General features: G+C 46.5%; 55 protein-coding genes, 1 tRNA gene, 1 rRNA gene and 1 pseudogene (1 of these 58 only partly in view). 30 read left to right on the top strand and 28 right to left on the bottom strand.

Annotated elements, in window-relative coordinates:
• Positions 1-2 precede the first annotated feature (2 nt).
• The 4 genes from rrf (at position 3) to JMA39_RS20060 (ending at position 1,604) form a co-directional block, all read left to right on the top strand.
• A 5S ribosomal RNA gene (rrf, locus tag JMA39_RS20045) occupies positions 3-118 on the top strand.
• Positions 119-213: 95 nt separating this feature from the next.
• Positions 214-290, top strand: a tRNA-Asp gene (locus tag JMA39_RS20050).
• Positions 291-849: 559 nt separating this feature from the next.
• Positions 850-1,104, top strand: coding sequence for a YkgJ family cysteine cluster protein (locus tag JMA39_RS20055; RefSeq protein WP_202723670.1), 255 nt, complete (start codon positions 850-852; stop codon positions 1,102-1,104).
• 50 nt (positions 1,105-1,154) lie between these two features.
• On the top strand, positions 1,155-1,604 hold the full coding sequence (locus JMA39_RS20060) for an Rrf2 family transcriptional regulator (RefSeq protein ID WP_202723671.1): 450 nt from the start codon (positions 1,155-1,157) through the stop codon (positions 1,602-1,604).
• Here the strand turns inward: JMA39_RS20060 and JMA39_RS20065 are convergent.
• From JMA39_RS20065 to gpmM, 4 genes are all read right to left on the bottom strand, one after another.
• Positions 1,590-2,345, bottom strand: a complete 756-nt coding sequence (locus JMA39_RS20065; RefSeq protein WP_202723672.1) for a divergent polysaccharide deacetylase family protein — start codon at positions 2,343-2,345, stop codon at positions 1,590-1,592. The two genes, JMA39_RS20060 and JMA39_RS20065, sit on opposite strands and share 15 nt — an antisense overlap.
• 6 nt (positions 2,346-2,351) lie before the next feature.
• Positions 2,352-3,557 (bottom strand): S41 family peptidase, encoded by a 1,206-nt coding sequence (locus tag JMA39_RS20070; protein WP_202723673.1) that lies wholly within the window; start codon positions 3,555-3,557, stop codon positions 2,352-2,354.
• A 33-nt stretch (positions 3,558-3,590) separates the two neighbouring features.
• Positions 3,591-4,724 carry a murein hydrolase activator EnvC family protein gene (locus tag JMA39_RS20075; RefSeq protein WP_202723674.1) on the bottom strand — a complete coding sequence of 378 codons (1,134 nt, stop codon included), beginning with the start codon at positions 4,722-4,724 and terminating at the stop codon, positions 3,591-3,593.
• A gap of 273 nt (positions 4,725-4,997) precedes the next feature.
• Positions 4,998-6,542, bottom strand: coding sequence for a 2,3-bisphosphoglycerate-independent phosphoglycerate mutase (gpmM, locus tag JMA39_RS20080; protein ID WP_202723675.1), 1,545 nt, complete (start codon positions 6,540-6,542; stop codon positions 4,998-5,000).
• 238 nt (positions 6,543-6,780) lie between these two features.
• Here gpmM and JMA39_RS20085 point away from each other — a divergent pair, with 238 nt between their 5' ends.
• The 7 genes from JMA39_RS20085 (at position 6,781) to JMA39_RS20115 (ending at position 13,692) form a co-directional block, all read left to right on the top strand.
• On the top strand, positions 6,781-7,215 hold the full coding sequence (locus tag JMA39_RS20085; protein WP_202723676.1) for a rhodanese-like domain-containing protein: 435 nt from the start codon (positions 6,781-6,783) through the stop codon (positions 7,213-7,215).
• A 245-nt stretch (positions 7,216-7,460) separates the two neighbouring features.
• Positions 7,461-7,946, top strand: coding sequence for a protein-export chaperone SecB (secB, locus tag JMA39_RS20090; RefSeq protein WP_202723677.1), 486 nt, complete (start codon positions 7,461-7,463; stop codon positions 7,944-7,946).
• Positions 7,947-7,950: 4 nt separating this feature from the next.
• Positions 7,951-8,970 (top strand): NAD(P)H-dependent glycerol-3-phosphate dehydrogenase, encoded by a 1,020-nt coding sequence (gene gpsA, locus JMA39_RS20095; protein ID WP_202723678.1) that lies wholly within the window; start codon positions 7,951-7,953, stop codon positions 8,968-8,970.
• 368 nt (positions 8,971-9,338) lie between these two features.
• Entirely contained in the window at positions 9,339-10,523 is a 1,185-nt protein-coding gene (locus JMA39_RS20100; RefSeq protein WP_202723679.1) for a BaiN/RdsA family NAD(P)/FAD-dependent oxidoreductase, read from the top strand.
• 159 nt (positions 10,524-10,682) lie between these two features.
• Positions 10,683-11,630, top strand: coding sequence for an HlyD family secretion protein (locus JMA39_RS20105; protein WP_202723680.1), 948 nt, complete (start codon positions 10,683-10,685; stop codon positions 11,628-11,630).
• Entirely contained in the window at positions 11,627-12,550 is a 924-nt protein-coding gene (locus JMA39_RS20110) for an ABC transporter ATP-binding protein (protein ID WP_202723681.1), read from the top strand. Before JMA39_RS20105 ends, JMA39_RS20110 begins: the two co-directional genes overlap by 4 nt.
• Entirely contained in the window at positions 12,547-13,692 is a 1,146-nt protein-coding gene (locus JMA39_RS20115) for an ABC transporter permease (RefSeq protein WP_202723682.1), read from the top strand. Before JMA39_RS20110 ends, JMA39_RS20115 begins: the two co-directional genes overlap by 4 nt.
• A 293-nt stretch (positions 13,693-13,985) precedes the next feature.
• Here JMA39_RS20115 and JMA39_RS20120 read toward each other — a convergent pair whose 3' ends face one another.
• Entirely contained in the window at positions 13,986-14,132 is a 147-nt protein-coding gene (locus JMA39_RS20120) for a hypothetical protein (RefSeq protein ID WP_202723683.1), read from the bottom strand.
• A 150-nt stretch (positions 14,133-14,282) separates the two neighbouring features.
• Between JMA39_RS20120 and JMA39_RS20125 the strand changes: the two genes are divergently transcribed.
• Entirely contained in the window at positions 14,283-14,753 is a 471-nt protein-coding gene (locus JMA39_RS20125; protein ID WP_202723684.1) for an NlpC/P60 family protein, read from the top strand.
• Between the two features lie 69 nt (positions 14,754-14,822).
• Here JMA39_RS20125 and JMA39_RS20130 read toward each other — a convergent pair whose 3' ends face one another.
• Together JMA39_RS20130 and JMA39_RS20135 are read right to left on the bottom strand one after the other, a co-directional pair.
• Positions 14,823-15,755 (bottom strand): hypothetical protein, encoded by a 933-nt coding sequence (locus JMA39_RS20130; RefSeq protein ID WP_202723685.1) that lies wholly within the window; start codon positions 15,753-15,755, stop codon positions 14,823-14,825.
• A gap of 23 nt (positions 15,756-15,778) precedes the next feature.
• A complete protein-coding gene (locus JMA39_RS20135; protein ID WP_202723730.1) occupies positions 15,779-17,056 on the bottom strand; it encodes a BamA/TamA family outer membrane protein in 1,278 nt (425 codons plus the stop codon).
• Positions 17,057-17,456: 400 nt separating this feature from the next.
• On the opposite strand from JMA39_RS20135, the gene mog reads away from it, so the two are divergent.
• The gene (mog, locus tag JMA39_RS20140) at positions 17,457-17,990 is read left to right on the top strand and encodes a molybdopterin adenylyltransferase (RefSeq protein ID WP_202723686.1); all 534 of its coding nucleotides are present in this window, start codon (positions 17,457-17,459) and stop codon (positions 17,988-17,990) included.
• A 378-nt stretch (positions 17,991-18,368) separates the two neighbouring features.
• Positions 18,369-18,464 (top strand): annotated as a pseudogene (locus tag JMA39_RS20155) (molybdopterin adenylyltransferase); the annotation flags it as partial.
• Between the two features lie 154 nt (positions 18,465-18,618).
• Here the strand turns inward: JMA39_RS20155 and JMA39_RS20160 are convergent.
• The 5 genes from JMA39_RS20160 to JMA39_RS20180 all read right to left on the bottom strand — a co-directional run bounded on the left by JMA39_RS20160 (position 18,619) and on the right by JMA39_RS20180 (position 22,706).
• Positions 18,619-18,849 carry a hypothetical protein gene (locus JMA39_RS20160; protein ID WP_202723687.1) on the bottom strand — a complete coding sequence of 77 codons (231 nt, stop codon included), beginning with the start codon at positions 18,847-18,849 and terminating at the stop codon, positions 18,619-18,621.
• 48 nt (positions 18,850-18,897) lie between these two features.
• Positions 18,898-19,155 (bottom strand): superinfection immunity protein, encoded by a 258-nt coding sequence (locus tag JMA39_RS20165; RefSeq protein WP_237732946.1) that lies wholly within the window; start codon positions 19,153-19,155, stop codon positions 18,898-18,900.
• Positions 19,156-19,230: 75 nt separating this feature from the next.
• The gene (locus JMA39_RS20170; RefSeq protein WP_202723688.1) at positions 19,231-20,367 is read right to left on the bottom strand and encodes an ABC transporter permease; all 1,137 of its coding nucleotides are present in this window, start codon (positions 20,365-20,367) and stop codon (positions 19,231-19,233) included.
• Between the two features lie 25 nt (positions 20,368-20,392).
• Positions 20,393-21,127, bottom strand: a complete 735-nt coding sequence (locus JMA39_RS20175; protein WP_202723689.1) for an ABC transporter ATP-binding protein — start codon at positions 21,125-21,127, stop codon at positions 20,393-20,395.
• Between the two features lie 10 nt (positions 21,128-21,137).
• Complete coding sequence (locus JMA39_RS20180; RefSeq protein WP_202723690.1) at positions 21,138-22,706, bottom strand: alpha/beta hydrolase; 1,569 nt, start codon at positions 22,704-22,706, stop codon at positions 21,138-21,140.
• A gap of 490 nt (positions 22,707-23,196) precedes the next feature.
• On the opposite strand from JMA39_RS20180, the gene JMA39_RS20185 reads away from it, so the two are divergent.
• Both JMA39_RS20185 and JMA39_RS20190 read left to right on the top strand, forming a co-directional pair.
• A complete protein-coding gene (locus tag JMA39_RS20185; RefSeq protein WP_202723691.1) occupies positions 23,197-24,993 on the top strand; it encodes an AMP-dependent synthetase/ligase in 1,797 nt (598 codons plus the stop codon).
• 333 nt (positions 24,994-25,326) lie between these two features.
• Positions 25,327-25,770 carry an acyl-CoA thioesterase gene (locus JMA39_RS20190; RefSeq protein WP_237732947.1) on the top strand — a complete coding sequence of 148 codons (444 nt, stop codon included), beginning with the start codon at positions 25,327-25,329 and terminating at the stop codon, positions 25,768-25,770.
• 11 nt (positions 25,771-25,781) lie between these two features.
• On the opposite strand, the gene JMA39_RS20195 is transcribed toward JMA39_RS20190, so the two are convergent.
• Genes JMA39_RS20195 through JMA39_RS20205 form a run of 3 tightly spaced genes read right to left on the bottom strand, consistent with a single transcriptional unit; the run spans position 25,782 to position 27,231 of the window.
• Complete coding sequence (locus JMA39_RS20195; protein ID WP_202723692.1) at positions 25,782-26,453, bottom strand: hypothetical protein; 672 nt, start codon at positions 26,451-26,453, stop codon at positions 25,782-25,784.
• Between the two features lie 32 nt (positions 26,454-26,485).
• On the bottom strand, positions 26,486-26,752 hold the full coding sequence (locus JMA39_RS20200; protein ID WP_202723693.1) for a GNAT family N-acetyltransferase: 267 nt from the start codon (positions 26,750-26,752) through the stop codon (positions 26,486-26,488).
• 50 nt (positions 26,753-26,802) lie between these two features.
• Entirely contained in the window at positions 26,803-27,231 is a 429-nt protein-coding gene (locus tag JMA39_RS20205; RefSeq protein ID WP_202723694.1) for an acyl-CoA thioesterase, read from the bottom strand.
• A 106-nt stretch (positions 27,232-27,337) separates the two neighbouring features.
• On the opposite strand from JMA39_RS20205, the gene JMA39_RS20210 reads away from it, so the two are divergent.
• Positions 27,338-28,084 carry a DUF4344 domain-containing metallopeptidase gene (locus tag JMA39_RS20210; RefSeq protein WP_202723695.1) on the top strand — a complete coding sequence of 249 codons (747 nt, stop codon included), beginning with the start codon at positions 27,338-27,340 and terminating at the stop codon, positions 28,082-28,084.
• 46 nt (positions 28,085-28,130) lie between these two features.
• On the opposite strand, the gene mtnC is transcribed toward JMA39_RS20210, so the two are convergent.
• Positions 28,131-28,808 (bottom strand): acireductone synthase, encoded by a 678-nt coding sequence (gene mtnC, locus JMA39_RS20215; protein WP_202723696.1) that lies wholly within the window; start codon positions 28,806-28,808, stop codon positions 28,131-28,133.
• A gap of 252 nt (positions 28,809-29,060) precedes the next feature.
• Between mtnC and JMA39_RS20220 the strand changes: the two genes are divergently transcribed.
• Together JMA39_RS20220 and JMA39_RS20225 are read left to right on the top strand one after the other, a co-directional pair.
• Positions 29,061-29,867 carry a tetratricopeptide repeat protein gene (locus JMA39_RS20220; RefSeq protein WP_237732948.1) on the top strand — a complete coding sequence of 269 codons (807 nt, stop codon included), beginning with the start codon at positions 29,061-29,063 and terminating at the stop codon, positions 29,865-29,867.
• A gap of 35 nt (positions 29,868-29,902) precedes the next feature.
• Complete coding sequence (locus JMA39_RS20225; RefSeq protein WP_202723697.1) at positions 29,903-31,066, top strand: alpha/beta hydrolase-fold protein; 1,164 nt, start codon at positions 29,903-29,905, stop codon at positions 31,064-31,066.
• A gap of 105 nt (positions 31,067-31,171) precedes the next feature.
• On the opposite strand, the gene JMA39_RS20230 is transcribed toward JMA39_RS20225, so the two are convergent.
• The 3 genes from JMA39_RS20230 to hutI form a co-directional block, all read right to left on the bottom strand.
• Positions 31,172-32,221, bottom strand: coding sequence for a murein transglycosylase domain-containing protein (locus JMA39_RS20230; RefSeq protein WP_202723698.1), 1,050 nt, complete (start codon positions 32,219-32,221; stop codon positions 31,172-31,174).
• Between the two features lie 174 nt (positions 32,222-32,395).
• A complete protein-coding gene (locus JMA39_RS20235) occupies positions 32,396-32,590 on the bottom strand; it encodes a hypothetical protein (RefSeq protein ID WP_202723735.1) in 195 nt (64 codons plus the stop codon).
• Between the two features lie 685 nt (positions 32,591-33,275).
• Positions 33,276-34,502 (bottom strand): imidazolonepropionase, encoded by a 1,227-nt coding sequence (gene hutI / locus JMA39_RS20240; protein WP_202723699.1) that lies wholly within the window; start codon positions 34,500-34,502, stop codon positions 33,276-33,278.
• A 163-nt stretch (positions 34,503-34,665) separates the two neighbouring features.
• Between hutI and hutC the strand changes: the two genes are divergently transcribed.
• The 3 genes from hutC (at position 34,666) to hutH (ending at position 38,763) form a co-directional block, all read left to right on the top strand.
• Positions 34,666-35,370, top strand: coding sequence for a histidine utilization repressor (gene hutC / locus JMA39_RS20245; protein WP_202723700.1), 705 nt, complete (start codon positions 34,666-34,668; stop codon positions 35,368-35,370).
• A gap of 155 nt (positions 35,371-35,525) precedes the next feature.
• Entirely contained in the window at positions 35,526-37,190 is a 1,665-nt protein-coding gene (gene hutU / locus JMA39_RS20250) for a urocanate hydratase (RefSeq protein ID WP_202723701.1), read from the top strand.
• A 40-nt stretch (positions 37,191-37,230) separates the two neighbouring features.
• Positions 37,231-38,763 carry a histidine ammonia-lyase gene (gene hutH / locus JMA39_RS20255; RefSeq protein ID WP_202723702.1) on the top strand — a complete coding sequence of 511 codons (1,533 nt, stop codon included), beginning with the start codon at positions 37,231-37,233 and terminating at the stop codon, positions 38,761-38,763.
• An 84-nt stretch (positions 38,764-38,847) separates the two neighbouring features.
• Here hutH and JMA39_RS20260 read toward each other — a convergent pair whose 3' ends face one another.
• Positions 38,848-39,498, bottom strand: a complete 651-nt coding sequence (locus tag JMA39_RS20260; RefSeq protein WP_202723703.1) for a DUF3157 family protein — start codon at positions 39,496-39,498, stop codon at positions 38,848-38,850.
• A 226-nt stretch (positions 39,499-39,724) separates the two neighbouring features.
• Positions 39,725-40,261 (bottom strand): TonB-dependent receptor, encoded by a 537-nt coding sequence (locus JMA39_RS20265; RefSeq protein ID WP_202723704.1) that lies wholly within the window; start codon positions 40,259-40,261, stop codon positions 39,725-39,727.
• Positions 40,262-40,455: 194 nt separating this feature from the next.
• On the opposite strand from JMA39_RS20265, the gene JMA39_RS20270 reads away from it, so the two are divergent.
• Complete coding sequence (locus tag JMA39_RS20270) at positions 40,456-41,709, top strand: mechanosensitive ion channel family protein (RefSeq protein WP_202723705.1); 1,254 nt, start codon at positions 40,456-40,458, stop codon at positions 41,707-41,709.
• A 143-nt stretch (positions 41,710-41,852) separates the two neighbouring features.
• Here JMA39_RS20270 and JMA39_RS20275 read toward each other — a convergent pair whose 3' ends face one another.
• Both JMA39_RS20275 and JMA39_RS20280 read right to left on the bottom strand, forming a co-directional pair.
• Complete coding sequence (locus JMA39_RS20275; protein WP_202723706.1) at positions 41,853-42,479, bottom strand: LysE family translocator; 627 nt, start codon at positions 42,477-42,479, stop codon at positions 41,853-41,855.
• A 112-nt stretch (positions 42,480-42,591) separates the two neighbouring features.
• On the bottom strand, positions 42,592-43,143 hold the full coding sequence (locus JMA39_RS20280) for a lysophospholipid acyltransferase family protein (RefSeq protein WP_202723707.1): 552 nt from the start codon (positions 43,141-43,143) through the stop codon (positions 42,592-42,594).
• Between the two features lie 141 nt (positions 43,144-43,284).
• Here JMA39_RS20280 and JMA39_RS20285 point away from each other — a divergent pair, with 141 nt between their 5' ends.
• The gene (locus JMA39_RS20285; RefSeq protein WP_202723708.1) at positions 43,285-43,707 is read left to right on the top strand and encodes a YybH family protein; all 423 of its coding nucleotides are present in this window, start codon (positions 43,285-43,287) and stop codon (positions 43,705-43,707) included.
• A 230-nt stretch (positions 43,708-43,937) separates the two neighbouring features.
• Here the strand turns inward: JMA39_RS20285 and JMA39_RS20290 are convergent, their stop codons facing one another.
• Positions 43,938-44,708: an NRDE family protein gene (locus JMA39_RS20290; RefSeq protein WP_202723734.1), complete on the bottom strand. Its 771-nt coding sequence runs from the start codon at positions 44,706-44,708 to the stop codon at positions 43,938-43,940.
• 86 nt (positions 44,709-44,794) lie between these two features.
• Entirely contained in the window at positions 44,795-46,423 is a 1,629-nt protein-coding gene (locus JMA39_RS20295; RefSeq protein ID WP_202723709.1) for a metal transporter, read from the bottom strand.
• A gap of 217 nt (positions 46,424-46,640) precedes the next feature.
• On the opposite strand from JMA39_RS20295, the gene JMA39_RS20300 reads away from it, so the two are divergent.
• From JMA39_RS20300 to JMA39_RS20315, 4 genes are all read left to right on the top strand, one after another.
• Positions 46,641-47,237 (top strand): YhgN family NAAT transporter, encoded by a 597-nt coding sequence (locus JMA39_RS20300; RefSeq protein WP_202723710.1) that lies wholly within the window; start codon positions 46,641-46,643, stop codon positions 47,235-47,237.
• Positions 47,238-47,413: 176 nt separating this feature from the next.
• Positions 47,414-49,579, top strand: a complete 2,166-nt coding sequence (locus tag JMA39_RS20305; protein WP_202723711.1) for an MGH1-like glycoside hydrolase domain-containing protein — start codon at positions 47,414-47,416, stop codon at positions 49,577-49,579.
• Positions 49,580-49,722: 143 nt separating this feature from the next.
• Positions 49,723-50,025: a hypothetical protein gene (locus JMA39_RS20310; RefSeq protein ID WP_202723712.1), complete on the top strand. Its 303-nt coding sequence runs from the start codon at positions 49,723-49,725 to the stop codon at positions 50,023-50,025.
• A gap of 1 nt (position 50,026) precedes the next feature.
• Positions 50,027-52,591, top strand: coding sequence for an immune inhibitor A domain-containing protein (locus tag JMA39_RS20315; RefSeq protein ID WP_202723713.1), 2,565 nt, complete (start codon positions 50,027-50,029; stop codon positions 52,589-52,591).
• Between the two features lie 82 nt (positions 52,592-52,673).
• Here JMA39_RS20315 and JMA39_RS20320 read toward each other — a convergent pair whose 3' ends face one another.
• On the bottom strand, positions 52,674-53,237 hold the full coding sequence (locus tag JMA39_RS20320) for a chorismate--pyruvate lyase family protein (protein WP_202723714.1): 564 nt from the start codon (positions 53,235-53,237) through the stop codon (positions 52,674-52,676).
• Between the two features lie 153 nt (positions 53,238-53,390).
• Here JMA39_RS20320 and JMA39_RS20325 point away from each other — a divergent pair, with 153 nt between their 5' ends.
• On the top strand, positions 53,391-53,792 hold the full coding sequence (locus JMA39_RS20325; RefSeq protein WP_202723715.1) for a flagellar basal body-associated protein FliL: 402 nt from the start codon (positions 53,391-53,393) through the stop codon (positions 53,790-53,792).
• 57 nt (positions 53,793-53,849) lie between these two features.
• Complete coding sequence (gene rlmF, locus JMA39_RS20330; protein ID WP_202723716.1) at positions 53,850-54,977, top strand: 23S rRNA (adenine(1618)-N(6))-methyltransferase RlmF; 1,128 nt, start codon at positions 53,850-53,852, stop codon at positions 54,975-54,977.
• 108 nt (positions 54,978-55,085) lie between these two features.
• Here rlmF and JMA39_RS20335 read toward each other — a convergent pair whose 3' ends face one another.
• Together JMA39_RS20335 and JMA39_RS20340 are read right to left on the bottom strand one after the other, a co-directional pair.
• Positions 55,086-55,991, bottom strand: a complete 906-nt coding sequence (locus JMA39_RS20335; protein WP_202723717.1) for a helix-turn-helix transcriptional regulator — start codon at positions 55,989-55,991, stop codon at positions 55,086-55,088.
• Positions 55,992-56,035: 44 nt separating this feature from the next.
• A protein-coding gene (locus JMA39_RS20340; RefSeq protein ID WP_237732949.1) for a formate dehydrogenase accessory sulfurtransferase FdhD crosses the window boundary here: on the bottom strand, positions 56,036-56,802 show its 3' portion. It continues 64 nt past the right edge of the window; only the last 767 of its 831 coding nucleotides appear in the window; the start codon falls outside the window, past its right edge; its stop codon occupies positions 56,036-56,038.

The raw sequence follows: 56,802 nt of genomic DNA on the forward strand, positions 1-56,802 counted from the left end.
TGTCTGGAAACCATAGAGCTGTGGTCCCACCTGAATCCATTCCGAACTCAGAAGTGAAACACAGTATCGCCGATGGTAGTGTGGGGTCTCCCCATGTGAGAGTAGGTCATTTCCAGGCGCCTATTTAGATTTTCATTGAAAATCGAGTCTCCTAGCCCTGACAAGCTAGCGACTTAAAAAGAATTTAGCATCATGCGTAAGCACTTTGCTAAAGGAGCGGTAGTTCAGTTGGTTAGAATACCGGCCTGTCACGCCGGGGGTCGCGGGTTCGAGTCCCGTCCGCTCCGCCAACATTACGATAAGCCCTGCTAGAAATAGCAGGGCTTTTTCGTATGTGTTTTTCAAAGAATAATTAAAGCGAAATGCGCATGTAGGTTGCTAAAGGAGCGGTCACTCTCAACCATCCATGGTCATCGTGACATTTGTGCATCCATGCACTTCGTAGTTCAGTTGGACTCACATTGCTCCAGACAATGTTGAGCATACACTCCATCCAAGGAGATATTAGGGCTTTTCATTAGAGAAAGTCGGCCTGTCACGCCGGGGGGCGCGGGTTCGTCTCTTGATAAGAGCAAGTCCGCTCCGCCAACATAGAGACGAAAGCCTCATCGAAAGATGAGGCTTTTTTCGTTGTGATAAGCCCTAGCAGCTCTTATAAACAAAGAGTGAAGAGGCTTTTGGGTTTTGATGGACATTAGGTCTAGTTTTTGTAAAAAGTTCAATAAAAGTGTATACACTGATCACGGATCAACAAACTAACTATCAGCTTGCTGTATAGTATGTGATGTTGCACAGCACTCTATGAGCTGATAGGGCTATAATGTGCGTTGTACAGATTAAGGTAAGAACATGAATTGTCGTTTAGGCTGTGGTGCTTGTTGTATTGCGCCATCTATCACCACTGCTATCCCTGGAATGCCAGATGGAAAGCCTGCAGGGATTAGATGTGTACAGCTAGATGATAGCAACTTATGTAAACTGTTCGGACAGGTTGAGCGCCCAGCTGTATGTGGCTTATTTGCGGCTACAGAGGATGTTTGTGGTAAGACAGATACTGAGGCTTTGTGGTTAATTAGTTCTTTAGAAGCGGCTACCAACGCCTGACAGTCCCTTTAGAGAGCCTTTTAAATACTTATTTTATGGATTGTTAATCAATGCAGTTAACTCGTTACACAGATTATGGTTTAAGAACGCTAATGTATTTGGCATTGCATTCTGAGCGTGAGTCACTTTTCCGTATTTCAGAGATCACGGAAGTGTTTGACCTGTCGGCGAACCATATCTCAAAGGTTGTTCATCACCTAGGTAAACTTGGTTACTTGCAAACGGTTCGTGGTAAGAGCGGCGGTTTTAGACTTGCTAAGCCTGCAGCTGAAATTAATATCGGCCAAGTCGTACGCGCTCTAGAAAACTCTTTAGCACCAATCGACTGTAGTAAGCCTTACTGCTTATTTACACCTGCTTGTAAGCTTAAAGGTGTGTTAGGTGATGCTGTGAATGCCTATTTAGCAGTATTAGATGGCTACAGCTTAGATATGATAGTGACTAATAAGCAGGAGCTTAAGTCTCTACTACCTGATCTGTCGATCTCAATCCTGCAGTAAAGCCTCATTAGCCGATACTCTTGTGTTCACACGTTGCGGTAGTAATTGCGATGTGTGTACCAGTTCAATCTCCTCATTCGCCAACCTGTGTAAGTTTTCTGTCAGGAAGTTAATCGTTTCAGGATAGGGGTGGGCGATCACCACTATGCTCTGTTTTTCATGTGCTAATGATATTGCATGTCGGAACTGTTTCTCTAAGCCTGCTTGTGATCGGTCGTTATCTAGAAATATCTCCCTTCTTAGTAATGGTATCCCGATAGTTTCGGCCATTGTGCCCGCGCGAGTATATTTAGTGGTCATACTATCGATAAAGTAGATATTGTGCTGCTGCAGCGATTCCATTACCCAGCGCATTTGTGCATCTAACTGTGTTAGTAAACTGCCCATATGATTATTAGCGCCACTGGCATAGGGCACACTGGCAATCGAATCTCTTAGCTGAGCCTTGAGTTCAGCTTCTTCCATCACATTAGTTAAGGCTCCTGGGCCAATAGCCTTACCATTTAACGCTTGCATAGGCAGGTGGACTAAGATTTCATTACCTTGACGATAGCCTTCAGAGGCTAGGCTCTTACCCAATGGCGTATGCGGCAATATTGAGAGAGTGATATTGGCGGGTAGGCTCAGCACTGCCTTATCAGATTGACGATATCCAATATCGTCAATGATGATGGCTATTTTGCTAGCGAATACACTAGCGCTCGGTAACAGTAGAAAGAGTAATAATAGGAAATAGCGCACAGGTTATTATTTTTCGGCCTTAATCCATGCAATTGCTGAGTTGACTAGTTTGTCTTTAGCAACAGATTCACGGAGTGAATTTTTTTCGATTATAGGCATACTTTCACCTTCCGATACAGCTTCCAGTTCAATTTTTATATCTGGCTCAATACCTTTCGAATGTATGTCGTTGCCATTTGGGGTGGTGTATTTGGCGATAGTGAGTTTTATCGCGTTGCCCTCCATCAGAGTAGGGATAAGGCTTTGTATGGTGCCCTTACCAAAGCTAGTTTGGCCGATCAGTTTTGCACGGCCGTTATCTTGCAGTGCGGCAGCAAGCACTTCAGAGGCCGAGGCTGAGCCTTTGTTGATCAATACCGACATAGGGATGTTTGTTGCCATGGTATGTGGTGACGCGTAATAGTCTGAATTTGCATCAAAAAATCGTCCCTCAGTCGCCACGATACGGCCTTTATCTAGAAATAGGTCGGCGATAGTTATAGCTTGATCGAGCAAGCCTCCCGGATTATTTCTCAGGTCGAGTATGATCCCGTTCAGTTTTTCTGGTTGCCATAGTGATAGCTGTTTTACCAGTTTCTGGGTGGTGTTCTCTTGAAAGCTAGATAGGCGGATGTAGCCGATTTTATTATCTAAAATTTCCGCTTCTACGGGATTGATTGCGATAAGGCTTGGCTTAAGTATCACTGAGTAATGAATGTCTGAATTAGCTCGTACCATTTCAAGCTCAATAGGAAGGTTATTTAAACTATGCTGCTTAATCTCATCGAGAATACTCTCTAGTTTCTCTGCCGTAACTTGTTGCTTGTTGAGTTTGATGACTCGGTCGCCAGGTTTGATTCCTGCTGCTTCTGCTGGTGACTCGGCAAAAGGCGTTACTATGGTGATTTGGTCGTTATCGGTTGCGATTTCAACACCAAAACCAAAATATTCGCCGCTGTTGATCTCCTGCATGCTGGCAAAGGTTTGTTTATCCAGGAAGCTTGAGTAGGGATCGAGTTTATTGAAGATGCCTTCGATGGCAGCCTCTATAAGCTCCTCTTCCGTGAATTTTTGCACGTAATAGGTCTCAACGGTGTCGATGATATCGAGAAGCACCGGGTAACTTAAATGAGACTTATATTCTTGGGTATGTTCTTGTCCGGATAGGGTAACCGATAACCCTAATGCTAACCCCGCAGCAAGACAGCAAAAATAACGTATGCACTGTGACATATTAACCCCTTATATCTTAAGGGGTTATATGGTCTAACGTTTGCAATACCTTGCAGGATCGACTGCTTGCCCCTTGTGCCTTACCTCAAAGTATAGGCCAGGCTCTGTCTGTCCACCCGAACGTCCGACCAATGCGATAGGCTCGCCTTTACTTACAGAGTCGCCAGCACTCTTAAGTAATGCTTGTGCATGGCCGTATAGGCTCATATATCCTTTTCCATGATCGACCACTAAGACCATACCAAAGCCGCGTAGCCAGTCGGCATAAATAACCTTGCCGCCTGCAATTGCATTAACATTTTGGCCTTCTGCTGCTGAAATGATGACGCCTTTCCATTTTACCTGCCCTGACCGTTTGCTGCCAAAGGCTGATCTTATGCGTCCGTTAGCTGGCCATTTGAGTTTTTTACGACTCGATAACCCTTCATATGATGGGTTATTTTTCATTGCCATCAGCGCTTGTTCCACCACTCGCTTTAGGCTGGCCTCTTCAATTTGTAGCTGTTCTAACTTAGCACCACTACTGTTTAGTGTTCTCTGTAACTGGGTAAGCGTGCTCTGCCTCTGGGACTGTTCTTGGCTTAGTTTTTTTGCTTGCTGTTGTTGTTCAAGCACCAGTTTGTTGAGTCGGCTCTGTTGTTCTTGCTGCTTAGCTTGAACTTCATCTAACTCTTTAAGGGTGGTTTGTAGTTGATTAATAGACTCTATACGGGCGTTATTAAGGTACTGGTAGTAGGCCAGTAACCGTTCAATACTCGCTGGAGACTGTTGGTTTAGCAGCATCTTGGTGTAATCGTGATTACCTGCTAAGTAGGCGCTCGCGAGTTGATTCGATAGTGACTTCTGTTGTGCTGTTTTTAACTTATTTAATTGAACTTGTTTAGCGTCTAGCTCGGCAATCTGCTTGTCGGTTTGTGCCAAGTCCAGCTTAGTGTTATTAACTTTTCTAGCGGCTTGAGCAATCGCTTTTTCATCATCTTTCAATAAAGAGATCAATCGCTCCCTTTGTTTGTTGGTATTTTTTACAGCCGACTGTTGCTTATTTATCTGGGCTTGAATCGATTTTAGCTCAGACTGGCGACGCTCAAGATCAGTCGCATTAACCATTAAAGGAAGTGATAGAAAGCCAGCAATAATGCTGGCTTTAATAAAAAATCGAATGTTCACGTGTTATACCAATTCCATTAAATAGTTGCTCATTCAGCGGGAATTAAAATGACTTTAGACAAGCAAGTGGCTTGTAGCTAATAGTTATTCTATATCGAAAGCCAGATGTGCCGTATTAAGTGATTTTAAACCCGCACTGCGTGAGCTTCTCAGGACTTTCACTGCTGCGTTGCATTGTCTCAAAAGGAATAAACCATTTCTTCCACAATGCGCCTAGAATTGAAAGCCCTGAGAAAGCTCTGAATTGAGCACATCTTTAGTGGAGTTGGTATATTACTCTTTGAGTTTTATAATCGAGCGGCCTGTCATCTCTGCAGGCACTTCTTGTCCCATCAAGGTTAACATAGTCGGCGCTAAATCACTTAAACGTCCGCCTTTTTCTATCTCTGCATCACGTCCAACATAGATTAGTGGCACCAGCTCGCTGGTATGGGCCGTATGGGCTTGACCGGTTTTCTCATCGGTCATCTGCTCAGCATTACCATGATCGGCAGTAATCAAGCATTCACCACCGACTTTCTCTAGCGCTTCGACGACTCGACCAATACAGCTATCGACTGCTTCACAGGCTTTTACTGCAGCATCGAAGTTACCGGTATGGCCAACCATGTCACCGTTTGGATAGTTACAGATGATGACGTCGTATTTTGTCGACTCAATAGCAGCAACAAGCTTATCGGTTAGCTCGGCAGAGCTCATCTCAGGTTGAAGGTCGTAAGTTGCCACTTTCGGAGATTGAACCAGAATGCGATCTTCTCCCTTAAACGGTTCCTCTTTGCCGCCATTGAAGAAGAAAGTCACATGAGCATACTTTTCTGTTTCTGAGATGCGTAGTTGAGTCAGGTCGTGATTCTGTAAAGTCTCGCCTAAGGTATTAACGAGATCACTCGATGGATAAGCGATTGCAGCGTCAATGTCGGCGGCATACTCGGTCAACATGACGAAGTTGATCTTAGGCGTGACAGCCCGTTCGAAGCCCTCGAAGTCTGCATCGACAAAACTGCGAGTGATTTGACGGGCACGGTCGGCACGGAAGTTCATAAAAATTAGCGCGTCATTATCTTCAAGTTTAGCAATCTTGCCCTGCGCATCAGGAATCACTGTGCTGCCAACAAACTCATCGTTTTCATCTCGGGCGTAAGCGGCTTCGATCCCCTCTACTGCATTTGCTGCTTGGTGTAGGCTCTTACCTTCGGTGATCAGTTCGTAAGCTTGAGAAACTCGATCCCAGCGGTTGTCTCTATCCATGGCGTAGTAACGGCCTATGATAGAGGCTACTTGACCTGTGCCTAGTGTCTCGAATAGTGCTTCAAAATGAGCTAGCTCAGGCTTTGCGCTGCGAGGAGGGGTGTCGCGGCCATCTAAAAAGGCATGTAGATACACTTTCTTAGCACCACGTTTTACGGCAAGGCGGCACATGGCTTCGATATGATCTTGGTGACTATGAACACCACCTGGAGATAAGAGGCCCATGATGTGAACTGCGCCATCGGCTTTGATTGCAGCGTCTACCGCAGCGGTCAGTGCTGGATTGCTATCAAATTCTCCATCATCGATAGATTTGCTGATGCGAGTGAGTTCTTGATAGACGATACGGCCAGAGCCAATATTGATATGTCCGACCTCAGAGTTACCCATCTGACCATCTGGTAGACCAACATCGATGCCTGAACCTGAAATTAAACTGTTTGGATATGTTGCATTTAACTGATCTAGAACGGGTGTATTAGCATGAAAAACTGCATTTTTCTGAGTATTTTCACGGTAACCCCAGCCATCGAGGATCAGCAATGCCAACGGGCGTTTGCGTGTCGTCATGGTAGTACCTTTAAGTTTAAAAAAATAAGATTTAAATCGGAATTGGTTAAATATTACTACCAATTATGGTCGGGTATAAAGTTATTTACCCAGATTGCCGTTATCGAATTGCGCGATCGAAGGGCTTTCAAGGCTGCTCTATCTCTCCAAGCGTGACTAACACTCTGTATTCTGCCTGAAGCAATGGTATACTCTGTGCCCTCATTATATTTGGCCCTGAAAATAGTAGGCAGTAACGATGCAAGAATATATGGAATTTTTTAAAGCTAACCCTATGTTAAGCGTGGCTTGGGTTGGTTTGTTTATCGGCGTTATCGTCATAACGATTAAGACAAGTGTTTCCAAAGTTAAAAATGTGGATCATCAAGAAGCGACTATGATGATCAACAAACAAGACGCCAAAGTGGTTGATGTGCGTGGTAAAGAAGAGTTTAAGAAGGGGCATATCGTTGGCGCTATCAACCTACCGCTAGCCGATATAAAAAATAATCAGCTTAAAACCCTTGAAAACTCAAAAGCTAGTCCCATTATAATGGTATGCAACGCTGGCATGACTTCGTCTCAAGCTGCTCAGTTGATGGTTAAGCTCGGTTTTGAAAACGTGAGCAACCTGAAAGGTGGTATGGGTGAGTGGCAGTCAAATAATTTGCCTGTTTCAAAAAGCAAAAGATAGAAGTGGAAGATTGAAGTGTTAGTGTAGCCATTGCTTTTTTGTTGAGTAATTGATTAGAGTGTTAGCTCTCAACTTATTGTGGTTACCAGCATTGAACTGAGGGCGTGTTCCCTCCTAAAAAGCGTCTGTTGACTAAATAAATTAAAAACCGGGATAGCAAACTTGGTTTCAATATCAAGCTTGTAAAGCCCTGAGACTGGCTCTTTTGAAGTAGCCTCATTAACATTTTTTAAAGGTAGGATAGTATGTCTGAAGTAGCAAACAACGAACAACAAGGTCCACAATTCAACATTCAACGTGTTTACACAAAAGATATCTCTTTTGAAACACCAAACAGCCCAGCTGTTTTCCAAAAAGAGTGGAACCCAGAAGTTAAGCTTGATCTAGATACTCGCAGCAACAAACTATCTGATGACGTATATGAAGTTGTACTGTCTTTGACTGTTACAGCTAAAAACGGCGAAGAAACTGCGTTCCTATGTGAAGTTCAGCAAGCGGGTATCTTCGCTATCGCTGGTCTAACTGAACAGCAGCTTGCTCACTCTCTAGGTGCATACTGCCCTAACGTTCTTTTCCCATATGCTCGCGAAGCAATTGGTAGCCTAGTAAGCCGTGGTACTTTCCCACAACTAAACTTAGCGCCAGTTAACTTTGACGCACTATTTGCTCAGTATGTTCAACAGCGTCAAGCTGCAGCAGCTGAAGCTCCAGCAGAAGAAGCTAACGCTTAATAGCATGAAAAACACTGCCGACATTACGGTACTGGGGGCGGGCTCTTACGGGACCGCCCTTGCCATTTCTTTAGCAAGCAATGGCCACAGAACCATGCTTTGGGGCCACGAACCCGAGCACATTGAAAACCTGATAAACGACAAATCTAACGAAGCGTTTTTACCGGGTATTCCATTACCAGACCTATTGATTCCAGAGGCTGACTTAGCGACTGCACTGGCTGCATCTAACAATGTACTAGTGGTTGTTCCTAGCCATGTTTTTGGTTTAGTGCTGAATCAAGCCAAACCGCTGCTGCGTAAAGACTCTCGTATTGTTTGGGCGACGAAAGGCCTAGAGCCTGAGACCGGCCGCTTATTACAAGATGTTGCTCGCGAAGTGTTAGGCGATGAGTACCCATTAGCCGTACTATCAGGACCGACTTTCGCTAAAGAGCTTGCTGCTGGTATGCCTACAGCGATTTCGATTGCGGGTACTGACCCACAGTTCACTAAAGACTTAGTCGAATTACTGCATAGCCCAAAGCGTTTGCGTGTTTATGCTAATAACGACTTTATTGGTCTGCAACTTGGTGGTGCTGTTAAAAACGTTATCGCGATTGGCGCAGGCCTATCAGACGGTATCGGTTTTGGTGCCAATGCAAGAACAGCGTTAATTACTCGTGGCTTAGTTGAGTTGACTCGACTCGGTGAAGCTATGGGAGCACAAGCCTCTACCTTTATGGGCATGGCGGGTCTTGGTGATTTGGTACTAACTTGTACCGATAACCAGTCTCGTAACCGTCGTTTCGGTTTAGCATTGGGCAAAGGCTCAGATGTTGAAGCGGCTCAGGAAGAGATTGGCCAAGTGGTAGAAGGTTATCGCAACACTAAAGAGGTCTACACGCTGGCTAAGCGTTTAGGCGTTGAGATGCCGATCACCGAACAGGTTTATCAAGTCTTGTATAAAGGCAAGTCACCGGTTGATGCCGCTAAAGAGCTACTTAGCCGTGAGCAAAAGTCTGAGACATCGTCGGCAGAATAGTTTTTAGCTATTAGACAGAACAACTTAATTGAGTTGATTAAAACCGAAGCCTAGCTTCGGTTTTTTGTTTTTCAGCGTCACCTCTTATTTTAGGATAAGTACTTTCTTGTACCAATATCACTTATTGCCGTCTATGGCGTAGATGTTGGCTGTGGCATAAGTATTTCCTTGTACAAATCCCACTTCTTGCCATCCATGGCGTAGATGTTGGCTGTAGCATAAGTACTTCCCTGTACAAATCCGACTTATTGCCGTCTATGGCGAAGATGGGATAAGTACTTCCCTGTACAAAAAACAGTGCTAAAATGGCGCCCTTTTTATGCCTAGCGTTTACTAACGATAGGTGCCATTTATTTAGGAGTTATCGAGTGAAACATCATGACGTCATCATTATTGGTGCTGGAGCCGCTGGGCTAATGTGCGCAGCGACTGCGGGTTACCGTGGCCGTGATGTATTGGTGCTGGATAACGCTAAGCAAGCGGGTCGAAAGATCCTTATTAGCGGCGGCGGCCGCTGTAACTTCACCAATCAAAAGGTGGAGCCTGCAAACTTTATTTGCAGTAACCACCACTTTGTAAAGTCTGCCCTTGCGCGTTATCGCTCCAGTGACTTTATCGAGCTGGTTGAGCGCCACGGTATTGAGTATCACGAACGCGATCACGGTCAGCTGTTTTGTAATGACTCGGCCAAAGAGATTGTCACCATGCTGCTTACCGAGTGTGAGTGGGCTGGCGCACAGATTAAATTGCGCACTGAAATCAGTGAGATAAATAAAAATAGCGACGGTCTGTTTGAGCTAAAGACAGATAAAGAGCACTACACTTGTGAGTCGCTCGTTATCGCAACGGGTGGCTTGTCTATGCCAAAGCTAGGTGCATCGCCTTACGGTTACCATATTGCACAACAGTTTGGTCTTAAGGTGCTGTCTACCCATGCTGGTCTAGTGCCTTTTACTTGGCATAGTGAGCAAAAGCAGCGCTTCGAACCGTTATCGGGTATCGCGGTGCCAAGTACGATTACTGCTAAAGACGGCACTCAGTTTAGTGAGGCATTGTTATTTACGCACCGTGGTTTATCGGGCCCTGCGATTTTGCAGATCTCAAATTATTGGAATCCTGGCGAAGCGATTAGTATCAACTTGCTGCCGGGAGAGGATGTACGCGCTAAGATCCAGCAAGCGCTTGAGGCAAGTCCGAAACAGAGCCTACGTAATGCCCTGTCGCAATGGTTACCTAAGCGACTCGTTGAGGTCTTGTTTGAAGAGGTGCTACTCAATAAAGCGTTGAACCAACTTGTACATGCAGAGCGCGAGCAGTTGGCGGTCGACCTTGAGTCATGGGCATTAGTGATGAATGGTACCGAAGGTTATCGCACCGCAGAAGTGACCTTAGGTGGTGTCGATACTGATGAGTTATCCTCTAAAACCATGGAGGCCAAATCTGTTTCTGGCTTATTTTTTGCTGGTGAAGTAATGGATGTAAGTGGTTGGTTAGGAGGGTTTAATTTTCAATGGGCCTGGAGTTCAGGTGTCGCTGCGGGACAGGCGGTGTAAGTATATCCATAGTCACAAGAAAAGAGCACTCAGGTGCTCTTTTTGTTATCTGCAATCGCCTAGGAACGGAATTAATGATAGTGAGTATCAGACTTGATTCGTCACGAATTAGGCGTATCTTGGAGAGATAAACAGCGAGTCTGCTACACGTGATTAAGGATGGTTATTGTGCGCATACTGATGATTTCTCTGCTATTGATACTAACGGCATGTGATAGCGGCTCAAAGCATGTGGCGCTAGGAAGTCTTGAGCGGCAACGCATTGCACTCACGGCAACCACCAATGAGGTTGTTGTCGCTTTGCCAGTGGCGCAAGGGAGCATGGTCACCAAAGGCACAGTGCTGGTGCAACTCGATGATACGCAGCAAAGAGCTCACGTCGCCAAAGCGTTAGCCGATGTTGCGCAAGCAACTGCTAACTATCAAAAGTTACTTAAAGGTGCCCGTGAAGAGGAGATCGCTTCTGCTAGAGCTATGGTGACTGGAGCACAAGCCCGGCTGCAAGAAAGTGAAGCAAATTACCGCCGTATCGCCAGCATGGCGAAAGATAACCTTGCCAGTAAAGCCGATCTAGACCGAGCCTTAGCTGGCCGTGATGCCGATGCCGCAAGTCTTGATAGCGCTCAGGAAAACCTGCTGGAACTCGTGAGTGGTCCCCGTGAAGAGGACATTCGTTTTGCCTTGGCAAACTTGCAGGCCAGCGAGGCTGTGTTGTTAGGTGAGCAGAAGAAACTCGACGACCTAACCATTCGAGCCACCCGCGACGGTATTCTCGATAATTTGCCTTGGAATTTGGGTGAGCGCGTCACTCAAGGTAGTCCCTTGGCTGTGGTATTGGCGGGCAAAGCCCCCTTTGCACGAGTCTACGTGCCAGAGCCTTATCGAGTGAAGATAAGCATTGGCGATCAGCTATTAGTCCATGTCGATGGTATAGACGATCCCATCGAAGGCAAGGTGCGCTGGATCGCCAATGAACCCGCTTTTACCCCCTACTATGCACTTAACCAAGAGGAGCGTTCGCGCTTGATGTACCTTGCCGAGGTGCAACTTCCTGAGAGTTCGGCCTCATTACCTAGTGGTGTGCCTGCTCAGGTAGAGATGCCATGAATCAACCGGTCATCAAAACAACACAACTATGCCGAGACTTTGGTAGCTTAAAGGCGATACAAGATCTCGATTTTGAGGTTGAGAAGGGGCAGATCTACGGTTTTCTCGGGCCAAATGGTAGTGGCAAGACCACGGCTATTCGCATGCTCACCGGCCTATTGCTACCGACTTCTGGTGAGGTTGAAGTGCTTGGGTTGCAGCTACCAAGGGATGCGGAAAAGCTACGCTTGAAAATTGGCTATATGACGCAGAAGTTTTCTCTGTATGACGATCTGACCGTAAAAGAGAACCTTAAGTTTATCGCCAAAATCTACGGCCTACCCCGTAAAGAGCAAACTGCACGGATAGAGGAGTTGCTGCATACCTATGGCTTAGATCAAAAAGCCAACCAACTAGCTGGTAGCATGAGCGGAGGTCAGAAACAACGTCTAGGCTTGGCGGCGGCAACCATGCATAAGCCAGAGTTGCTGTTTTTAGACGAACCCACTTCGGCGGTTGATCCTGAAAATCGGCGCGATTTCTGGGAGAAACTATTCGATCTGTGTGAGCTGGGCACCACCATCTTAGTCTCGACCCACTATATGGATGAAGCCGAGCGTTGTCATAAGCTCGCCATATTAGAGGCGGGTATTAAGCGCGCAGATGGCTCACCTGACGAGTTGATGCAAAATATGGGGGCACAGGTGGTTGAGGTCGAATCCACAAGCTTAAGGCTGCTTAAGCAAGAGTTGCTGGCGCTTCCCGAGGTGATCAGTGCTGCTCAGCTAGGCTCTAGATTAAGGGTTTTAGTCAAAAGTAGTTGCCATGATCCAGTCCGATTTTTAAGTGAAAAGCAATCCTTGCCACTGGATAGGCTAACACTGGTGAGGCCGAGTCTTGAGGATGTATTTGTCACCTGCACGGGTAAGGGGCGCCAATGAAGACGCTTTATCGGCTGCAGGCGATAGTGGTTAAGGAGCTGACCCAGCTTAAGCGTGACCGAATGACCTTTGGTATGGTGATTATGATCCCGCTTATTCAGTTGATGCTATTTGGTTTTGCCATTAATACTAATATTCGTGATATCCCAGTTGGCGTAGTCGATCAGAGCCAGACCGCCTTGAGTCGGGTGCTGATCCAAACCGTTAGAGCCACTCAGGTAGTGGAGTTTACCGAGCAGTTCTATGACGTTGAGGCGGCTCATGCAGCCATCGCCCGTGGTGCAGTGAGAGCGGTGCTGGTGATCCCCAAAGATGTCAGTCAGCGTTTAGTGCGCCACAAAACAGTGGGCCTCGGTACGCCGCCCTCCAGTGATGAGGAAACCAGTCGCCCAGTCGCCCAGTGGATTGTTGATGGCTCCGATACTATGGTGGCTGCGGCCATTAAAGGCTTGCGCGCCATGCCGTTAACAGAACTGCTCGGGATGCCAGCGAATCGAACCACACCCACCTTCGAGGTGGCGCTGTTTTATAACCCAGAGCAGCGCACCGCAGTGAATATTGTACCCGGGCTGGTGGGGGTGATTTTGACCATGACCATGATTATGTTCACCTCGGCGGCCATTGTGCGCGAACGTGAGCGTGGCAATTTAGAGATGTTGATCACCACGCCAATCCGCTCCATTGAGCTGATGCTAGGCAAGATTATCCCCTATATGTTTATTGGCATAGTGCAGGTCATCATTATTCTCGGTCTGGGGTATAGCGTGTTTAATGTGCCGATAAACGGCAGTTTACTGCAGCTGGCAGGGGCAACCTTACTGTTTATTATGGCGAGTTTAACCTTAGGTTTAGTGATCTCGACCATCGCCAAAAGCCAGCTCCAGTCGATGCAGATGACCATTTTTGTGCTATTGCCTTCCATATTATTATCGGGTTTTATGTTCCCTTACGAGGGGATGCCGTTAGAGGCGCAATATATCGCGGAGGCGCTGCCCGCCACGCACTTTATGCGATTAATCCGTGGTGTGGTGCTGCGAGATGTTGAAATTATCGATATGACCTATGACGTGACTTGGTTGGCGGTATTTACGGTGGTTGGGCTTGTTGTAGCATCGATGCGCTTTAAAAAGAATTTAGGCTAGTGGATTGTGTGTGAATTAATAGTCTTGGATTTTGCTTAATAATTATATCTGATACCAAATAGATGAATAAATATTTGTCAGCTGATTTGTTCAAAGGTTTTTTAAAGCGGCTATTTAAATGCTGGTTATTCGAGTGCTGTTACTTAAAGGCGGGACCAGATTGCTGAAAGCTATTTATGAGGTATTTATATACTCACTCCAAGTTGATAAATAGAATAATATTGCGGATAAAAAATAAGCCGCGCCAATGGGGAGAGCATTAGCTGCGGCCGAATATTGAGATCGTTAGGCATCTAGTTGTAGCCCAGAATGTAACTGGGAGTCTCCTCTTCACGCTCCTCCTGTTGAGTATGCTCTTCTTTGATATCGGACTGGTTCTCGGTAACCTTACATAGAGCGAAATCGCTCTGGTTATAGATATTAAAAAAGTAGTTTTCCATATAAGCATTCCATTAATTAGCTTGTCTGTTTAATTATGTATAGTTTAAAAAACAGCTTTGATCGCCTTGTGGGTAAATTTATTTACTATTAATCTTATTTTTAGCTCTGTGGGTTAAAATTTAAATGATCGTTTTAATATTTGGGTGAAAATGAGAGTCCTAGCCATTTTAATTTTTGTCACGCTATTAAGCGCCTGTTCTAGTGCGCCATCTCAAAGCCTTTCCGCGGGTAAAAAAAACGTATCATCGAATGCTTCCGAGACAAAAAATCAATTAATACAGATGCATCGAGAATGGAAAGGTGTGCCTTATCGCCTAGGTGGTATGAGCAAAAAGGGCATAGATTGCTCAGGATTTGTGGTGCAGACGTATCAGAGTCGCTTTGGCGTGCAACTGCCTAGAACCACGGCGCAGCAAAAAGATATCGGTAAGAGCGTTAACAAGAGTCAGTTACGCGCTGGCGATCTGGTGTTTTTCAAAACTGGCTGGAGCACACGTCATGTGGGGATCTATCTGGGAGATTCGCAATTCTTGCATGCCTCAACTAGCCAAGGGGTGATGATCTCTAGTTTGAATAATAGTTATTGGAAGCAAAAATACTGGTTATCGAGAAGACCGTAATGTAATGGGTATAACGGCCTCAAGATGCGAGCCTAAGCTAGCATCTTGAGTCGGTATCACTCGTCGTCGTTAGAAGCGACGCCCTACAGAGAGTAGCAGCTGATCCCAGTTTAAGAAGCCGTATTCAATAAACACGTTCCACTCATCTTTAGGACCGAAGTCGTACACCATGCTCACCGACATATTGTGGCTCTCTGAGCTAACTAGGTGAACATCATAATCGATGGCGATCCCGCCAGGTCTTCCGAGTAACGGGATATTGAAGTCATAACTACCGCCAATTTTCTGATTGATCATCTGATAGTTGTAACCGACTAAGAAGGCTAGTTTGTCACCGCCAACATCATATCTTTGCCCCATACGGATTGAGCCAATATAGGTTTGAATCGTGCTATCTGTGGTGGTTGTCCAAGAGTTAGTAAACGCAGCGACACCGGTAAAGATGAATGGGTGCATACCTGGGATGACCTCGGCTTGCCCTGCCAGTACCGCACCTAAGCCTAAGTTATACGCCGTGTACTCGATAGGAATAGGCAACACCATATCGATGCCGCTATTGCCTAAGCCTTCAGCGTTACTCAAGTCCGCTAGAATATCTTTGTGACCCTTAGTGTAACCTGCAAGGCCATAAATATTGAGGAATGGCAGCACCCAAGCATCGGCTCTTAGCTGAATACTTTCATCTTCTCCGGTGATGATCACGTCATCAGCAGGGATCACCACATTGGCATTAAGGTTATTTAGCCAGCCACTGCCTCTTAGGCCTAGATTGAAATTGTCTTTGGCGTCGTAAGCAACCGATTGCTTGTTGTAGTAAATATTAAGGCCTACTGGAATAGGTAACTGATAACCTAGCTCGCGCGCTTTATCGCCCCAAATTGGCAGATGGCTCCAGTGAGCGGGTTGCTTGCGTTCAATGTCAGTCGTGTCGCTATTGTCATTGGCCCACGCATTAAGGGTGATGGCACTCAGTAGCATCACAATCACAAGGTGTTTGTTCATTTATTTCGATCTCTGGATTAAATTTAAAAAGCTTCGGTAAAGGTGAGGTAGAAACCGCTGTCGCCGTCGCTAAAGCCAAGATCTACGCGTACGTTCATCCTAGGCTGTAACTCGTAGCGGTAACCAAAGCCGTAGCTGTATAGCAGTGTTTCGTAAAGCTCTGTGTCTGTACCGGCAATAGAGCCGACGCCAGCCCAAATTGTTGCCCCATGAGCCGATAGCTCACCGTTATCACGTAAGAAGGTGTGACGATATTCTAAGGTGTGCTCGATAGCTGACTTATCGCGGTAGCGACCTTGATACAAGCCGCGCAGTGACGATTGACCGCCAAGGGTTGGCAGATCGTAATAAGGGACTTCGCCTTCGCTCCACTGATAAGCGTTATAGAACGCCAACACCTTTCCTAGCGCTAAAGTCAGGTAGTAGCGATGGTCGATAAGAGCTTTTTGATAGTGGTTATCGCTGCCAAAGCTTGGGTTATAGTTGATGTACTCGAAGTTTAAGTACTGGCCTTGCCAAGCATTAACTGTGACGTCACGACTGTCGTAATTAAGCGAGAAGCCTAAACCGATCGACAGTGGCTTATCTTTGAACTCCTGAAAATTCTCATCATCAATTGCCGTCGGCGGCAGATTGGTTTCATCTGGTTTGAAATAATTTAGGCGTAGTGCAGGGCCAAAGTAGAAGCCGTAATCACTTTTAAAGTCCAAGTTGGCGTGATAAGTCAGCGAGGTTTTATTTAATAAGGTGTGGTCGGATGCCGATTGTTTTTTCCCTGCGTCATAACCCACGCCCCAGAAGTTTTCACTCTGATCCGCTAACACAAACAAGCCGCTATAGCGGATATCGTCATTATCGAAAAATAGGTTTTGTCTCGAACGTAGACTGTAACCCACATCACCTTCGCCTTTATTGACTATGCCAAACAGAGACACACTTGAACGTTGCAGCTCAGTTTGTTCGCGCTCGGTTTTAAAGGAGTACAGGCCGCCAAGAGCCATCATCAGGCCATTTTCAGGTGTGAATGCCGGTCCGCCTAAAATATCGAACATGGCTAGGCCATTTTTGTCGATATGGTTGCGCTTGGCGTATTCAAGATCTGTGATAGCAGTACTTAGCTCGTCACAAACCTGTTCAGTGCTACAGTCATCTTCTTGGTTATCGAGAGCATCGATCGCATCATCATAGGCTTGGCTACGCTCTTCGGCCAGTTGTTGACTGCTGAAGAATGGCTGTTCGCTGCTCTTGGTTGGCAACGTTTGCTGGATTTGCTCTGCATAGATAAGGTGAGAAAAAAGCATAGTTGCAAACGCTAAACTAACGCGCAATAGGCCCTGAGTACTGTTCAAATATTGTCCCTCGACATGGTATGAATTCGACTGAATTCGAGTAGGCGCAAGAGTACGGTAGAATTTGTCGAAAACAAGTGCTGGCGCAGGCTGGGATATCAAAAATATTGCGAGCTATATCTCGTTTGCGGTAAATGTATTTGCTTGTGTCTATATTTTGAGCAGAAACAGGGCGTTGGCTAATGAATAACCAAAAAATCATCGGTTCGCAGTTTTTGTATTTAGGGCTAAATTTATCGAGTTTAATTAGTTAACTTTGTGCTACTTTAACGCCACACTATTAGAGACGCTAACGTTCACGATAAACTTTCAAACAAGCAGTTTATCTATAATCAGATTGAAGGAACAGAGAATGAGCAAAGCTAGAATCGGTATTGTGACAGTAAGTGATAGAGCCAGTGCGGGTGTCTATGAAGATCTCTCAGGCAAGGCGATTATCGATGTGCTGAACGAATACCTGACGTCTGAGTGGGAGCCTGTTTATGAGGTGATCCCTGATGAGCAGGATGTGATTTCTGCAACCTTGATTAAGATGGCCGATGAGCAAAACTGTAGCCTTATCGTGACCACTGGCGGCACAGGCCCAGCTAAGCGTGACGTGACTCCAGAGGCTACTGAAGCCGTGTGTGATCGTATGATGCCGGGTTTTGGCGAGTTGATGCGCGCGGAATCATTGAAGTTTGTACCGACAGCAATTTTATCGCGTCAAACAGCGGGCCTACGCGGTGACTCACTCATCGTTAACCTACCAGGCAAGCCAAAGTCGATCCGTGAATGTCTTGATGCTGTGTTCCCTGCAATTCCATACTGTATAGACCTAATGGATGGCCCATTTTTAGAATGCGACGAGTCGGTTATTAAGCCGTTCAGACCTAAGGCTAAGTAAGTCTTAGTTGAAAGTGGGTTAATTGAATAAACAAGAGCGTGTCTCGATGCGCTCTCTATATTCCCCCTGCAATTCCATACTGTATAGACCTAATGGATGGCCCATTCTTAGAATGCGACGAGTCGGTTATTAAGCCGTTCAGACCTAAGGCTAAGTAAGTCTTAGTTGAGAGTGGGTTAATTGGATAAACAAGAGCGTGTCTCGATGCGCTCTCTATATTCCCCCAGCAATTCCATACTGTATAGACCTAATGGATGGCCCATTTTTAGAATGCGACGAGTCGGTTATTAAGCCGTTCAGACCTAAGGCCAAGTAAGTCTTAGTTGAAAGTGGGTTAATTGAATAAACAAGAGCGTGTCTCGATGCGCTCTCTATATTCCCCCAGCAATTCCATACTGTATAGACCTAATGGATGGCCCATTTTTAGAATGCGACGAGTCGGTTATTAAGCCGTTCAGACCTAAGGCTAAGTAAGTCTTAGTTGAAAGTGGGTTAATTGAATAAACAAGAGCGTGTCTCGATGCGCTCTATTCTCCTAGCCTTTGAGGCAAAAAATACCCATGACCGCTGTTAATACTTTAAGTGTTTACCGCTTAAGTTATTAAACTATGGGTTGTAATCATCGAGTTTATAGTGCGTTGATCTTAGATTTGAGATCGTAGCTGCTGTCAGTCACAATTTTTTCGAGTACTGACACGCGCTGTTCTAAGTGCTTGTTTTGCTTTCGCAATAATTCAAGCTCATTGTTCATGATCTCAGAACTGGTGATTTTACGGGACTTCAAGTAATGCTTAAATGCTTCTCCTGCGGTCGCAATTGCTACGATAGATATAATCAAAATAATAAGTGGTAAATCCATAATCTTACTCCTTACTTTTCAGTGTGACTCAGTAATAGAAAAAGCGAATTAACCTTCAACATCAGCTCGGTTCGCATACTTATCAACGGCCTTTCCTGTGATAGCCCAAACCATCACGCCACCCCATGCAATCAGTGAAAAACCAGCAGGAATACAGGCGAGTAAAATAAGTTTGAAGTGCTTGCGATTAAACACCAGTGCCAACATGGCTGGTAGAAACCAGATAACCACTACAGCTAAAGCAAGCATTGCCATAAACCCATAGTTATCACTTGCTAAGATTTTATCGAAAAATTCCATTTCCATATTCCTTATCCTTAAAGGGTTATTAAATGAAGGGGGTGTCGGGGGGAGAGTTTCCCCCGATAGCCCATTATCTCTCTACAGACCGAAGACAATCTTCTCGCTCTTGAGGGATTTTTGCATGCCGATAGCAAGGCTGAGTGCGATAGCGAGGGTAAATGCCGATGACACGGCTAGCTGCGTCAGCGGTAGCTCGCGGCCCTTAATAAACTCTATCAAGGCTTGTAGTTGTCCAGATACGGGTAACCACTGAATTGTCTCTGGCGCGATGTTGTAGCTAGCTGCCATGGCTAACATCATCGGCACCATCAACACGATAGTGATGTATGACTGGGCCTCCTTAAAGCTCTTGGCCATAAAAGAGACAAACAGCTGCAAACAGGCCGCCATAATTGCCACTGGGGCGCCGATAATCAGCATCATCACCATAAAACTAGTGTTAACGCTGACGGCAAACCCAAGCTCCTGCCAAGGGACGAAGGCATAAGCGAATTTGGACACAATGAGTGTCAGCACGAGTCCCACCATGGCAAAAATAGTCACTGCAGTGATTTTGGCTATAACGATTTCCCAAGTAGAAACCGGATGACTCAGTAGTAGCGCCAGTGAATTACGCTCACGCTCTCCAGCGCTGGTATCGATGGCCAAGTTCATGCCTGAGATAAATACCGCGTAGATCATGGTCATGGTTGCTAAGCCTAAGATCATCCCCGCCTTAGAGTCAGGAGTGGCCTTATCTTCGACATTAAGCGTAATTGGCTGCATCACTCTAGGGTCGATACCACGAGCGATAAGACGTAGGCTGCCCATCTCACCACTGTACTCCTGCAGGCTCTTTTCGAGACGGCGAATCGAGATCTGTAGCTTCTCATCTGAGGCATCGGCAATCACAGTCACTTCGGCGCTAAGTCCTTTAGCCATATTGGCTGCGTAGTTATCGCTGATCACCAGCTGAATGTCCTTAGTGTCTTCACTATCACCTTGGGAAATGCCACGACTAGAGAGAAACTTAACCAGATCCGGTGCACCTTGGGCGTTACCGATCTTAATATTGAGATCTTCTGGGCTGGTTAGCTGGCCTATCAGCAGAAAGAACATACCGCACATCAGCAGTGGTGCACCGACCGCATAGTAGAGGCCAGCCATTACCGAGCGTTTATCACGGGCGGCGTCGATCAGCTCTTTGCGGATCATGGAAATTATTTTATTACTCATTTTGAAATCCTTTTAACGCCACGTATTAGGCTGCGATGCCTTCGTCAGTACCAATCAGTTGAATAAAGGCATCCTCAAGTGACGCTTTTCCAGTTTGTTGGCATAGCGCATCTGGGCTACCCACCGCAACGACTCGTCCCTCTGCCATCACGATGACCTGATCACATAGGGCGGCAACCTCCTGCATCACATGGCTCGAAAATAACACGCAGTGCCCCTGATTCTTTAGATCTCGCAAGATATCTCGTAGTACGCGGGTGCTCATCACATCCAGTCCGCGAGTGGGCTCATCGAGAATAATATTGGTTGGCTGGTGGACTATTGCCTGTGCTAATGCGGTTTTCATTCTTTGGCCCTGTGAGAAGCCTTTGCACTGTCTATCGGCGATATCGGCGAGATGCAGCTTATCGATCACCTTGCTGGTCGCCAGTTTGGCTTCCCTGCGGGATAGACCATTTAGCTCGGCGAAGTAACTAATGTACTCCCGCGGGGTTAGGCGTTCATATAGACCAAAGGGATCGGGAAACAGACCTAGCTGCTGCTTGGCGGAAACGGGGGATTTAGCGATATCGATGCCGTCGATTTCGGCTACGCCATTATCGGGTTTAAGCAGGCCAAACACGGTACGCAAACAGGTGGTCTTGCCTGCGCCATTTGGGCCCAGCAGACCGGTGATCTGGCCATCGTGTGCCGAAAAACTTAAATCGTTCAGCGCCTGCACATCTCCGATGCGTTTTGATAAATTTGATACTTGTATCATGGTGGTTTCCTTACTTAATCAGGGCTGTTTGTTCTTTTGGCTCAGTAGTGTCGCTCGGAATCGCTTCAACCGTGCTGGCGTTAAGATAGAAGTTACGGCGAATGTCCTCATTGAGGCACTCGGCATCCAGTTCGGCTACCGACCCTTGCTCTACCAGCTGTGCGATTAAATCATTCCCGCAGGACTGGTATGCCACCCCATGAGTCGCATAGGGGGCAATAAAGTGTTTAGCATTACTGAGCTTCTCCATTGCCAGTTCCCCCCAGCTCGGTGGGGTAGCAGGATCGAGCTCGCCTGATAGTAAAAGTGTCGGGATAGCACTGTCGATCGGTTCGCTAAAGCTGGCATCGACCGCTGGCATGTTCCACACCGCACAGGACTCGGAAAAGGTTTTGAGCATCTCTTTACCAAAGTAGCTTTCGCTGGTTTTTGCACGTAACTCAGGTGTTAGGCGTTGCCAGTCTTCACCACACACTACAGAGGCATGCATCCCCATGGCGATACCTGTGTTGTCGATCCCCATGGCATAGAGGCCAGTGATCGGTTGATAGTTGCCCTTGGCGGCTTGGTGAATCGCATGGGGCATAAGCGAGCGCGTACTTGGAGAATACAGCGCCATGCGTAGTGCACCCTTAAACTTGCTACGGGTCAGAGTCAGTTGGGTCATTTCACCGGTAAGCGGGTCGGGCACTTGGCTAATCTTTGGCCCTTGAGTCAGCTCGGCATCGACCTTTTCCAGATCGGATCTAAGCTGTGGAAACTGACCATGGCAAAGGCGGTTATTGGCGCAATCTTCAATGAGTAGGTCGAAGGCTCGGGCGATAGCGTTACCTATGGCGAGCACGCTCTGCTGCATAGGTACCACGCCATCTAAGGTGACGGTTGCTAGGCTTTGCGGGTAGTGACGCATATACAGCTGAGCCATGCGTGTGCCATAGGATACGCCGTAGAGGTGTAACTTCTGATAGCCCAGATGCTGTCTTATTGCTTCGAAGTCTTTCAGTGCATTGAGGCTGCCATATTGGGTGACGTCTGCATCGAGTGTGTCGAGGCATTTCTGAGTCTCGACCCGGGTATCAAAATCACTTTCGTTCACAGCCAGAGCACTGTCGAAACCATCACCGACACACTGTAATTGATTTGATTGGCCTGTACCGCGCTGATCAATAAGGATCACGTCTTGGGTTTGGCGTACTTTTGAGAGCATGCGATCGAAGCCTTGGGCATTTTCGATGGCAGATTGCCCTGGGCCGCCCGCAATCGCGAGAAGGGCTTCGACTTTGTCGCTGGGCTTAATGGCAGGCATCACGACATAGTGGATCTCAATCTGTTTGCCGTCTGGCTTGGCATAATTTTCAGGGACTAAGATAAAGCCGCACTGCATCTGCTCCGATAGACCATCGACATAGCAAGCTTGCTGATTGTTTGAGTTAGATTGAAGTGTTTTGGCTGAAGTGTCCGCCTGAGCAGAAGGAATGAGCAGTCCCGCACCGAGTAAGAACGCCGTGGCTAGCGGTTTTTTACGCCATAGCGCAGGGGCCACTCGAGCGCGTAATTGAGAGTACATTCCATGAAGCATGATACAGATTCCTTTTTTTGCAATTTAGCGTGCCTATATGAGCCTTGTTACTGTATCAATGTCTTTATGCAGTGGCTAACTACTTTTCTTCAGGTCAATGCACTAACTGAGCAGGCTCGGCAGCTGATGGGCTACTAATCATGTAGGCACTTTGGCGTGCGAAGCGGCGTTTATGGCGAGGAGATCTGCTGCGTTTATAGGATAAAAATTGAAATTTTCAGGGTGGAAAACGCGAGATGTTTAAAATTTAATCTTTGTTTTGTCTCTGAAATCGCAGTAAATACATACAAATGTTAATAAAGTATTTCTGTTTTAATTAAGATACTTAGCTTCAGAGAGTTCTTGTTAAATAAAGGCTGTTCCCTAATCTGGGCAGTCTTTTTTTGTGTCTGAGTTAACAGAAATAGAGCAAAAACTCTTAGTGTTTAGAGTTTCTTCGAGTAAACTTGCGTCAAAGCGGAACACTTGTAAGCTAAAAGGTAGCTATTTTATGTCGCTCGAGCAATATCACGTAGTACGATTAATACAGCAACAGAGCCAAGCACTTGGCGATGCGACTGCACTCGAAGGCTTCGAAACTGCAGCACCTTGGCATCAAGTGAGTTGGGCTCAATTTGACACTATCACCTCAAAAATTGCACGAGTGTTGATTCAGTTTGGTATTGAATCACAAGACCGCGCAATCATTTTGTCACAGAACTGTCCACAGTGGACCTGTGCCGATCTAGGCCTGTTAAAGGCTAAAGCAGTTGTTGTGCCTATCTATCCGACTAGCACAATTGAACAAGCTGCTTACATAGTTAACGATGCCGAAGCGAAACTTGTTTTCGTCGGTGATAAAGAGCAATACGCCATGGCGTGTGATCTTGTCGCTCAATGTGACAGCCTGACTCGTATCGTAATGTTCGACAAGTCGGTCGAACTACAAGATAAGCAAAACCACTTCTACCTAGATGATCTGTTGGAGCGTGAAATAGACAGCGCAGCAGATTCTGAGCTAGAGGAGCGTTTAAACGATTTGAGTCTTGACGATCTACTAACGCTTATCTACACCTCGGGCACTACAGGTGATCCCAAAGGTGTGATGTTAGATTATCGCAATGTCGCTTCTATGGTGCGTCAGCATGACAATTTCTTACCGTTCACACCGGGTGATGTGTCATTGGCATTCTTGCCATTAAGCCACGTATTTGAGCGCGGTTGGAGCTTCTACGTGTTAAGTCGTGGTGGCCATAACGTTTATCTGTCTAACCCAATGGCGGTGAAAGAGGCGATTGTACAAGTTCGTCCTCATACCCTATGTGTAGTGCCACGCTTCTTAGAGAAAGTGTATAGCGCAGTACAAGACAAGGTGATCAAGGCTCCAGAGATGAGACAGAAGATGTTCACCTGGGCGATGTCTGTAGGTCACAAGCAGTCTGAAGTGAAACAAGGTCGTCATAAAGCCTCACTCGGTCTAAGTTTGCAGTGGAAGTTAGCCGATAAGCTAGTTTTCAGTAAATTAAAGCAGGTCTTAGGTGGACGCCTTAAGTTTATGCCTTGTGGCGGTGCGGCTTTAGATCCAAACGTCAGTGCGTTCTTCCAAAGCATCGATGTACCTGTACTGTGTGGTTACGGCATGACTGAAACCACGGCTACAGCAACCTGTAACACCTTAGCTAACCGTGTTCCGGGCTCTAATGGTCAGGCGATCCCTGAAGTTGAGATCAAGCTAGGTAAAGACAACGAAATTTTGGTTCGTGGTGATACCGTGATGCGTGGTTATTTCAACCGCCCTGAAGAAACGGCAGCAACCTTTGAAGATGGTTGGTTGAAAACGGGTGATGCGGGTCGTATTGATGAAAACGGTAACCTGTTTATTACTGACCGTATTAAAGAGCTGATGAAAACCTCAAACGGTAAGTATATCGCGCCACAACGTGTCGAAGGTAAAGTGGGCTGCTGCCCGTTCATCGAACAGGTAGCGATTGTTGCCGATGCGCGTAACTATGTGACCGCCTTGATTGTTCCCGCTTTTGAGTCATTAGAAGCTTGGGCAAAAGAGAAGGGCGTACACTATGAAACACAGCTGGATCTACTGCGCCATACCCACGTAGTAGAACACTTTGAGCAACGTCTTAAGACACTGCAAAGCGAGCTAGCAGGCTTTGAGAAGATTAAGAAGTTTACCTTGTTGCCAGATGCTTTTTCGATGGAAGCGGGTCTAATTACCCCTACCATGAAGCTGCGTCGTAAGGTGATCTACAACAAGTACGCACGTGAAATCGATAAGATGTATAGCCGTTAATACAGGTTTAAAAGATTGAATATAAAGGCACGCATTAGCGTGCCTTTTTTATGTCTGGCCATAAATATTCCCTTCATGGCAGTCAGAACATTTATGCCAGTCTTTGTTTAAAAGCCCATGGACGGAAAGTGTTGGTATTTATGTCTGGCCATAAATGTTCCATTCATTTATTGACATTTCCACCCTCCATGGCGGTCAGAACATTTATGCCAACACCCATGGACGGAAAGTGTTGGTATTTATATCCGGAATGTGAGGATTCCACTGCTAAACCTAGCATTTAACCTTTTGCTCTTCTAAGCCTGAGATTTATCGGTAGAATGAGTTCTGCAAATGAGCACCCACTCTAAGAACAATAATAGGAATCCTACTGTGCAAGAGACTGCATTTAGCTTAACCCTACAGCCAAGGTTTTGTGAGACCGATGCCTTAGGGCATATCAATAACACTGTGATACCAGTGTGGTTCGAGGCTGCCCGTGAGCCGATTTTCAAGATTTTTAATCCGACACAGGATCTCTCTAAGTGGAACCTAATTGTGGCGGGCTTCACCATAGCCTTTAATGCGCCAACCTACTTTGCCAGCGATATCACGGTAAAGACTTGGGTGAGTCGTATAGGTAACAGTAGTTTTGAGCTGACTCAAAGCTGCTGGCAGAACGGCAAGAAGACTGCCGAAGCACAAACTACTATGGTGCATTACGATTACACTACTGAAAAGAGCCAGCCGTTGAGCGATAGCATTCGAGAGCGGTTAGCGCTGCTGACGGGTGAATAGCAACAAAACCTCTACTCCATCTCTATGATGATAAAACTGCAGTTGAGAGGGGAAAACTTCGCCTTTTCGATTGGTGTAAATAATTGTGCGGGGCTAACGCCTCGCCAAGTTCTTCTCGTTATATTGCTGCTGATATAGCTTTGCTCTCCTTGAGATAAATTAATCTTGAGGCGTGATCCATCAAGTACCCAAACACCAACATAGCTATCTAGCCGATCTGACTCTGTGTGGGTTGGTTCATGCTCTAATGTAACTTGGCCATTAGGATTAAAAGCGAGCAGCGCATCACCATAAATACAGTCATCACTTCTAAGCCAACTCGGAGGCTGTAGATTTGTTTGGCCAGTGCGTAAGTAGATGCCGATGTTGTCTATGCTATAGAAGTGCTTTCCTTCAGCAAACTTGTAAGTTTGTGGATCCGAAAAGCCAAGCAGTTCTAATGTGCTAACAACTTGCTCTATATCCGCTTGATTTTCTTGGGCTGGATTGGCCGCAACAGTGGCATTGGTAAACTCGTTAGGGATAGGTAAATTGGTTTGAGTTACCCGCCAACCTTGCTCATTGAGTTGTTTCGTTAACGCTTCAATTTTGACTTGGCTAACCCCTTGAGTCGTTAAAAAGGCTTGCTGTTGAGCGCAGGCACTTAATAAACAGAAGCATAAAAATATTGTTATGCGATACATGACGGCATTCCAAACAGCTTTTGGCGGGAAAATTAGGCTTTGCTTAAAAACTTCTGCACATACCAACAGCTAGCTTCAATCTCAAACCCCTCAGCCTTGGCCCATTTAAGCCCATGGCGAACCAGTTTTTCAGCTAACCCTTTTCCACGAAGCTGAGGCGGCACATAGGTGTTATTGAAGTTACAGTGGTGAGAATTAGGACTGTCACCATCATATATTTCGTAAGCGAGTACCGCTTGAGCACCTTCAATGTTAATAACGAAGCGGCTCTCGTCGCTTAAATGAATCACTTCAGTCATTGTGATGCTCCTTCATTTTCGTTCTATTATTGCTGTTTATTGCACTCTGTTTATGCTTGTTGGTATGTTTTTAATGCATCGATCAGTGTTGGTGTGAGCTTAGCTTTTTTCCCGGTTTTAAAGTTAAACATCACCACCAGTGATGAGCCTAAGGTGGTGACTGCCTGCTGACTCTGACTATAAACGCTGTAGTGCATCATAAACCGGTCATCTTTAATATCATTGATGCTAACGCCAACAGTTAAGGTGTCGGGAAAGGTAACCGGGCGCTTATAGCGCGCTTGGTTTTCACTGATCACAGGGCCAACGGCTGTAGTTTGTAGTTCGTCGAGCAAGTTTATTTGGTTAAAAAAATCGATTCGAGCGGTTTCAAAATAGCGGAAGTAAACCACATTGTTGACATGTTGCAGGGCATCCATCTCGCCCCAAGCCACGACTATTTGGGTGTTAATTGGATATTGCTCGAGAAACTTGTCCATAATGATCTCTAGTTGAGTAATGTGATTATTTAAATGTTCGTTTAACTTTTAGCCAGCATAACAGCATGTTTATCAGGCAACAAGGTGAGAGAGGAAGTCGAGAAATATGCAAAGAATAGTCAAATTGCTAATAGCAGGCTTGATGTTATGTATTGGGCAAGCAGCCCAAGCCACAACGGTAAATCAGTTTGTTGAAGCCCAAACCCGCCAAGAGTTGCTCGCTTATCGGTTAATTAAAAATATTGAGCCGCAGTTGCAGCAACTGTATCAGGCTTTGCCTATGCAACATAAATTAACCGTGGTTTATGGCGCACAAGACGGTCCCTTGTTTGATCCTGAGTTAATGCAAATTCAAATCCCTTATAACTTTGTGACAGAAGTACTTAATCGCTTTACCACAGATGAATATCAACAAACTGGAGTCAGTCCAAAAGTCGCCACTCAAGATGCGCTTTTGCATACCTTAGGCCATGAATATGGCCACGCTTATATTTATGCCAATGAGGTGATAGTGCTGGGACGAGAAGAGGATGCGGTAGATACCTTAGCGACATTGTTACTTATTAATGCTTTTGAGCAAGGTGCAGAGATTGCGTTAAGTGCAGCCGATCTGTTTGCTCTTGAAGACGAAGAGATTGATGAACTGGTTGAAGATGACTTTAGTGACGAACATAGCTTAGACGCCCAGCGCTATTACGCTACCGTGTGCTTAATTTATGGTAGTGATCCTAAGAAATATGCCGAGTTGCTATCTCGTTCTGTAGTGGAGTCTGATAGAGGTCAATTTTGTGAGGAGGAGTATCAGCGTCAAAGTGAGAATTGGCAGAGGTTAGAGCGTCGATATGGTAAATAACAAAAAAGGCATTCAAAAGAATGCCTTTAGTTAAGTCCGCAGCAGCTTAAATGCTTAACTCTGCAAAGCTACTGATGGTTTTAAAGTCGCCTGTACGCTGGCTATCATCACGAACCATCTGCACTACATTTAAGCCTGCTTCATTGGCAGCCTTTAGCTCTTCTAGCACATCAGAGACAAACAGAATCTGCTTAGGGCTTAGGCTGATGGTGTTGACGATATTGCAGTAAGCTTGCTTGAAACGCTTGTTACCAGTGCGAGTGTCAAAGTGGCCATTAAACTTATCGTTGAGATCGCCCGCATCACTGTGGCTAAACAATAGCTTTTGCGCTTCAACAGAGCCTGAAGAGAAGCTATAAACACGTAAACCTTGCTGCTTGTAGCCATCTAGCGCTTCAATAAAGTCAGGGAAGATATGGCCCTTAAATTCGCCATTGGCATAGCCCTGTTTCCAGATCAAACCTTGGATGGTTTTCAGAGGCGTGGCTTTGCGGTCTTCTTTAATCCACTGCAGCAAAATTTCAGTGACACGAGCAAGATCAGCATCAGGTTCAAGTGCAATATCTTGCACATCGCAAATGCAGTTTTCTACAAGTACATTATTTTGATTTTCTTCAAGAAAAGCGGGTAAGGCCTTAGCTGAATAAGGAAAAAGTACATCTTCAATAAAGTTAAGGTCAGTAGTCGTACCGGCTGTATCTACAACAATGGCTCTGATACCCATAATATTTGGTCACTCCGCAATGTACATTGTACCAATCACACTGATTAAACTTGATTGGTTACTCTAATTAGTCGAGATCTGTTATTGCTCAGATCCTAAGCTGAATTACCTGCTTTGGCTAGTGTAATTATTATTTGGTTTCGAATAGGCAGTGTTATTTATCTACTTGCGAAGATGTGCTGTGATATTTGACTTAAAATTGGTTGGATATAATACTTATTTTCATCTGAAAAATTCAAAGGAAGGAGTTTTATGATGCGACACGGAAATATGTTTTACCTTTGTTTATTCATGACTGCATTTGCTTTTAATATCAATTATGCCGTCGCTAAAACGAAGGTTAGCGCAGTCCCTGTCTTTGTTGAACCATGCCAAGCGGTTGAATGTGAAAGAAATTTTAAAGAGTACAAAACATTGAGTCGCTACGGGCATTCAGATGCTATGTATACACTCGCTGAAATGTACCGTATTGGTTATGGTATTGATGTGGACAGGCGTTTAGCCACTAAATGGTATCGACGAGCTGCGAAATATGACAATCCTTTTGCAGAATACAAAGCTGCGATTATCTATTTACAAGAGGGGAAGTATCAGCATGTTGATAAGGCTATGCGTTATCTACGTGATGCTAATCGCTCCAACCTAAATGAGGCTACGCATCTTCTCGGTTTGCTGCATTGGGAGGGAGAGCTTATACCTAGGGATCTCGAAAAAGCTAAAGCCTACCTAATGAAGTCATACGAAGCTGGGCACCCAGATACTGTACAGCTATTGTCAGATCTGAGCACTGTTAAATTAGATATAGAATTAAATAGTGAGGTAAATGATAGCTCTGCTGGTCTTGTTTCACCCAAAGGTGAGATGGAAGTTATCGAGGTGCATGCTCCAGATCTACAAGAGGTATTTAGCTATCATATTGCTTTAATGAGAAAGACGCCCCCTGATGCAAGTCGTGCTACAGGCACTCTGCTGCGCGGCAGAACATGCGGTGAAATGGTTTCGTGTTATACAGAAACTGACAAAGAGCGAATCAGAGATTTCTTAATGTCAACTTGGTAAGTGATTTTATAAATGACAATATGGATATATAAAAAATGGTTAAAGGGATGCTTTTCCGTTGTTTAATTTTTCTAGTAGGCTGGAGTATTGCGTCGCTTTCAGCTGCAAATGAACAAGGTTTCGAGATTGAAACACTAACGGTTAACTCCGACATGACAGTTCCCGCTGAGTTTAAGGTGACACTGCCTGCCAGCTATGGAAAAAAGCCGAATAAACAATATGTGGTGTTATTCGATTTTCATCCAAGAAGTCATGCTCTGTTGGCTGGAATGCAGGATTGGATGAGCCATAACGGCGATTGGCCCTGGTTAGAGACTATTATTGTGACTGCGCCAGATGGCCATCAAGGTTTAGGAGAGCTAAAAACCTTAGCCATTGAAGAGCAAGGTAACCAACAGCTCCTCGACTATTTTGAGCAAGATCTGCTGCCAGCTATCGACAAGCAATACCGCACCAATGGCTTTCGCATCTTAAATGGCTTTACTGGTAATGCAGGGCTTGGGCTTTATACCCTAATCAATCGCCCCAGTCTGTTTAATGCCTACTTTGTGGCAAGCCCTGTGCTGAGTAAAGACTTTGCCTATGTCATTAAGGATGCGCCGAAAAAGCTCGCCGCCATGCGGGGAAAACCACGATTCTTGTTTATGAGTACCAGTGATAGCGGTTTTGAGCAGCGCCAACTTGACGCATTTTCACAGATGGAAGCCATCATAAAAAATAGCGCTAATGAGGCACTGGATTACCGGGTCAAACGCTTTGACGGCAGTTACTATATGACTCAACCCGTACTCGCCACGGCTCATGCCATTGAGGCCTTGTTCGATGATTACCACCGAGTGTTAGCCGCAGATTCAGAGATTTCTAAGCAAGGCCCACAGGCAATTGTGGCGCACTATCAGTTTTTATCTGAGCAGAAATATGGCTTTAAAGTGCCTGCTACCAGTTCGTTGATTAAGTTAGGTGATGCGCATCTTGAGGCTGACCCAAGCAAGGCGATTGCAGTATATAAAGTGGCTATTAGCGACGATCCACAAGCGTATATCGCCTATGACGCGGTTGCAGATGCTTACGCTAAAATGGGGGAAATTGAGCTAGCGATAAAATACCAAGCCTTAGCATTGGATATTACCGATCATCCTTTTTATCAAAATAAGTACACAAACAAGTTGGCCAAATATAAGGAGCAGAGCAAGCTTTAAATGATTCGCTCTGGGACAGATAAAAACGATAGCCTATTGGCTATCGTTTTTTATGGTTAAAGGTGGACCGAGTATCATCAGTAGGGAGTTATTTTCATTACTGAATTAAAGATACTTTTTCTGTCTACTACTGACTTTCTTTAAGTAGTTACGTGTTTCTTGGCGGTTATGGCGATTAGTCAAAAACCAATAAAATTCGCTGACGGTCATCTTGTTTATCCGTGCCAGCGCCTTAGTGCGATTGCCACGAGGATCTAGGCTCTTCCACAGGTTACCCGCGCCGCCGTTGTAACTGGAGATAACCGCGTACTCACGTTTCTTTGGGTGCTTAATCCCTGCAAGGTAGCGGCTTGAGAGGATCTTTAGATAGCCGGTACCCACTTCGATATTCTTAGCGGGATCATAGAGGTAAGCCGATGATGGCGTATGTTTATAGCCTTGAAGTAAGCTGAAATAGTCACGGCCTGCGGTATTGGCTTTAATTTGCATTAAACCAAGTGCATTGGAGCGCGAACGTGCCAGTGGGTTAAATGAGCTTTCAGTCTCGATTATCGCCATAATTAAATCTGTGCTAACTCCGTGTTTGCGGCTAGCACTGCGGGCATAGTTAATATACTTATTACCGGCAATTTGGGTATGCTCTTTCACCATATGAATCGCGACTTGAAAGCGAGAGTTAACTCGCTTGCTGCGGTTAACTAAGTAATCGGCATAGCGCGATGCACGCCACTCAAACTCAATCGCCTTGCCCTCTCTATCGAGCACTTGCCCCCAGAAAAATGGCTTCTTCTTTTTGCTGATCAAACCAAAGTCTTCAGCAGTTTGCGCGTCGATAACGGTTGGATCAATTTGGGTTAATAATACTTGCACCACAGCCTCTTTAAGCTGCGCTTTAGTACGGGTTTCCACCAAGATCAAACCCCGTTTAAAGTCGACGTAGGTCGAGGCTTGCTCGGTATCTTTATACACCAACACCGATGGCACAATTGGCCTTGAGTAAGAGTCTTGCCCTTGATATTCCAGTAGCAATGCCGCGACATCGGCATCGTAGCTGCTCAAGTCTAATTTGCTACTGTTAGCGGCTGCGTGATTCGCTATGGCGATAGCGGTTACGCCGCAGAATAGTATGAGTAGCTGGGATAAGTATTTAGACATTTATCAGAGGGTTAGTTTCTTTGTGGTGATTATACAATGGTAATTGTTATCTGCCTCATAGTGAGGTTTGATTTTTCAAACTTTGGCTGTTTTTTGTGTCATGTGGATTTCAATTTTTTAAATCGATCAAACTTCGTTTGATAAAAATTTATGGGCTATACGCCACCCCTGGCTTTATAAGCGATCAAGCTGCGCTTGATAAAGGTCGTGAGCTTCCAGCTCACACTCGGCCAAAAGGGGATCAACAGCAATCCCCTCTTGGATCACCCTTGCCGCCCCGACGAAGTTACATGCATTAGATACGGGCCTCATGCTCCAATAAAAATCGCCTAACGGCCCAGATGGGACATCTGATGTGAATGGATTCACAAATGCCGCGATAGCATGGATGCTAATGAGCGGTCATGCCTCCGCTGAGCCTGAACCATCATCCATGATGGTTCTACGGCATTTTTATCTACGCACTTCGGCAACTCCGATGGGGAACTGGTGTTTCCTGTGACTTCTGAGTGAGTGTTAGTTTTATTCTCGTTCTTCTTTCGGTAAACGCATAACTTCAAGGGTGGTGTTTTTCAAACCAAGTGTAGATGCGGCTTAGGCCTTTGATGGCATGGATGCCATCGTAGAGCTTACATGGATGTACTTGCAGCGCGCCTAAGAAGCGTCTGCACATACGCCGACCGCAGGTAATTAGCTGCATCAGATCCAGAAAGCCATAATAGAGGTGATTAGATACACAAAGTAGAAACAGTTAAGCTGCCTTGCTTTCTGGGACGTACTTGCAACGATATCCATATCTAATGGCCAGTTCAGCATCCATGCTTCTCGTTCGTAGCTCAAAGCTTCGCTTTACTCACCGTGCCTAAGAAGCGTCTGCACATGCGCCGACCGTAGGTCATTAGCTGCACCCGATGCAGAAAGTCACACCTGAGGTAATTCGCAACGCAGCAGGTCAAGGCTACACACCATAAAGGCTGAAGCCACCATAGCCAAATGATGACACCTTAAACACCCTAAAAACGATGAACATGCCTCATCGCTCAGGCATCACACTCTACTGGTGTACGAGGTTGCCATTCTTAACCACATCCACACACGCCCCCACGCCATAGGTGTAAGCTAATTCCGCTGGGGTGCTGATATTCCACAGACAGAAATCGGCGGTCATGCCGACCTCTAACACACCCACATGATCATCAATGCCTAACGCCTTGGCAGCATTACGCGTCATGCCCGCTAATGCTTCTTCTGGGGTTAGGCGCAGCAGAGTACAAGCCATGTTGAGCATCAATAGGCTTGAGCAAAGCGGTGATGAGCCGGGGTTATAGTCGCTGGCGACCACCATAGGCACCTTGTATTTACGTAATAGGTCGATTGGTGGGTGCTGGGTTTCACGTAAAAAGTAAAATGCACCAGGGAGCAAGGTTGCGCAGGTGCCGCTTTCGCTCAGGGCTTTGACGCCGTCTTCATCTAGGTATTCGATGTGATCCACCGACTTTGCCCCAAGCTTCGCTGCCATGGCGGAGCCGCCCATGTTAGATAATTGCTCGGCGTGCAGCTTGATGTCGAGTCCAGCATCGATAGCGGCGGTTAGTACTCGCTCTGTTTGCTCTAGGTTGAAGGCGATGTTCTCGCAAAACACATCCACGGCATCGGCAAGGTTTTCTGCAATAACGCGGGGTAGCATCTCGTTGATCACTAGGTCCACATAGGCATCGCTATCATTTTTATATTCAGGCGGTATCGCATGGGCGCCTAAGAAGGTGGTTTTAACGTCCACATGGTGATGCTTACCTAGCTCGCGGGCAACCCGCAAAATTTTCAGCTCGGTTTCGATATCGAGACCGTAACCCGATTTTATCTCTACCGTGGTCACGCCCTCTTTGGCTAGCGCGTTTAGGCGCTGGCGGCCAAGCTCAAACAGCTCGGCTTCATCGGCTTCGCGGCAGGCGTTAACGGTGGAGATAATGCCGCCACCACTGCGGGCGATCTCTTCATAACTGGCCCCCTTTAGACGCAGTTCAAACTCATTGGCACGGTTGCCTGCAAATACTAAATGAGTGTGGGCATCAATTAAGCCTGGTGTGATCCAGCCACCTTTGCCTTTGTAGATTGGTGTGGCGAAGACATCAAACTCTGGCAGTTCGCTACGTTTGCCTATCCAGGCAATTTTGCCATCTTGCACGGCCAGTGCTGCATCGGTGATTGCGCCGTAAGGCTCTGAAATATTCGGCGACATTGTAGCGATATTGATATCTATCCAGACTTGATCCCACGACATGATGCAGTTCTCTTTTTTGGTTGTTTTTGCAGTGGTTGAATACTAGCACTAAAAATAATTTGTGAGCCAGCTTGTATTTACTTGTATATACAAGCTAGGATTGTAGCCGAGTTTTTAAGCATGTAAATAGTTGTTCGCAAGTTTAGCTGCAGTGGGAAGGTTAATGGCAACGCCAAAGTTTGAAGAGATTAAGCAATATATTTTAGCGCAAATTGAGTCTGGTGAATGGGCTGAAGACAGTCGTGTGCCATCTGAAAATCAATTAGCCGAGTTGTTTAATTGTAGCCGCATGACGGCACGTCGCGCCGTAACTGAGTTAACCGAATCGGGTGTGCTGGAGCGTTCACAAGGCTTAGGAACCTTCGTTGCAGGTCTTAAGAGTCAGTCTTCGATGATGGCGATCCGCAATATTGCCGATGAGATAAAAGACCGTGGCCATGGCTACAGTGTGCAACAAGTATTGCTCACAACAACTAAGGCAACGGGTGCCATTGCCATTGCTCTGGGTCTTGAAGAGGGGAGCCAAGTGTATCAGTCAATATTGGTACATTGTGAGCAGGGCACACCGCTGCAGTTAGAGGAACGTTTCGTAAATCCTAAGCTAGTGCCTGACTATTTAGCCCAAGATTTTACCCAGCAGACGCCTCACGAGTACCTGTCGATGGTGGCGCCGCTGACAGAAGCGAAACACACCATCGAGGCCAAAATGGCCGATGTTGCTCAGTTGGCGTTATTAGATATTGCCGCCACAGAGCCCTGTTTACAGATCACCCGCCGTACTTGGTCACGCCAAGGTGTGGTGAGTTTTGCACGCTTAGTGCACCCGGGAAGTCGATTTAGATTAGGGGGTCATCTGACTTTTAGTTAACGCCTGTGGCGAGCTAGGCCATTTGTTAACTAAATCAGTTGCTCGCTGTCAGTTGCTCACAGCTCCACAAGTAACAAGGCTCTACGAAAATAAAAAAGACAGTAAAAATAAGCTGATAAGAAAAACACAAAAACAAATTGAACGAGGTAGTACCGATGGATAAGAGACACGATCCAAGCCGTCGCATTATAGCGCCGACAGGAACAAAGCTAAGTTGTAAGAGCTGGCTGACCGAAGCACCGATGCGTATGTTGATGAATAACCTGCATCCTGATGTTGCCGAGCGTCCTGAAGACCTAGTGGTTTACGGTGGTATCGGCCGTGCAGCCCGTGACTGGGAATGCTACGACAAAATCGTTGAAGTATTGCAACGCCTTGAAGATGACGAAACGCTATTAGTGCAGTCGGGTAAGCCGGTTGGCGTATTTAAAACTCACAACAATGCTCCACGCGTCATCATCGCTAACTCAAACCTAGTGCCACATTGGGCTAACTGGGAACACTTTAACGAGTTAGATAAGAAAGGCTTGGCCATGTACGGCCAGATGACGGCTGGTTCTTGGATCTACATCGGCTCGCAAGGTATCGTTCAAGGTACTTACGAGACTTTCGTTGCTATGGCTAAAAAGCACTTCAATGGTTCATCTGCAGGTAAGTGGATCTTGACTGGCGGCTTAGGTGGCATGGGCGGCGCGCAGCCTCTTGCTGGCACCATGGCGGGTTATTCTGTGCTGACGTGTGAAGTGGACGAGACCCGTATCGATTTCCGTCTCCGTACTCGTTATGTCGACAAGAAAGCCACAAGCTTAGATGAAGCCTTAGCGATGATCGATGAAGCCAACAACAGCGGTAAGCCTGTATCGGTTGGTCTACTTGCTAACGCTGCCGATGTATTTGCCGAGCTAGTCGAGCGTGGTATTACCCCTGATGTGGTGACCGACCAAACCTCTGCTCATGATCCGTTAAACGGCTACCTGCCACAGGGCTGGACACTAGAATATGCTGCCGAGATGCGTAAAAAAGACGAGGCGGCAGTCGTTAAGGCGGCTAAGCAGTCGATGGCTGTACAAGTTAAGGCGATGCTAGCACTGCAAGCTGCAGGCGCGGCAACGACCGATTACGGTAATAATATCCGTCAGATGGCATTCGAAGAGGGGGTTGAAAACGCATTCGACTTCCCAGGTTTCGTGCCAGCCTATGTACGCCCGCTATTCTGTGAGGGTATTGGTCCATTCCGCTGGGCTGCGCTTTCAGGCGACCCAGAAGACATCTACAAGACAGATGCCAAAGTAAAAGAGCTTATTCCTGATAACCCACATCTGCACAACTGGCTGGATATGGCGCGTGAGCGTATCGCCTTCCAAGGTCTGCCATCACGCATCTGTTGGGTAGGGTTAAAAGACCGTGCCCGTCTAGCATTAGCCTTTAACGAGATGGTTAAAAATGGCGAGCTATCAGCACCAGTAGTAATTGGTCGCGACCACTTAGACTCAGGCTCTGTTGCCAGCCCTAACCGCGAAACTGAATCTATGCTCGACGGCTCTGACGCGGTATCGGATTGGCCGCTGATGAATGCACTATTGAATACCGCAAGTGGCGCAACTTGGGTGTCGCTACACCACGGTGGTGGTGTGGGTATGGGCTTTAGCCAACACTCAGGTGTGGTGATTGTGGCCGATGGCACCGATGACGCTGCAGCGCGCTTAGGCCGCGTACTGTGGAATGACCCTGCAACAGGCGTGATGCGTCACGCTGACGCGGGCTACGATATCGCTAAAAATTGTGCAAAAGAGCAGGGTCTAGACCTGCCAATGCTATAAGCCGCTCGTGTAGAGCAGTATAAGAATAAGAGGCATTAACATGAGTCATTTAGTATTAACTCCGGGTACCTTAACCCTAGCGCAAATCCGCGAGATCAGCCGTGGCAAGGTGACATTAGAGCTGGCCGAAAGCGCCATCGCCGATATCAACACCAGCGCAGGTTTAGTGCAGCAGGTATTGGATGAAGGCCGCACGGTTTACGGCATCAACACGGGTTTTGGCCTACTGGCAAACACTAAGATTGCCGCCGATGATCTGCAGCTACTACAGCGCTCGATTGTACTGTCCCACGCTGCGGGTACCGGCCAATATATGCAAGACGCCACAGTGCGCTTGATGATGGTATTGAAGATCAACTCCCTAAGCCGTGGTTTCTCGGGCATTCGTTTAGAGGTGATAAACTTCCTTATTGCACTGGTTAACGCGGGTGTTTACCCATGTGTACCAGAGAAAGGTTCGGTAGGCGCATCGGGCGACTTAGCGCCGCTATCGCACATGTGTTTGCCACTGCTTGGCGAAGGTGAGATGAGCTACCAAGGCCAGTTGATCACCGCAGCAGAAGGCCTTGAAATTGCCGGTCTTAAGCCAATTGAGTTAGCTGCGAAAGAGGGCTTAGCCCTGCTTAACGGTACTCAGGCATCGACGGCATTGGCGTTGGAAGGTCTGTTTAACGCTGAAGATCTATTTGCGGCAAGCTCGGTAATCGGCGCCATGAGTGTTGAGGCGGCAATGGGCAGTCGTAGCCCGTTTGATCCACGCATTCACGCGGCTCGCGGCCAGAAAGGGCAAATTGATTCGGCGGCGGTGTTCCGTCATCTGCTCGGTGATGAGTCTGAGATCAGCCTAGATCACGTTAACTGTGAAAAGGTGCAGGACCCATACTCGCTACGTTGTCAGCCTCAGGTGCTAGGCGCATGTTTAACCCAAATTCGTCATGCCGCAGAAGTGCTAGGCACAGAAGCTAACGGCGTAACTGACAATCCACTGGTGTTCCAAGATACTGGCGATATCATCTCGGGCGGTAACTTCCACGCCGAGCCTGTAGCTATGGCGGCTGATAACTTAGCGATTGCCATCGCCGAACTAGGTTCTATTGCTGAGCGTCGTATTGCTCTGCTTATCGACTCGAACTTGTCTAAGTTACCTCCATTCTTAGTGGAAAACGGCGGCGTGAACTCAGGCTTTATGATTGCTCAGGTAACTGCGGCGGCTCTGGCGTCTGAGAACAAGACCTACGCGCACCCAGCATCGGTAGACAGCTTACCGACATCGGCAAACCAAGAAGACCATGTATCAATGGCGACCTTTGCGGCACGCCGTCTGCGTGACATGTCTGAAAACACTCGTGGTGTGTTGGCGGTTGAGCTATTAGCTGCGGCACAGGGCCTAGATTTCCGTGCGCCACTGCAGCCTAGTAAGGCTGTGGCACAGGCGAAGGGCGAGCTACGTGAGCTGGTGGCCTACTATGATAAGGACCGTTTCTTCGGCCCAGATATCGAAGCGGCAACAGACTTACTGCTAACGGCGAGTTATAACGTTTACCTACCTACAGGTATTTTGCCAAGCCTATAAGTTATATGAAATTAGCTTGTTGCATAAAAGGGCCTAAGGGCCCTTTTTTAACGCAATCTTTTGCGGGATTGGTGCGAGATTAGATTACATTCTTGAGTCCATCTCACCCATTTTTAAGCTCATTAACTGTTTAGTCCACTGAGCCTTGTCGATACCTTCTATCCAGAATATGCGGCTATCGCGAGTCTGGCCCTTACGCAGATAGGTGTCAGGCATTCTAAATATCGCCTGCCAGACTTTCACTGTCTCTTTGTTTATTAGCGCTCCAGAGTCGGCAAAAAGGCTGATCTCTAGCTCAATCATCACATAGTGCTCGGGACTGTTGCTGTTAAGCTCGAAAGTGAGTCCTAGGCGGCCATCCTCGTCCCACTGACTGTTAAGCAAGCTGACTTTCACGCCACCTTTAGCCGTCGATTTTAGTAGTGCCGATTGGGCGATAGCATTGGAGGTCAGCGTTTCTGTGGTTGCAGCCGCAGGAGTCGGGGTTACCTCTACTGTGGTTGGAGCGTTACTTTCAGCTACAACCACTGCGCCGACCGTTGCCGGTAGCGTGACAGGTACAGCAGTATCTGGTTTTGTTTGGCTCTCAAGGATCACATATTCCCAGGTGAAGTCATCGTTGAGTTTAACGGTGGCACCATTTTCTAGAGTGACCCGTGCCACTTCTTCGGCAAGGGCTGGAACAGAAAATATCAATAACGCGATTGAGGCGTAGGTTCGCAGGGCTTTATACATGGCAATTAACCTATTTAAGTTGATTGCCCTAGCATAGACAAAGTATGGCTGGATTCATACTGGCAGGAGTAAATATGTGATCTTTCGAGTCTGGAATTTACTGACTTTACAATGGCTTTACTACCTAGGTGGCTGCTGTTCTAGTTTGACGAAATTGTAGCTCGAGCATGCTGCATCTAGCATTAGGAATACATGATGCAGCTTATAACATTTTCAACATCTAGAGCTACATAGAGTAACCAATGCTAAATACTGCGGATTCTGTCGCCGAGTTATAGCCAGCGCCTAGCATGAGGTGTTTACCGATAACGTAACGTAGGCCAATCTCCGCTCCCCAAGTGGTATCTTTTTCAGTTTCCCAAACGGGCTCTGCACCGACAACATAAGGCACGATATTGGTGGTCGATGAATATTCAGTGCTGTAAGCGGTTGCACCGCCGTAGAGGCTTAGATCCGCGGTTAGGGTGTAGCTTAGACCAAAGCGCCATAGGGTGTCGCGAGTATAAGCTTCGCCTGGTGGCTCAACATAAACGTCCTCTTTCTTGCTCTGGGCATAGCCTATGTAATAGCCCCAGTCGGCGTAGTCGCGATCATAATGCCGGGGAGCTAATGTAATGCCGTACATATCTTCTGCGGCAGGAATATAGTCTACAGTTATAGCCATCACAGGGGCGGGCTTAGTGTCGGGTTCTAGACTGAAGTCATTTGCCATGGCGCTGTGACAACTAAGTGCAATTAGGCTGGCTATCAAGTATCGAATCATCGTTCCCTCAATTAAATGGCTTGCAGATGGTGATAGATTGTTCTAAATCTTTGGTTTACAGTCAACCCGCAGTGCTAAAATGGCTGATACAAAAGAGGTTTGTGGTATTTATGTATAAACCTGTGGTTTGTTATGTTGTAACTGTTTTAATTCGTTGAGTGCTCCCTTGAGCGCGAAAATATTGGAGAATAGCTTTGGATCAGGAATTACGCGCTGCGATTGCTCAGTGGTTAACGAATATTGGTATCGACACTCAGCCATCTGATGGTGTTTCGATTACGATTATGCTGTTTGCATGTTTTGTGGTGGCATTTATCGGATACTTCTTCGTAAAACGTGGTGTCGTGACCACGATGAATCTGGTGATCCTGCGCTCTAAAGCTCATTGGGATGACATTTTCATGCGTCATCAAGTATTGGAGAAGATGGCCGTACTTGTCCCCGTTATTATCTTGAATATTCTGTTACCGTTAGCCTTGTATGATCACACTGTTCTTAGCAGCCTGACGGATCGACTCCTAGATGTCACTATCGTTGTTTTATTTATCCGTACTATTTACAGCGCCTTAGACGCAGCGAATGAGATTGCTGATTATAACTTAGTCAGTCGAAGGTTGCCGATCAAGAGCTTTGTACAGCTGGCTAAACTCTTCATGTTCTTTGTGGCCATCATCATCTCTATTTCAGTTTTGGCAGATCAATCACCGGTCTATTTTCTAAGTGGTTTAGGTGTTGCGACCGGTTTAGTCATGTTGGTATTTAGAGATACTATCTTAGGCTTCGTTGCGGGTATTCAGCTGGCGGCTAATCGCATGGTGAGTCCTGGAGACTGGATCGAGATGGACAACTTCGGCGCAAATGGTACCGTCGAAGAGGTATCGTTAACCACAGTTAAGGTGCGTAATTTCGACCAAACCCTGACCATGCTTCCTGCCTATTCTTTAACTTCTGGCTCCTTTAGAAACTGGCGAGGCATGTCAGAATCTGGTGGTCGTAGAATTAAGCGTGCGCTGCAGATCGATATTCAATCGGTCCGCTTTTTAACTGAAGATGATATGCGCAGTTTGAGTAAAATTAATCATCTTAAGGGCTATTTCTCTGCAAAATCGGCGGAGATCATTACATATAACGCCCAAGTTGAAGATGCCGATATGTATGTGAATAGCCGCCATCTCACCAACCTAGGTACCTTCAGAGCCTATGTTCAGGAGTACCTGCAGCAGCACGATAAGCTCCGTAAAGATATGACCTTAATGGTACGCCAGCTTGCGCCTACAGAGTTGGGCGTGCCGCTTGAGCTTTATATCTTCACTAACGATACTCGCTGGGAGTTCTACGAAGGGATCCAAGCCGATATCTTCGACCATCTGTTTGCCATATTGCCGGAGTTTGACCTAAGGGTATTCCAGGGCCCAACAGGAGCGGATGTGCGCAGCTTGAAGCATTAGCACAGAGTCGGTTAGACAGCAAAAAGCCAGCTTAAAAGCTGGCTTTTTTTCAGGCTTGAATCACCTATTTCAGTAGCGGGTTATCATCAATTAGGCTTTGCCTGCTCAGAAAGTCGTTATTTGAAATTTTTACTTATTGAAAACTAGTTTTCACGGCTGACTAATATAGCCGCCAGCGCCACAAATACTCCACCACTGGTTCTATCGAACCAATGTAGTTTATTGCTTGATTTCAATGTTGGTGCGAGCACATTGGCCATGCTGGCGTAGATCATCACGAAGCTGAAATCTACCACTGCCCAAGTTGCAGCCAAGATAGCCAACTGCGGAGCTTGTGGTGCACTGATGTCGATAAACTGAGGGAACAGGGCGGCAAAAAAGAGCAGATCTTTGGGGTTGCTGATCCCGACGAGAAAGGCTTGTTTGAATAGCTGCTTTGGTGTGCCTTTACCTTCTGTGGTTTTTAGCTCTAGCCCTTTACCATCGCCTTTGGTGAGCAGTAACTTAATACCTAGAAACAACAGATAAGCCGCGCCACACCACTTTAATACCGTAAAGCCATACTCTGTGGCACTTAGCAGTGCGCCTAAGCCCGCGGCAGAGGCCATCATCAGCAGTAGTGCCGACGTTACACTGCCAAATGCCGTTGCTACACTACGGCTCTTACCATAGTGAATGCCGTGCCCCATAGACAGTACAGCCATGGTGCCGGGAGAGACGGCAATCAACAAGATGGCGAGTAGATAGAGTAACCAGGTATCGAAGCTCATAGATTTTATACAATTTTGAATGTCTGGCAGCACTATAGCCGCCAGACATTATTTAGGCAATTAACTCTGAAATAAAGTCAGCAATCACCTGACATGGAAAGCTTAACCATAGCTACGGGATAAAGTCAGGAATCACTTTAGGGTGACGACCCTCAATTGAACGATAAAAGTCGATGATCTCATTCATCTCCAGTCGGATGTCACCTGTGGGGAGTTTCCCTTCGGCAATCACAATAGTTTTTTTACCGAAATCGAGGCCTACGGTGATGATCGGCACCTGAGCTTTATTGGCGATATGATAAAAGCCAGTTTTCCAGCGGGATACCGGGCTACGGGTCCCCTCTGGTGCTAGGGCTAGGCAGAAAGTCGGGTCGGCTTTAAATAGCTCGGCCACGGCATCGACAAGGTTATTACTCTTACGTCTATCGACTGGGGTTCCGCCAATGGCTTTGAAAAACCAGCCCCAAGGTGGAATGAACAGCTGATGTTTGCCTAAAAAGTTTACTTTCGCACCAAGAGCACCACGGGCGATAACGCCAATGATGAAGTCCCAGTTACTGGTATGGGGAGCAACAATAGCAATGAATTGTTTATCTTTTGGCAGCTCGCCGGATATTTTCCAGCCGATGAGTTTTAGCAGCCCTTTCCAAAATAGTTGAAACATATAACGAAAACCTTCCGGCCTTTCCAATTAGTATTGATGTTTTCTGCGGCTTTAGCCAACCGTTAGCTAGGATTGGTGACAAGACGTCAGTGAGATAATTGAGTTATAGTACACCTAATAAAGCCCGATCGGAGAGTGGCAATGTTTAAAAAAGGAATTAGTGTCTTATTGTTGTGCATGGCATTTAACGTTAATGCTGTACCAACCGATGATATTGCTAATATTTTGGCCGAGCAGCAAGCGGCATGGAATCGCGGTGACTTAGATGCTTATATGCAGGGCTATTGGAATGATGAAAAGATGCGTTTCGTTTCCAATGGTAAATTTAGCTACGGTTGGGAAAAGACTTTAGCAGCCTATAAGAAACATTACCCCGATAAAGCGACCCTAGGCACGCTTACTTTCACAATTAAAGATATCAAGATGCTCAGTAACTATGCTGCGGTTGTTGTCGGTCGTTGGTCACTGGAGCGGTCTAAAGATAACCCTAATGGTGTGTTCACATTATTGGTCGAGAAAATCGATGATCGTTGGGTGATCACTCACGACCATACCTCGGATTAGCGAGAGTATTTATCTATATGGGGCGTTAAGCTCTGCTGTCTTTGCAATATAAACGCCCTTGATAAAGACAGAGATAAACTGACATTAGTTAATCTATGGCTAATGTTGATTGGCACAAAGGAGAAAAGTATGGTTTTTCTAATTCCTGTAGCACTGCTGGTTGTCGGCTCACTTTATCTTATCAAGCACGCTCACAAGTAACAGCTAAAGTAACCATTACGTGGCTTTATCTATTCATTGGTCACGATGGTAAACTCATCGCGGCCTAGGTTTCGTCCTTTGCCGTCATACCTCACTTCGGTGAAGTGTACCTTGCCCTGTTTATCCTTCAAGATGATGCTTGTTGAGCGAGTGCCATACTCTTGATGTTGAATGTAGATCGAAGACAGGTGCCGCTCCCACTCTAAACTGACCCCCGTCTGGGGTAGCCCCTCATCCGGTGCCTGGGTGTTATCAGTCATGATGCTGAGTAGAGCGTCAACATCGGGACGCGTATTACCAGCAATGTGTTGCTCTATCGCTAATGTTCCGCGGGCCATCTTGGGCCAGATATCATCGAGTGCGCCATTGCTGATGGAGTGAAATCCAGGGTTGAGTTGGGTGAGTGTCTGACTACGGCTATTAAAACACTGCAGCTGCTTTTCGTCGCCAAAGAGCAGATTAAAGGGGTTGTAGAAACGGCTATGGAGCTGTAACCAATCATAATTGATAGCATCGTCTTCTAAGGCTTTTAATACCAGCTCCCCACGACTTCTCATATCATTTTGATTGAGCTCTGGTGCGCGGATATTGGTTAGCCCGGCTATCTTGCCCTGTTGATTCACTCCTAGCCAGGTGCCACCGGCTTCTAGGTCTTTTCCGGCTAACAGTTTGTTTGAGTTACTTGAGGTTGGCCAGAAATGGGCGGCCTCTGTAGGGCGATGATGAAACTCATCGCGATTGGCACAGATGATTAACGGGAATAGTGGGTGAGTCTGCAACGCGACAAATAGGATGCACATAAACATAGCTCAAATCTAAGTCATGGATACAGGTTAATGCCCATGACTTAGAAAAGCTAGTGAGAGTCGACTAGATGAAGCGGCCGTTAATGGTGGTGCTTGTGATCATGCCCATGCTGGTGTTTATGACTCTGTTTAGCCTCATGGCTATGTTCAGGAGTATGTTTAGTCTCATGGCTGTGCTCATCATTATGGGAGTGTTGGTGATGATGAGCTTTCGGCTTAAGCAGCATGAGTCGACTTAAGAACTTTCGTGGTCCAAGGCGAAGTAAGCTGCTAGCGAATAAGATAGCCACAATCACTAGGCAGAAACTGTTTAGTGTTGCAGGCAGATGAACCATGGCTTGCCACTTTGGATGCAGCAACTCAATTGCACCAAGTAATGCAATGAGTAGTGCAAATAGACTGGTTCTTTGGCTCCAATTCATCATTTTTAGCTGGGCAAAGTTAAATATCGGGGCGGCGATTAATGGCAAGATCACCGCCGTGGTTGTCCAGCCACTGTAAGCTAGGGATAACGACAACACTGCAGCGCCGAGATTACAAAAACGCATCGGTAGGAATACTAGCAACAACACGATGACCTGTACTAGCGAGCTTGAAAGCGGCACAGCAGGGTGACCAATCAGATTAGCTAACACTAGACTCAGCAAGATCCACGGTGCACTGCGGTCAACTAGATGAGCAAAGCCAAAGCGCCAAGGTGAATCGGGTAGCTGGTCGTGGGGATCGGTAGGCTCAACATTGCAGCGGGTCAGCTGCCAACCAATAATTGCGACAGAGACCGCTTGGATCAGGGCGAACATAGGACCAAGCAGCAAGCCGGTAATGATGATTGCCTCTGGCCCAAGCAATCGCTGTAACCAAAGTTTACTCAACTGGTTATTGTGGGGTGTGAGTCCATAGTAGAAACGCAGGCTCGCTACGGCATAACTTAGTAGTAAAACGGGCGCAATAGTCAGCATCCAGTCCAGCAGGTGCTCGGTTGAGTGGCTATGGCTGTGGTGATGGTTGTGGCCGCCAGAGTCCATCATCAGCAATAAAAATAGCAGGGCAATACCGAGTAAACTACCGATCCCAGCTTGGTATTCGTACTTGCCCTGTTTGTCGGCCACCGGCGTACCATGGGGTTGATGTAACACTACATGTAGAATAGAGCCTGTGACAAATGCTTGTAAGTAAACGGTATTCTCAAGGGTTAGATGAGATATTAGCTGCTCTCCGGCAAAGTAACCCACAGAGGTTAATAGCATCATGGCTACTAGAACCGCCATCGCCCAGCGTCCGCCAACTTGTGGCTTAAGCAGCCACCAGATAGCCACGCCGACAGGTAATCGATGCAGGATGATCCCCAGTGCAAGCAAAGGGGAGTTGCCGTCTTGCTGGGCTAAGATCATCGCTCCACCATCTGTGATGGTGTGCAGTAGCAATCCGCCAATACCTAAGATTAAGGTGAGGTTGTGGGTGACTTCGGAGTAGCGGTGGAATAGCCGCTCACTCAGGGTCGGCCCCCATATGCCGATAATCACAAATATAATCGCGAGAAACCCGCCATGCTCCAATAGCTCTGGAAGAATATGAACCAACACTAAGCCACCCAGAGACACGAATATAAATCCGTCTAGGCCTTTTTGTAACCCAGTGCCTGTCGAAAAAAACCGATAAAACAGTGGGCCTAATAATAGTGCGATGCAGCTAGCTAATAGATACAGCATGGAGTTCCAATTTAAACCGCGAGAGCGAAAAAAGCGCCATAGTATACCAGCCTTGTAAGTAATTAGCAGAGTGCTGTGTTGAATTTACATTGATACTCAGTTACCGCTATATGCACACTTGTTGTGAACTAATCTGGTATTTATTGACGTCAATTTGTTAATTTATCGGTTAAGCTAATAGAATAGTATTTTTTACGGCAAATAGAAGCATTTATCTATGGATACTTTTTCTGCGGCAGTCATGTTGTTCCTCATTATGGACCCTCTAGGTAACTTGCCTATATTTGCGTCGATATTGCGGCATATTGAGCCGAAGAAGCGCCGTCGTGTGCTGATCCGTGAGCTGCTGTTTGCTCTAGTGATCATGATGCTATTCTTGTTTGCGGGTGAGGCAATTCTTAACTTCCTTAATTTGCGTACCGAGTCGGTGAGTATTGCTGGCGGTATTATCCTGTTCTTGATTGCGATTCGGATGATCTTCCCTCAGCCAGGTGGCGTGGTTGGTCTCGCAGCGGGTGAAGAGCCATTTATCGTGCCGATGGCAATTCCCCTTATGGCTGGTCCTTCGGTGTTAGCCGCGCTAATTTTGCTGGCTCATACCGATAATGATCGCATGTTTGATTGGACCATAGCGCTTGTGTCAGCTTGGGGAGTGAGTGCGGTGATCCTGCTCTTCTATAAGGTTTTCACTAAGGTATTGGGTGAGAAGGGGTTAACCGCAGTTGAACGTTTGATGGGGATGGTGCTGGTGATGATTTCGGTGCAGATGTTCCTCGATGGGGTCGCCAATTACATCAGCCACACAGGACTGTAGATTCGTTTATCAAGGCTTATCTCTTGGTGGGCTTATTGTTAATTCAAGCGTTTCGTTATCCATAGTCGATAATTGTCGTTGCCGTTTCTGGATAGTGAACTAAAGTTAAACTCGCTTGCAGATTAAATTTTAGCCTGCAATACTTAGGATATAATATTCAAAAATAACAATAACTCATGCTAACTTGTCTCCTACTGTGCGCCGCTAGCCTCTCTTCGCTCGATTCTGCCGATTATCAAAACCTACTGCCTTACCAAGGCACGCCAACCACAATGGAAAAACGTGATAGTAAGGGCAATCTCGCTATTGGATCAGTATATGTTGACCAAGGTGCTTGGCATGGATTTCACCTACCCGATAATGCCGATTACTATGGCGGTTTTACCGGCCCTCTGTTTATCGCTCAAGAATACAGTTTGCATCTGAGCGATAGCTTGCAACGCTTGCAGCTGATCGACACCGATAAAGACGAATTTGTCGCGTTAGATAGTGCCAGTCGAATCGAGATCTATAGTCGTCCCGATGCCCTAGTGCAGACGTTCCGCTGGTCCGATTTTCAGCTGAACTTGACCCTGAGCTATAGTGATAACCGTACGGCGGTGATTCATACTGAGCTGATTAACCTCTCCCCGAAAGCACAAACCTGGCAGCTGGTATGGCATGGCGCTCCTTTTGACTCACTCCCTTCACAGCCCGATTATCGCCTTATAAAACAGGCTGAAGTAAGTGCTAACCATGTTAGTTGGCAGCTCAACCCAGTAATGGAAACTTGGCGAATTCAGCTGGCCGATGCTGAGTATGAACTGTGGTTCGATACCGATATGAAGATCACCCTCAATGAGCAATCAAGTTATCACGCCTTTGCCGAACCACTGACTCTGGAGGCGGGACAACAGCATACCTTTGTATCGGCGCAGCGATATTTCCATACTCAGGCCGAACGTAGCGCGCATCAGGCACCTGACTGGAACAAGATAGCGCGTCAGCTCAATGATAATCGCGCTAAGTGGCAATCGAGATTAGATAGAGTGATAACGGGAGGTGATAAAAGTGCTCGCCAACTCGCCGTTAAGAGCATGATGACTCTCTTGCACAATTGGCGTAGTCCGGCGGGGGCGTTGCAGCATGATGCAATTACCCCTTCGATTACCTATAAGTGGTTTAACGGTGTGTGGGCCTGGGATAGTTGGAAGCAAGCGGTCGCCTTAGCTCGATTCGATCCTGAATTAGCTAAATCCAATGTACTGGCTATGTTCGATTACCAATTTACGGCACAAGATCCACTGCGACCACAAGATGCGGGTAATCTTCCTGATGCGATTTTCTACAATAAAAATACCGATCGAGGTGGTGAAGGAGGGAACTGGAATGAGCGCAACGGTAAACCCCCTTTGGCTGCCTGGGCCGTATGGCAGATCTATCTGCAGGATAAAGATACCGAATTTCTTAAGACTATGTATCCCAAGTTGGTCGATTACCATCAGTGGTGGTATCGCAACCGTGACAACAACGATAATGGTTTAGCCGAGTATGGTGCCAACCTGCACCCGATGCACCTTAATGAAGATGGTTCGGTTAACCTTGAGGCGGTGATCGAAGCGGCTGCGTGGGAATCGGGTATGGATAATGCACCTAGGTTCGATGTGGATGCTGGCATAGATGTGTGGCAAAACCACCAAGGAGGGCAACTTGTGGGTTACTCAGTATCACAAGAGTCGGTCGATCTAAACGCCTACCTCTATGCAGAGAAACGTTTCCTACAGCAGATGGCCGAAGCACTAGCTGATGCGAGTGCTGTGCAAAAGTGGGATGTGGAGGCCTCTCGGCTTGCTAAGCAGATCCAGATGCAGATGTATGATCCTGAGTCGGGCTTTTTCTATGATATTCGCTATACCTCTACGGGGAGTGAGTTGATGCTTGAACAGGGTAAAGGTGTAGAAGGCTGGATCCCACTTTGGGCTGGAGCGGCGAGTGAGGCTCAAGCAAAAATCATGGTAGGTCGTCACCTAAACGCTGAGCAATTTGGTACTCTAATTCCCTTTCCAACGGTGAGCGCCGATAGTCCGAATTTTGCTGCTGCAAAATATTGGCGTGGCCCAGTGTGGTTAGATCAGGCGTTATTCGGACTGCAGGGGCTCGATCATTACGGTTATCATGATAAGGCCCAGAGTTTAGCTCAGCAGTTGGTGGTTCAGGGGGAGGGAATATTGGGACAAAGTCCGATCCGCGAGAATTATAACCCTTTAACTGGGGAGGGATTGCACTGTACCAACTTTAGCTGGTCTGCTTCTGTGCTATTACTTATATATCAGTCATGGCTAGCCGAGTTGAACGATAATTAATCATAGTTATTTGACTGTTAATGCTATGAAAATTAGTTGATATGTCGGTAGATTTAAAAAGGGCCACCTAAATATATTAATTTTGCTGTTAATGTATTGCTGTTGTTGTTACTGTTTTGTGATTCAACAGTGTTGGGTGGCCTATGAAAGTTTCTCTCCTAGTATCGATTTTCCTTAGTTTTGTGTTTGTGTCGGCTTGCAATAGTCGCTCTCAAGAAATTGAGCAGCAGTCTATTATCAGCGATAACCACAATGATGTTCCTCGTAAGCACCTTATATGCAGTTCAACGCCCCCGATCCAAGATTTGACTAAGCTTAAGGCTAGCCTTAAAGAGCGAGGACTCATCACCGAGCAGATGACTGAAGCGGAAGCTGAGCAGATTGTTGTTGATTATATCCGTCAGCGTCAGAAGGCATTCCAAGACTGTAAGAAAGGAGGTCAGTAGTATGAGTAATCGATTAGCAGCGACTCTTTGTACTGCACTTGTCGCTGCGGTAATTTTTCTCCCTTCACTCGTCTTTGCTGTTCCGCTAACAGGCGGTACGACCGCCGATGCCAATATTATCAACAAGGAGCAGGTTTTATATTGGTTGATTAAGCGTGGTGAACTCTCTGTTAATGCAACTGATGCTGCAAAAGAGCAGGCAATAACAGAATTTACCAAGAGAGCTTACGGAGCAAAAAAGCTGCCGTTAATTCAGGCTAAGCAGCAAAGAAAACAGTTGCAGCAAGTGAGACAACGCAGCCAATCGATGAGCTATCCACAGGCGAAGAGTTTTACTAATAAAACGGTCAAGGTGCTCACCGTTCTTATCGATTTTCCGGATCTGCCCTATAACGATAACGGCTTAAGCAGCAGTGATACTCAGATGTTCTATAGTGATTATTCGGCCGAACACTATCGTTCACTGCTTTTTTCAAAGGCCGGTTATGACGGGCCGCAGGGACAAACCCTGATGACAGGGTATCAATACTATCAAGCTGAATCGGGTGGCAGCTTCTTTTTTACTGGTGACGTAAAAGGTTGGTATCGCGCAGCGAGCGGCGCAGCCGTTTATGGTGGCAATGATCCCGATGACGATGATAGAGGGGTTTCTGAACTGGTTAAGGAGGCGGTCACAGCGGCTGTTGCCGACATGACTGAAGCCGAGTTAGCCAGTTATGATATTGAAGATCCTTTCGATCTAAATGGTAATGGCATCACAAATGAAGCCGATGGCATTATCGATCACGTGATGATTTTTCATTCGAGTATCGGTGAGGAAGCGGGGGGCGGCATGTTAGGTGCCGATGCCATCTGGTCCCATCGCTCCTTCGTCGATAATGGCAGTTATACGCTACCGGGCACCGATGTTAAGCTTTCTGGCTATACCATACAGCCAATTGATGCCGCACTGGGTGTGTGTGTACATGAATTTGGCCATGATCTGGGGTTACCCGATGAGTACGACACCACACAGTTGGGTAAAGGGGCACCCGTTGGCTTTTGGTCTGTGATGGCTGGAGGTAGCTGGGCAGGCTCACTTGCAGGCTCTTTACCAACAGGTTTTAGCCCTTATGCCCGCTCCTATTTGCAGACTATCTATGGTGGTAACTGGGTCACTGAGCAGAGTTTGCCGCTCGATTCACTCGGCTCATCTGGTTTCGATATAAATCTGGTTGAGGCGGTAAATCACGATCAGGTAAACCAGTTGTCTATTCCTGTCCCCGCTGTCGATATTGACTTTAAGCTGCCCTATAGCGGCTCATATCAGTACTATTCCGGTCAAGGCAATATGCTCAATCATGCCATGTCCTTCGATATCGAACTCCCTGTAGCGGCGCCGTTAACCTTAACCATGAAGGCTCACTGGAGTATTGAGCTTGATTATGATTTTGCGCAGGTGATGGTCAATGGGATTGCGATAGCAGGCAAACATACCAAGCCGAGTAATCTATTGAATAATGAGCGCAATATCATCACTGGCAAGTCTAGTGACTTAGCCGAAGCCGAAGGGGCCGATGCTTGGGTTGAGTTGGAGTTTGATTTAAGTCCCTATGCGGGGCGCAATGTTCAGATCTCGATCCGCTATGTAACGGATCAGGCTGTAGGTAACTATGGCATCGTCATAGATGACATCGTAATTAAACAGTCGACCGAAACCGTATTAACTGATGGGGCAGAGCAAGAGACTAACGTTGTATATGCGGGCTTTGCACGGGTAGGAGATAAGCGTCCAGGCAAGGATCGCCGTTATGTTGTGCAGCTAAGAAGCCTGCAAGGGGTCGATAAAGGGCTTCAGTCTAAGTCTTATGACCCCGGGGTTGTGCTGTGGTTTGAAAATCAGGAGTACAACAATAACGAAGTAAATAACCATCCCGGATATAGCTTAATCAGTGTAATCGATGCCGATCAGAATCTCATTGGTAGTAATGACTCCAGTGTACAGGTGAGAGACGCGGCCTTTAGTCTGTTCAATCAGTCGAGCTATTTTAATGATAATCACCTTGGTGCGGTTAAATTATTCGATGATGCCAATGATTACAGTGCGCCACTGCAGCCTGAATCGGGGACAGTTTTGCCTGAAATAGGTTTAACCATGGAGGTCATGACCCAGTCTAGCGATAGCAGTAATGCAAGGGTGCAGTTTAGGTACCGTGGCCCGATGTCACCAGATAGCAACGAGTTGAGTGTGGAAATTCAGTATAGCCTCGAAGGCAAACAAGCTAGTTTCTCTGCTGATGTGAGCGGTGGTGATGGTAATTATACTTATGCTTGGGATTTTGGTACTCAAGATGGGGTGAGTACTGAAGCCGCTCCAAGCTACACTTATGTCAGTGGGGGTAATTACTTAGTTTCACTTACCGTTACCGATGCTAGTGGCATGAGTTTTACCAACAATATCACTGTGGTCGTGGTGTCAGTTGCAGAACCGGAAAAGCCTGTAGAGAGATCATCAAGTGGTGGTAGCCTAGGTTGGTTACCACTGCTGTTCCTTGGCCTCTTTGGCCTGCGCAAGCGCAACGCTTGAGCCATAAAAAAACGCCCTAAGATGGGCGTTTTTTTATGGTTTGTTCTCTATAGCATCAGAGAGTTAACTCTGTTGTGGTCGATCATAATTTAGTTATAGCTCGTTGGGCGGCTGGCAGAAAGACTTCGCTTACGATCAACTGCTCGCTCTCATACTGGAAGTAGCGACGGCGTCCCCACAATTCTTGGCTTACATCTTGTTGCAGCGACTCCGCGAGTTTAGCTATCTTGCTACAGGCTTCGAAATGAGCCACTTCGATTCGTCCAGGAATGAACTCATCTTGTGAGTAAAGCAATTCGCCTAAGGGTCTAACCCCTAAGCCTAAAAAGTCTTGTTGTTTCTTTTGTAATAGTCGCCCAGGAATTAGGGTTCTAGCGAAGATCCATGGAATGCCATCTAGGATGAGTAACACCTCACGAACCCACATATTTTCATTGCCTAGAGCCTCCTCTTCCGGAGGAACTAAACTATCCTCACCGAGTACTCTAACCTCAAAATGGGTGCACTGCTTTTTGAGTTTTTTCGTTAAACTGCAGGTGCTTAGCAACCAGTCTTTAAAAGGTGCTGTAGGTAAGTTGGTGGTTTGTTCTGGTGAAAGCCATTGGATTGATTCACCATAAGGGAAGCTTAACCTAGTCATAGTCATCTAATTCTCGGTACAATACAGCAAACCGAAGCAGTCTAGCACGCCAGTGTCGCCGCAGGTAGAGATTGTCTACTCTGAATCGTTAGCTTGGTGTGAGAATATAGGGAATGAGAGTGCATCTCATGGAATCTCGACTAGGGAGTAAGTTAAAAGATGAATAAACTAATAGCCGTACTGCTTATAACACTGTGCAGTAGTTTTAGTGCCTTTGCTGCCGATAGTAAGCCACTCGAAGAATACGCTTATTATGGCTTTGAACCTGAGATAGTCACCAATTACATCTCAAATAGAAAGAAACTTGGTTACGTTAGGCTCAGTGTCGAGTTGATGGTTAAAAAGCCGGAACAATTAGTTAGCCTCGAGAGGCACGATCCTTTACTTAGGGCGGCAATTGTCGAGATCTTAGGTAATCAGACTGAAGATAAGGTGAAATCTTTGACTGGCAAAGAGGAGATCCGTCGTCAGTGCTATGAAAAGGTTAATCAGCTTCTAGAGCAAGAGACGGGTAAGCCGCTAGTGGTGAATCTGCTTTTCACTAAATATTTATATGACTAATTGCAGGCCAAATACCGCTGGAGCTTGCACTTTCCTCAGCGACCAACGGTATGAAAAATGACTAAAAGTTATAAGAGCAAAGCTTCAAACCTCCAAAAATCACAGCCTAGTAAGGCTAAGAGTGATAGTAAGCTTTCGATTGGTAGCAAGGCTAAGCCTCAACATTCTGTGACAGCTAAGTCTCAGCCTAGTAAGTCGTTGCACCCACGTAATCTTCATAACTCTGGCTATGACTTTCCAGCCTTAGTGGCTGTATATCCTAGACTTAAGGCTTTTGTTAAGCCGAATCCCTATGGCAACTTATCGATAGACTTTGCTGATCCACTCGCTGTAAAAATGCTGAATGCGGCGCTGCTTAAGCTTCACTATAGCGTTGATAGCTGGGATATCCCCGAGGGCTTTCTATGCCCGCCCATTCCGGGAAGAGCGGATTATATCCACTATGTCGCCGATCTACTCGCGGTTAAGAAAACCAGTAAGAAGCGGGTGCCGAAAGGCCCTCGGGTTCGAGTATTGGATATCGGTACCGGAGCGAATGTTATCTATCCGCTGCTAGGTATTCAGTCCTATGGTTGGGATTTTGTTGGTAGTGATGTCGACCCGCTCTCAATCGCCAATGCTCAGCAGGTATTTGCCAGTAATCCAGCGATCGCAGCGAGGTTCAATTCTCGACTACAAACTAACGCTAAACATGTATTCCATGGGGTGATAGAGCCAAATGAACGCTTCGATCTAACCTTGTGCAACCCGCCATTTCACGCTTCATTAGCTGAAGCGAGCGAGGGCACTGCGCGTAAGCTTAAGAACCTTGCGGCAAATAGAGCTAAATCATCAAAGGCTAAGCCGTTAGCGAGTACAAAGCCTGTTGGGACTAAAACTGAAACGCCCCTTAACTTTGGCGGTCAGAAAGCCGAGTTATGGTGTGAGGGAGGCGAATTGCAGTTTTTGCAAACAATGATTAGTGAGAGTCATGACTTCGCCAGTCAGTGCTTATGGTTCACCACCCTAGTGTCTAAAAAGGAAAACCTTAAGCCTGCAAAAGCCTTGTTAGCTAAGCTAAAGGCGGAAGAGGTGAAAGAGATAGAGATGCACCAAGGCAATAAGATCACCCGAGTGCTGGCCTGGACTTTCCTTAACCCAGAGCAAAGAGAGCTTTGGCAGCAATATAGAGACATGCAAAGTTAAAAAAACCGATGACAATGTCATCGGCTTTCTATTTTTAGTTCTATCTTGCTAAGACTCTGAGATAGATGCTAAATCAGTGTCAGCTATACTCGTTTATAGCTAATAGGGCTACTGACCGTTCCAGAGTAACTTTCCGCAATCTGTTAAATCGTAACCGCCTAGGGTTGCTGCAAGCTGCTGGGTTTGTGGCTCTGCAAGCAGATTAAACAATCTTTGTAGCTGACGTCTAAAGTAGATCCCTTGCGGCATAACGAAGTCAAAGGACTCTGTTACCAACGGCACGAAACTTAAGCCACTCTCAAGTGCAACAGACTGACAGCCAAAGCCAATATCGGCATTGTTACGGGCAATATAACCTGCGAGTTCACGCTCGCTTTGGGCAACAATGCTCGAATTTAACTCTTCAAAAGCGGCGCCTTGTTTCATTAGCCACTGCTCTAGATGTTGCTGACTACCCGCTCCAGCTTGACGTGCTACCCAGCGCCAAGATTGTTGCGACACTTTGTCCAACTCCTGACAACGGTGATGCATCTCTGGGCGCATCATTAAGCCTTGCTTACGGGTGTAGCCGTGTACCATGACCCACTGCTGATGGTTGGCATAACCTTGTAGTAATGCGGGGTGGCGTACACTCCGCTCCTCTACGCTGCCCCAATGCAGAGTACATACATCGGCGTAGCCACGAGATAGTAGATCTAGACCCAATCGTGAGCCAGTCGAGCTATAACTGATAAGCTCGCTTTTGCCCACCTGTGACATCATTCTTGCCACAAGCATAGATAATAACGGGTCGTCACTACCTGTGATATGCATTCGATCAGAGAGCATGCCGCTGTGACAGGAGTCCATTACCCACCTATCGATCAAGATCTTTGGGAACAGCCACTTGCCTGTGATTTTAGTCGCGGGAAGAATGCGATCATTAGCCATTGAGTAGACTTTCTTCTCATTGAGATCTAGGTACTCAGATACCTGTTTGGCACTCATATAGATCAGTTCAGTCGGCTCAGTCATTATTAATCCTTGTGGAGCATGCAATACTTGTTATTAAGTGGTTTTTAGGTAAGTGCATCAAATTCAACGTTTTCTGCACCATTATAGATTAAGAAGTGACGGCCCTTTGCACGGGCGATCATGGTTATCCCGAGCTTTTGTGCAAGCTCAAGCCCCATCTGAGTCGCACCGCTGCGAGATAGTACGACAGGGATCCCCATCTTAGCGACTTTAATTACCATCTCGGAGGTTAGGCGCCCTGTGGTGTAGAATAATTTGTTGTTGCCATTGTCTTGGTTGAGCCACATCTCACCGGCTAAGGTATCAACTGCGTTATGGCGGCCCACGTCTTCAACAAAGCCCACTATTTGATCGTCTTGGCACAGTCCGCAACCGTGAACCGCTCCGGCATTCTTGTAAGTTTCGTTATAGGCACTGATGTTCTTTAGCAAGCTGTAGATCATGCTCTGCTTTAATTGCGGCGTCGGTAGAGCAATATCATCTAATCCGGTCATAAAGTCGCCATAAACCGTGCCTTGACCACAGCCAGTGGTGACCGTTTTCTCAGACAGTTTCTTTTCTAAGTTTTCAACTTTTTCGCTGGTGAGAATGGCGGCTGAATTCACATCCCAGTCGACGATAACGGACTCTAGCTTGTTGATATCAGATATAAATCCTTGGTTCTTAAGGTATCCCAATGATAATGCTTCAGCACGTGCACCTAGTGTCATTAAGGTCACGATAGGCTGCCAGTTTAGATAGACAGTGAGGGGGCGCTCGCAAGCAATAAACTTATCCACTTTCTCGCCATTCTCATTTACTGCGGTAACAG

Origin of the sequence: Shewanella schlegeliana, assembly GCF_016765635.1 — a bacterium.
GTDB lineage: Bacteria > Pseudomonadota > Gammaproteobacteria > Enterobacterales > Shewanellaceae > Shewanella > Shewanella schlegeliana.

Excerpts from the sequence above, each read along its gene's own strand:
- JMA39_RS20310 (WP_202723712.1), top strand. The coding sequence starts at position 49,723 with ATGAAAGTTTCTCTCCTAGTATCGATTTTCCTTAGTTTTGTGTTTGTG.
- JMA39_RS20175 (WP_202723689.1), bottom strand. The coding sequence starts at position 21,127 with ATGATACAAGTATCAAATTTATCAAAACGCATCGGAGATGTGCAGGCG.
- secB (WP_202723677.1), top strand. The coding sequence starts at position 7,461 with ATGTCTGAAGTAGCAAACAACGAACAACAAGGTCCACAATTCAACATT.
- JMA39_RS20110 (WP_202723681.1), top strand. The coding sequence starts at position 11,627 with ATGAATCAACCGGTCATCAAAACAACACAACTATGCCGAGACTTTGGT.
- mog (WP_202723686.1), top strand. The coding sequence starts at position 17,457 with ATGAGCAAAGCTAGAATCGGTATTGTGACAGTAAGTGATAGAGCCAGT.
- JMA39_RS20275 (WP_202723706.1), bottom strand. The coding sequence starts at position 42,479 with ATGAGCTTCGATACCTGGTTACTCTATCTACTCGCCATCTTGTTGATT.
- JMA39_RS20265 (WP_202723704.1), bottom strand. The coding sequence starts at position 40,261 with ATGATTCGATACTTGATAGCCAGCCTAATTGCACTTAGTTGTCACAGC.
- JMA39_RS20130 (WP_202723685.1), bottom strand. The coding sequence starts at position 15,755 with ATGAACAAACACCTTGTGATTGTGATGCTACTGAGTGCCATCACCCTT.
- JMA39_RS20165 (WP_237732946.1), bottom strand. The coding sequence starts at position 19,155 with ATGGAAATGGAATTTTTCGATAAAATCTTAGCAAGTGATAACTATGGG.
- hutH (WP_202723702.1), top strand. The coding sequence starts at position 37,231 with ATGAGTCATTTAGTATTAACTCCGGGTACCTTAACCCTAGCGCAAATC.
- JMA39_RS20185 (WP_202723691.1), top strand. The coding sequence starts at position 23,197 with ATGTCGCTCGAGCAATATCACGTAGTACGATTAATACAGCAACAGAGC.
- JMA39_RS20220 (WP_237732948.1), top strand. The coding sequence starts at position 29,061 with ATGATGCGACACGGAAATATGTTTTACCTTTGTTTATTCATGACTGCA.
- JMA39_RS20125 (WP_202723684.1), top strand. The coding sequence starts at position 14,283 with ATGAGAGTCCTAGCCATTTTAATTTTTGTCACGCTATTAAGCGCCTGT.
- JMA39_RS20190 (WP_237732947.1), top strand. The coding sequence starts at position 25,327 with ATGAGCACCCACTCTAAGAACAATAATAGGAATCCTACTGTGCAAGAG.
- gpsA (WP_202723678.1), top strand. The coding sequence starts at position 7,951 with ATGAAAAACACTGCCGACATTACGGTACTGGGGGCGGGCTCTTACGGG.
- hutI (WP_202723699.1), bottom strand. The coding sequence starts at position 34,502 with ATGTCGTGGGATCAAGTCTGGATAGATATCAATATCGCTACAATGTCG.
- JMA39_RS20160 (WP_202723687.1), bottom strand. The coding sequence starts at position 18,849 with ATGGATTTACCACTTATTATTTTGATTATATCTATCGTAGCAATTGCG.
- hutU (WP_202723701.1), top strand. The coding sequence starts at position 35,526 with ATGGATAAGAGACACGATCCAAGCCGTCGCATTATAGCGCCGACAGGA.
- mtnC (WP_202723696.1), bottom strand. The coding sequence starts at position 28,808 with ATGGGTATCAGAGCCATTGTTGTAGATACAGCCGGTACGACTACTGAC.
- JMA39_RS20305 (WP_202723711.1), top strand. The coding sequence starts at position 47,414 with ATGCTAACTTGTCTCCTACTGTGCGCCGCTAGCCTCTCTTCGCTCGAT.
- rlmF (WP_202723716.1), top strand. The coding sequence starts at position 53,850 with ATGACTAAAAGTTATAAGAGCAAAGCTTCAAACCTCCAAAAATCACAG.
- JMA39_RS20280 (WP_202723707.1), bottom strand. The coding sequence starts at position 43,143 with ATGTTTCAACTATTTTGGAAAGGGCTGCTAAAACTCATCGGCTGGAAA.
- JMA39_RS20205 (WP_202723694.1), bottom strand. The coding sequence starts at position 27,231 with ATGGACAAGTTTCTCGAGCAATATCCAATTAACACCCAAATAGTCGTG.
- JMA39_RS20200 (WP_202723693.1), bottom strand. The coding sequence starts at position 26,752 with ATGACTGAAGTGATTCATTTAAGCGACGAGAGCCGCTTCGTTATTAAC.
- JMA39_RS20105 (WP_202723680.1), top strand. The coding sequence starts at position 10,683 with ATGGTTATTGTGCGCATACTGATGATTTCTCTGCTATTGATACTAACG.
- JMA39_RS20120 (WP_202723683.1), bottom strand. The coding sequence starts at position 14,132 with ATGGAAAACTACTTTTTTAATATCTATAACCAGAGCGATTTCGCTCTA.
- gpmM (WP_202723675.1), bottom strand. The coding sequence starts at position 6,542 with ATGACGACACGCAAACGCCCGTTGGCATTGCTGATCCTCGATGGCTGG.
- JMA39_RS20135 (WP_202723730.1), bottom strand. The coding sequence starts at position 17,056 with ATGCTTTTTTCTCACCTTATCTATGCAGAGCAAATCCAGCAAACGTTG.
- JMA39_RS20230 (WP_202723698.1), bottom strand. The coding sequence starts at position 32,221 with ATGTCTAAATACTTATCCCAGCTACTCATACTATTCTGCGGCGTAACC.
- JMA39_RS20290 (WP_202723734.1), bottom strand. The coding sequence starts at position 44,708 with ATGTGCATCCTATTTGTCGCGTTGCAGACTCACCCACTATTCCCGTTA.
- JMA39_RS20300 (WP_202723710.1), top strand. The coding sequence starts at position 46,641 with ATGGATACTTTTTCTGCGGCAGTCATGTTGTTCCTCATTATGGACCCT.
- JMA39_RS20325 (WP_202723715.1), top strand. The coding sequence starts at position 53,391 with ATGAATAAACTAATAGCCGTACTGCTTATAACACTGTGCAGTAGTTTT.
- JMA39_RS20055 (WP_202723670.1), top strand. The coding sequence starts at position 850 with ATGAATTGTCGTTTAGGCTGTGGTGCTTGTTGTATTGCGCCATCTATC.
- JMA39_RS20260 (WP_202723703.1), bottom strand. The coding sequence starts at position 39,498 with ATGTATAAAGCCCTGCGAACCTACGCCTCAATCGCGTTATTGATATTT.
- JMA39_RS20060 (WP_202723671.1), top strand. The coding sequence starts at position 1,155 with ATGCAGTTAACTCGTTACACAGATTATGGTTTAAGAACGCTAATGTAT.
- JMA39_RS20295 (WP_202723709.1), bottom strand. The coding sequence starts at position 46,423 with ATGCTGTATCTATTAGCTAGCTGCATCGCACTATTATTAGGCCCACTG.
- JMA39_RS20315 (WP_202723713.1), top strand. The coding sequence starts at position 50,027 with ATGAGTAATCGATTAGCAGCGACTCTTTGTACTGCACTTGTCGCTGCG.
- hutC (WP_202723700.1), top strand. The coding sequence starts at position 34,666 with ATGGCAACGCCAAAGTTTGAAGAGATTAAGCAATATATTTTAGCGCAA.
- JMA39_RS20180 (WP_202723690.1), bottom strand. The coding sequence starts at position 22,706 with ATGCTTCATGGAATGTACTCTCAATTACGCGCTCGAGTGGCCCCTGCG.
- JMA39_RS20285 (WP_202723708.1), top strand. The coding sequence starts at position 43,285 with ATGTTTAAAAAAGGAATTAGTGTCTTATTGTTGTGCATGGCATTTAAC.
- JMA39_RS20210 (WP_202723695.1), top strand. The coding sequence starts at position 27,338 with ATGCAAAGAATAGTCAAATTGCTAATAGCAGGCTTGATGTTATGTATT.
- JMA39_RS20085 (WP_202723676.1), top strand. The coding sequence starts at position 6,781 with ATGCAAGAATATATGGAATTTTTTAAAGCTAACCCTATGTTAAGCGTG.
- JMA39_RS20115 (WP_202723682.1), top strand. The coding sequence starts at position 12,547 with ATGAAGACGCTTTATCGGCTGCAGGCGATAGTGGTTAAGGAGCTGACC.
- JMA39_RS20225 (WP_202723697.1), top strand. The coding sequence starts at position 29,903 with ATGGTTAAAGGGATGCTTTTCCGTTGTTTAATTTTTCTAGTAGGCTGG.
- JMA39_RS20320 (WP_202723714.1), bottom strand. The coding sequence starts at position 53,237 with ATGACTATGACTAGGTTAAGCTTCCCTTATGGTGAATCAATCCAATGG.
- JMA39_RS20170 (WP_202723688.1), bottom strand. The coding sequence starts at position 20,367 with ATGAGTAATAAAATAATTTCCATGATCCGCAAAGAGCTGATCGACGCC.
- JMA39_RS20335 (WP_202723717.1), bottom strand. The coding sequence starts at position 55,991 with ATGACTGAGCCGACTGAACTGATCTATATGAGTGCCAAACAGGTATCT.
- JMA39_RS20070 (WP_202723673.1), bottom strand. The coding sequence starts at position 3,557 with ATGTCACAGTGCATACGTTATTTTTGCTGTCTTGCTGCGGGGTTAGCA.
- JMA39_RS20195 (WP_202723692.1), bottom strand. The coding sequence starts at position 26,453 with ATGTATCGCATAACAATATTTTTATGCTTCTGTTTATTAAGTGCCTGC.